This is a genomic window from Pseudonocardia nigra, assembly GCF_019396355.1.
In the GTDB taxonomy this organism is placed as follows: Bacteria; Actinomycetota; Actinomycetes; order Mycobacteriales; family Pseudonocardiaceae; genus Pseudonocardia; species Pseudonocardia nigra.
Window position 1 is genome coordinate 1 of record NZ_JAHKRK010000014.1, and the last position, 55,675, is coordinate 55,675.

At 72.0% G+C, this 55,675-nt stretch carries 52 protein-coding genes and 9 pseudogenes (1 of these 61 cut by a window edge); 18 read left to right on the forward strand and 43 right to left on the reverse strand.

Annotated features, from left to right (window positions below; genetic code table 11):
- Positions 1-333 precede the first annotated feature (333 nt).
- Positions 334-1,410 (forward strand): reverse transcriptase domain-containing protein, encoded by a 1,077-nt coding sequence (locus KME75_RS45665; RefSeq protein WP_219413503.1) that lies wholly within the window; start codon positions 334-336, stop codon positions 1,408-1,410.
- 106 nt (positions 1,411-1,516) lie between these two features.
- A pseudogene (locus KME75_RS42675) lies at positions 1,517-1,735 on the forward strand (DDE-type integrase/transposase/recombinase); the annotation flags it as partial.
- A gap of 417 nt (positions 1,736-2,152) precedes the next feature.
- Here the strand turns inward: KME75_RS42675 and KME75_RS05875 are convergent.
- The 8 genes and pseudogenes from KME75_RS05875 to KME75_RS05910 form a co-directional block, all read right to left on the reverse strand.
- Positions 2,153-3,304, reverse strand: coding sequence for an acyl-CoA dehydrogenase family protein (locus KME75_RS05875; protein ID WP_219413505.1), 1,152 nt, complete (start codon positions 3,302-3,304; stop codon positions 2,153-2,155).
- Positions 3,304-4,451: pseudogene (locus tag KME75_RS05880) on the reverse strand (thiolase family protein). Before KME75_RS05880 ends, KME75_RS05875 begins: the two are co-directional and overlap by 1 nt.
- 1 nt (position 4,452) lies before the next feature.
- On the reverse strand, positions 4,453-4,653 hold the full coding sequence (locus KME75_RS05885; RefSeq protein WP_219413506.1) for a ferredoxin: 201 nt from the start codon (positions 4,651-4,653) through the stop codon (positions 4,453-4,455).
- A 10-nt stretch (positions 4,654-4,663) separates the two neighbouring features.
- Complete coding sequence (locus KME75_RS05890) at positions 4,664-5,911, reverse strand: cytochrome P450 (RefSeq protein ID WP_219413507.1); 1,248 nt, start codon at positions 5,909-5,911, stop codon at positions 4,664-4,666.
- A complete protein-coding gene (locus KME75_RS05895) occupies positions 5,898-6,839 on the reverse strand; it encodes an LLM class flavin-dependent oxidoreductase (RefSeq protein WP_308282588.1) in 942 nt (313 codons plus the stop codon). Before KME75_RS05895 ends, KME75_RS05890 begins: the two co-directional genes overlap by 14 nt.
- Entirely contained in the window at positions 6,836-7,618 is a 783-nt protein-coding gene (locus tag KME75_RS05900) for a nuclear transport factor 2 family protein (protein ID WP_219413508.1), read from the reverse strand. Before KME75_RS05900 ends, KME75_RS05895 begins: the two co-directional genes overlap by 4 nt.
- Positions 7,618-8,391 carry an enoyl-CoA hydratase/isomerase family protein gene (locus KME75_RS05905; RefSeq protein ID WP_219413509.1) on the reverse strand — a complete coding sequence of 258 codons (774 nt, stop codon included), beginning with the start codon at positions 8,389-8,391 and terminating at the stop codon, positions 7,618-7,620. Before KME75_RS05905 ends, KME75_RS05900 begins: the two co-directional genes overlap by 1 nt.
- Complete coding sequence (locus KME75_RS05910) at positions 8,388-9,902, reverse strand: acyl-CoA carboxylase subunit beta (protein WP_219413510.1); 1,515 nt, start codon at positions 9,900-9,902, stop codon at positions 8,388-8,390. The genes KME75_RS05905 and KME75_RS05910 overlap by 4 nt, the downstream gene beginning before the upstream one ends.
- A gap of 224 nt (positions 9,903-10,126) precedes the next feature.
- On the opposite strand from KME75_RS05910, the pseudogene KME75_RS05915 reads away from it, so the two are divergent.
- Both KME75_RS05915 and KME75_RS42680 read left to right on the forward strand, forming a co-directional pair.
- Positions 10,127-11,355 (forward strand): annotated as a pseudogene (locus KME75_RS05915) (acetyl-CoA carboxylase biotin carboxylase subunit); the annotation flags it as partial.
- A 306-nt stretch (positions 11,356-11,661) separates the two neighbouring features.
- On the forward strand, positions 11,662-11,865 hold the full coding sequence (locus KME75_RS42680) for an acyl-CoA carboxylase biotin carboxyl carrier protein subunit (RefSeq protein ID WP_246631559.1): 204 nt from the start codon (positions 11,662-11,664) through the stop codon (positions 11,863-11,865).
- A 107-nt stretch (positions 11,866-11,972) separates the two neighbouring features.
- Here the strand turns inward: KME75_RS42680 and KME75_RS05920 are convergent, their stop codons facing one another.
- From KME75_RS05920 to KME75_RS05995, 16 genes are all read right to left on the reverse strand, one after another.
- Positions 11,973-12,287, reverse strand: a complete 315-nt coding sequence (locus KME75_RS05920; RefSeq protein WP_219413511.1) for a nucleotidyltransferase family protein — start codon at positions 12,285-12,287, stop codon at positions 11,973-11,975.
- Between the two features lie 47 nt (positions 12,288-12,334).
- Positions 12,335-13,372 carry an MBL fold metallo-hydrolase gene (locus KME75_RS05925; protein ID WP_219413512.1) on the reverse strand — a complete coding sequence of 346 codons (1,038 nt, stop codon included), beginning with the start codon at positions 13,370-13,372 and terminating at the stop codon, positions 12,335-12,337.
- Positions 13,372-13,755 carry an SDR family NAD(P)-dependent oxidoreductase gene (locus tag KME75_RS05930; protein ID WP_219413557.1) on the reverse strand — a complete coding sequence of 128 codons (384 nt, stop codon included), beginning with the start codon at positions 13,753-13,755 and terminating at the stop codon, positions 13,372-13,374. Before KME75_RS05930 ends, KME75_RS05925 begins: the two co-directional genes overlap by 1 nt.
- The gene (locus KME75_RS05935; protein ID WP_219413513.1) at positions 13,652-14,209 is read right to left on the reverse strand and encodes an SDR family NAD(P)-dependent oxidoreductase; all 558 of its coding nucleotides are present in this window, start codon (positions 14,207-14,209) and stop codon (positions 13,652-13,654) included. The genes KME75_RS05930 and KME75_RS05935 overlap by 104 nt, the downstream gene beginning before the upstream one ends.
- Positions 14,210-14,240: 31 nt before the next feature.
- Positions 14,241-14,945, reverse strand: a complete 705-nt coding sequence (locus tag KME75_RS05940) for a TetR/AcrR family transcriptional regulator (RefSeq protein WP_219413514.1) — start codon at positions 14,943-14,945, stop codon at positions 14,241-14,243.
- Positions 14,946-14,988: 43 nt separating this feature from the next.
- Positions 14,989-15,750: an SDR family NAD(P)-dependent oxidoreductase gene (locus tag KME75_RS05945; protein ID WP_219413515.1), complete on the reverse strand. Its 762-nt coding sequence runs from the start codon at positions 15,748-15,750 to the stop codon at positions 14,989-14,991.
- A complete protein-coding gene (locus KME75_RS05950) occupies positions 15,747-16,580 on the reverse strand; it encodes a mycofactocin-coupled SDR family oxidoreductase (protein ID WP_219413516.1) in 834 nt (277 codons plus the stop codon). The genes KME75_RS05945 and KME75_RS05950 overlap by 4 nt, the downstream gene beginning before the upstream one ends.
- A gap of 286 nt (positions 16,581-16,866) precedes the next feature.
- Positions 16,867-18,438 carry an AMP-binding protein gene (locus KME75_RS05955; RefSeq protein ID WP_219413517.1) on the reverse strand — a complete coding sequence of 524 codons (1,572 nt, stop codon included), beginning with the start codon at positions 18,436-18,438 and terminating at the stop codon, positions 16,867-16,869.
- Positions 18,439-18,447: 9 nt separating this feature from the next.
- Positions 18,448-18,858, reverse strand: a complete 411-nt coding sequence (locus KME75_RS05960; protein WP_219413518.1) for a nuclear transport factor 2 family protein — start codon at positions 18,856-18,858, stop codon at positions 18,448-18,450.
- A gap of 11 nt (positions 18,859-18,869) precedes the next feature.
- The gene (locus KME75_RS05965) at positions 18,870-20,093 is read right to left on the reverse strand and encodes a cytochrome P450 (protein ID WP_308282589.1); all 1,224 of its coding nucleotides are present in this window, start codon (positions 20,091-20,093) and stop codon (positions 18,870-18,872) included.
- 120 nt (positions 20,094-20,213) lie between these two features.
- Positions 20,214-21,212, reverse strand: coding sequence for an LLM class flavin-dependent oxidoreductase (locus KME75_RS05970; protein WP_219413519.1), 999 nt, complete (start codon positions 21,210-21,212; stop codon positions 20,214-20,216).
- Positions 21,209-21,586, reverse strand: coding sequence for a nuclear transport factor 2 family protein (locus KME75_RS05975; protein WP_219413520.1), 378 nt, complete (start codon positions 21,584-21,586; stop codon positions 21,209-21,211). Before KME75_RS05975 ends, KME75_RS05970 begins: the two co-directional genes overlap by 4 nt.
- On the reverse strand, positions 21,586-22,707 hold the full coding sequence (locus KME75_RS05980) for an LLM class flavin-dependent oxidoreductase (RefSeq protein WP_219413521.1): 1,122 nt from the start codon (positions 22,705-22,707) through the stop codon (positions 21,586-21,588). The genes KME75_RS05975 and KME75_RS05980 overlap by 1 nt, the downstream gene beginning before the upstream one ends.
- On the reverse strand, positions 22,707-24,095 hold the full coding sequence (locus KME75_RS05985) for an FAD-dependent oxidoreductase (protein ID WP_219413522.1): 1,389 nt from the start codon (positions 24,093-24,095) through the stop codon (positions 22,707-22,709). Before KME75_RS05985 ends, KME75_RS05980 begins: the two co-directional genes overlap by 1 nt.
- 55 nt (positions 24,096-24,150) lie before the next feature.
- Positions 24,151-24,573 carry a MaoC/PaaZ C-terminal domain-containing protein gene (locus KME75_RS05990; RefSeq protein WP_308282590.1) on the reverse strand — a complete coding sequence of 141 codons (423 nt, stop codon included), beginning with the start codon at positions 24,571-24,573 and terminating at the stop codon, positions 24,151-24,153.
- Positions 24,570-25,019 carry a hypothetical protein gene (locus KME75_RS05995; RefSeq protein WP_219413523.1) on the reverse strand — a complete coding sequence of 150 codons (450 nt, stop codon included), beginning with the start codon at positions 25,017-25,019 and terminating at the stop codon, positions 24,570-24,572. Before KME75_RS05995 ends, KME75_RS05990 begins: the two co-directional genes overlap by 4 nt.
- A gap of 243 nt (positions 25,020-25,262) precedes the next feature.
- Here KME75_RS05995 and KME75_RS46610 point away from each other — a divergent pair.
- From KME75_RS46610 to KME75_RS42690, 4 genes and pseudogenes are all read left to right on the forward strand, one after another.
- Positions 25,263-25,682 (forward strand): annotated as a pseudogene (locus KME75_RS46610) (AMP-binding protein); the annotation flags it as partial.
- Positions 25,683-25,747: 65 nt separating this feature from the next.
- Positions 25,748-26,140 (forward strand): annotated as a pseudogene (locus KME75_RS46615) (AMP-binding protein); the annotation flags it as partial.
- A gap of 68 nt (positions 26,141-26,208) precedes the next feature.
- Positions 26,209-26,421, forward strand: coding sequence for a class I adenylate-forming enzyme family protein (locus tag KME75_RS44785; RefSeq protein WP_281424423.1), 213 nt, complete (start codon positions 26,209-26,211; stop codon positions 26,419-26,421).
- Between the two features lie 214 nt (positions 26,422-26,635).
- Positions 26,636-27,250, forward strand: a pseudogene (locus KME75_RS42690) (YqjF family protein); the annotation flags it as partial.
- A 14-nt stretch (positions 27,251-27,264) separates the two neighbouring features.
- On the opposite strand, the pseudogene KME75_RS06005 reads toward KME75_RS42690, so the two are convergent.
- From KME75_RS06005 to KME75_RS06055, 11 genes and pseudogenes are all read right to left on the reverse strand, one after another.
- Positions 27,265-27,519 (reverse strand): annotated as a pseudogene (locus KME75_RS06005) (aldehyde dehydrogenase family protein); the annotation flags it as partial.
- A gap of 189 nt (positions 27,520-27,708) precedes the next feature.
- Positions 27,709-28,950: a CaiB/BaiF CoA transferase family protein gene (locus KME75_RS06010; RefSeq protein WP_219413525.1), complete on the reverse strand. Its 1,242-nt coding sequence runs from the start codon at positions 28,948-28,950 to the stop codon at positions 27,709-27,711.
- On the reverse strand, positions 28,947-30,422 hold the full coding sequence (locus tag KME75_RS06015) for a dihydroorotase (RefSeq protein WP_219413526.1): 1,476 nt from the start codon (positions 30,420-30,422) through the stop codon (positions 28,947-28,949). The genes KME75_RS06010 and KME75_RS06015 overlap by 4 nt, the downstream gene beginning before the upstream one ends.
- 7 nt (positions 30,423-30,429) lie before the next feature.
- A complete protein-coding gene (locus KME75_RS06020; protein WP_219413527.1) occupies positions 30,430-31,821 on the reverse strand; it encodes an FAD-dependent oxidoreductase in 1,392 nt (463 codons plus the stop codon).
- Entirely contained in the window at positions 31,818-32,453 is a 636-nt protein-coding gene (locus tag KME75_RS06025) for an aspartate/glutamate racemase family protein (protein ID WP_219413528.1), read from the reverse strand. The genes KME75_RS06020 and KME75_RS06025 overlap by 4 nt, the downstream gene beginning before the upstream one ends.
- Before the next feature lie 37 nt (positions 32,454-32,490).
- On the reverse strand, positions 32,491-33,861 hold the full coding sequence (locus KME75_RS06030; protein WP_219413529.1) for an MmgE/PrpD family protein: 1,371 nt from the start codon (positions 33,859-33,861) through the stop codon (positions 32,491-32,493).
- Between the two features lie 5 nt (positions 33,862-33,866).
- A complete protein-coding gene (locus KME75_RS06035; protein ID WP_219413530.1) occupies positions 33,867-34,568 on the reverse strand; it encodes an ABC transporter ATP-binding protein in 702 nt (233 codons plus the stop codon).
- Complete coding sequence (locus tag KME75_RS06040) at positions 34,555-35,271, reverse strand: ABC transporter ATP-binding protein (RefSeq protein ID WP_308282592.1); 717 nt, start codon at positions 35,269-35,271, stop codon at positions 34,555-34,557. Before KME75_RS06040 ends, KME75_RS06035 begins: the two co-directional genes overlap by 14 nt.
- 11 nt (positions 35,272-35,282) lie before the next feature.
- Entirely contained in the window at positions 35,283-36,329 is a 1,047-nt protein-coding gene (locus tag KME75_RS06045) for a branched-chain amino acid ABC transporter permease (protein WP_219413531.1), read from the reverse strand.
- On the reverse strand, positions 36,326-37,390 hold the full coding sequence (locus tag KME75_RS06050; protein ID WP_246631552.1) for a branched-chain amino acid ABC transporter permease: 1,065 nt from the start codon (positions 37,388-37,390) through the stop codon (positions 36,326-36,328). Before KME75_RS06050 ends, KME75_RS06045 begins: the two co-directional genes overlap by 4 nt.
- A complete protein-coding gene (locus KME75_RS06055) occupies positions 37,387-38,649 on the reverse strand; it encodes an ABC transporter substrate-binding protein (protein WP_219413532.1) in 1,263 nt (420 codons plus the stop codon). The genes KME75_RS06050 and KME75_RS06055 overlap by 4 nt, the downstream gene beginning before the upstream one ends.
- Before the next feature lie 238 nt (positions 38,650-38,887).
- Here KME75_RS06055 and KME75_RS45670 point away from each other — a divergent pair, with 238 nt between their 5' ends.
- Genes KME75_RS45670 through KME75_RS06085 form a run of 6 tightly spaced genes read left to right on the forward strand, consistent with a single transcriptional unit; the run spans position 38,888 to position 43,783 of the window.
- Complete coding sequence (locus KME75_RS45670) at positions 38,888-39,685, forward strand: IclR family transcriptional regulator (protein WP_219413533.1); 798 nt, start codon at positions 38,888-38,890, stop codon at positions 39,683-39,685.
- Positions 39,682-40,548 (forward strand): HpcH/HpaI aldolase/citrate lyase family protein, encoded by an 867-nt coding sequence (locus tag KME75_RS06065; protein WP_308282593.1) that lies wholly within the window; start codon positions 39,682-39,684, stop codon positions 40,546-40,548. Before KME75_RS45670 ends, KME75_RS06065 begins: the two co-directional genes overlap by 4 nt.
- Positions 40,545-41,402 carry a cyclase family protein gene (locus tag KME75_RS06070; RefSeq protein WP_246631553.1) on the forward strand — a complete coding sequence of 286 codons (858 nt, stop codon included), beginning with the start codon at positions 40,545-40,547 and terminating at the stop codon, positions 41,400-41,402. Before KME75_RS06065 ends, KME75_RS06070 begins: the two co-directional genes overlap by 4 nt.
- A complete protein-coding gene (locus KME75_RS06075; protein ID WP_219413534.1) occupies positions 41,399-42,814 on the forward strand; it encodes an MmgE/PrpD family protein in 1,416 nt (471 codons plus the stop codon). The genes KME75_RS06070 and KME75_RS06075 overlap by 4 nt, the downstream gene beginning before the upstream one ends.
- A gap of 31 nt (positions 42,815-42,845) precedes the next feature.
- On the forward strand, positions 42,846-43,394 hold the full coding sequence (locus KME75_RS06080; RefSeq protein ID WP_219413535.1) for a pyridoxamine 5'-phosphate oxidase family protein: 549 nt from the start codon (positions 42,846-42,848) through the stop codon (positions 43,392-43,394).
- On the forward strand, positions 43,391-43,783 hold the full coding sequence (locus KME75_RS06085; protein WP_219413536.1) for a DUF4286 family protein: 393 nt from the start codon (positions 43,391-43,393) through the stop codon (positions 43,781-43,783). The genes KME75_RS06080 and KME75_RS06085 overlap by 4 nt, the downstream gene beginning before the upstream one ends.
- A 794-nt stretch (positions 43,784-44,577) precedes the next feature.
- Here KME75_RS06085 and KME75_RS06090 read toward each other — a convergent pair.
- From KME75_RS06090 to KME75_RS06115, 8 genes and pseudogenes are all read right to left on the reverse strand, one after another.
- The gene (locus KME75_RS06090; RefSeq protein WP_219413537.1) at positions 44,578-44,784 is read right to left on the reverse strand and encodes a hypothetical protein; all 207 of its coding nucleotides are present in this window, start codon (positions 44,782-44,784) and stop codon (positions 44,578-44,580) included.
- A gap of 2 nt (positions 44,785-44,786) precedes the next feature.
- Entirely contained in the window at positions 44,787-45,188 is a 402-nt protein-coding gene (locus KME75_RS42695) for an MFS transporter (protein ID WP_308282596.1), read from the reverse strand.
- Positions 45,165-45,962: pseudogene (locus KME75_RS06095) on the reverse strand (glycerol-3-phosphate dehydrogenase/oxidase); the annotation flags it as partial. The pseudogene KME75_RS06095 and the gene KME75_RS42695, both read right to left, overlap by 24 nt.
- Complete coding sequence (locus tag KME75_RS44800) at positions 45,959-46,093, reverse strand: hypothetical protein (protein WP_281424424.1); 135 nt, start codon at positions 46,091-46,093, stop codon at positions 45,959-45,961. The gene KME75_RS44800 and the pseudogene KME75_RS06095, both read right to left, overlap by 4 nt.
- Positions 46,094-48,054, reverse strand: a pseudogene (tkt, locus tag KME75_RS06100) (transketolase); the annotation flags it as partial. It lies immediately after the preceding gene.
- On the reverse strand, positions 48,051-49,580 hold the full coding sequence (locus KME75_RS06105) for a xylulokinase (protein ID WP_246631570.1): 1,530 nt from the start codon (positions 49,578-49,580) through the stop codon (positions 48,051-48,053). The pseudogene tkt and the gene KME75_RS06105, both read right to left, overlap by 4 nt.
- A 39-nt stretch (positions 49,581-49,619) precedes the next feature.
- The gene (locus tag KME75_RS06110; RefSeq protein ID WP_219413540.1) at positions 49,620-50,681 is read right to left on the reverse strand and encodes a hypothetical protein; all 1,062 of its coding nucleotides are present in this window, start codon (positions 50,679-50,681) and stop codon (positions 49,620-49,622) included.
- A complete protein-coding gene (locus tag KME75_RS06115; protein ID WP_219413541.1) occupies positions 50,678-51,145 on the reverse strand; it encodes an RpiB/LacA/LacB family sugar-phosphate isomerase in 468 nt (155 codons plus the stop codon). The genes KME75_RS06110 and KME75_RS06115 overlap by 4 nt, the downstream gene beginning before the upstream one ends.
- Before the next feature lie 185 nt (positions 51,146-51,330).
- On the opposite strand from KME75_RS06115, the gene KME75_RS06120 reads away from it, so the two are divergent.
- The 4 genes in view from KME75_RS06120 to KME75_RS06135 are tightly spaced (at most 40 nt apart) and all read left to right on the forward strand, a layout consistent with a single transcriptional unit that may run on beyond the window.
- The gene (locus tag KME75_RS06120; RefSeq protein WP_219413542.1) at positions 51,331-52,884 is read left to right on the forward strand and encodes a sugar ABC transporter ATP-binding protein; all 1,554 of its coding nucleotides are present in this window, start codon (positions 51,331-51,333) and stop codon (positions 52,882-52,884) included.
- A gap of 1 nt (position 52,885) precedes the next feature.
- Positions 52,886-53,905 (forward strand): ABC transporter permease, encoded by a 1,020-nt coding sequence (locus KME75_RS06125; RefSeq protein WP_219413543.1) that lies wholly within the window; start codon positions 52,886-52,888, stop codon positions 53,903-53,905.
- Between the two features lie 29 nt (positions 53,906-53,934).
- Entirely contained in the window at positions 53,935-54,978 is a 1,044-nt protein-coding gene (locus KME75_RS06130) for a substrate-binding domain-containing protein (protein ID WP_219413544.1), read from the forward strand.
- 40 nt (positions 54,979-55,018) lie between these two features.
- Positions 55,019-55,675, forward strand: partial view of a DeoR/GlpR family DNA-binding transcription regulator gene (locus tag KME75_RS06135; protein WP_219413545.1) — the 5' portion only. It continues 264 nt past the right edge of the window; 657 of the gene's 921 nt are visible here — the first part of the coding sequence; it begins with the start codon at positions 55,019-55,021; its stop codon lies off the right edge, out of view.

Consider the following 55,675-nt stretch of genomic DNA (forward strand, 5'->3'; position numbering starts at 1 on the left):
TCGCAGTCGGAGCCATCCGGCTCACCGGTCGACGCGACATCACCGAGACAACCCGAGAAGCCGCCCGGAACATGACCCGCCCCTTCAAGATCCTCAAACTCACATGACGATCTTGAAACGACCGTGGGGTGCGGGCAACAAGGGTGCACGCACCGCCGGGGTTGACGGGATCGCTCCGCGATCGGTCGGCTTCGGCGCTGCGGACTTGCTGTCCCGGCTGCGAGCAGATCTCAAGGCCGGGACGTTCGTTCCGCAGCGGGTGCGGGAGAAGACGATCCCGAAGGCGTCGGGAAAGGTCCGGCGCCTGGGGATCCCGACGACCGAGATCGGGTCGTGCAGGCCGTGTTGAAGCTGGTGCTCGAGCCGATCTTCGAGGCGGATTTCAAGCCATGCTCGTATGGCTTCCGTCCGAGGCGCCGGGCCCAGGACGCGATCGCCGAGATTCACTTCCTCGCCTCGCCCAGTCGGAACTACGAGTGGGTGTTCGAGGCCGATATCGCGGCGTGCTTCGACGAGATCGACCACACCACCTTGATGGGGCGGGTGCGACGTCGGGTCGGGGACAAACGCGTGCTGGGCTGGGTGACGGCGTTCCTGCGGGCCGGGATCCTTTCCGAGGACGGCCTGAACCGCGAGACGATCACCGGCACCCCGCAGGGCGGGATCCTGTCACCGCTGCTGGCCAACATCGCCCTGTCCGTGCTGGACGAGCACTTCGCCGACAAGTGGGAAGCGCTCGGACCGTCATGGACGCGCGCCAAGCACCGACGCGCCGGCGGCGCGGTCATGAAACTTGTCCGCTATGCGGATGACTTCGTGGTCCTGCTCGCCGGGCAACGCGCCGACGCCGAAGCGCTCTGGGATGAAGTCGGCGCGGTGCTCGCGCCGATGGGCCTGCGCCTGTCGAGGGAGAAGACCAGGGTCTGCCACATCGACGAGGGGTTCGACTTCCTGGGCTGGCACATCCAGCGCCGGGCCTGGCGGAGCCGAACCGGGAAGCGGGCGGTCTACACCTACCCCTCGAAGAAGGCGCTCGCCTCGATCGTGGACAAGGTGCGGGCGCTGACCCGCCGCGCGAAGCATCGAACACTCGCAGACCTGCTGCGCCGGTTGAACCCGGTGCTGCGGGGCTGGTGCACCTACTTCCGCCACGGCGTGTCCTCGCGGACCTTCAACTATGTCGACCACTTCGCCCTCTGGCGGGTCGTCGGCTGGCTCCGCAAACGACACGCCGGGCTGAACATGCACACCCTGGTCCGGCGGTTCCTGCCCGGTTGGCAGGTCCGCACCGGGAAGATCGAGCTGTTCCGGCCGGCGACCATGGCGGTGGTCCGCTATCGCTACCGGGGCGCTCGCATTCCCACATTATGGGCGAGCGCACCGATCAGGGTTCCTGTTCCAGTGGCATGAGCACGTGGAGAGCCGGATGCGGTGGAAGCCGCACGTTCACTCGGAGGGCGGGCCGCGGAAACCCACCGGCCGAAAGGCCGGTAGGGCGCCGCGGTCCGACCCCTACACCTACGTGCCGACCTGGTCGGGCACGGTGTTCACCGCGTTCGTCTCCGATGTGTACTCCCGGCGGATCGTGGGCTGGCGCACCACCGCGACCATGCCCACCGAATTACCGCTCGATGCACTGGAGATGGCGTTGTGGACCCGCAACCAGGCCGGACACGACACCGCCGGGGTCGTGCACCACAGCGACGCCGGCAGCCAGACCACCGCGATCCGCTACGCCCGCCTGGTTCGACTACCTGCAGCACACTGCGGCGGCGCCCCAGTTCCACCCGCTGGGCGACACCCTCGAGGAACGCGTGACCTGGGTGAACGAGAGCGGGGTCGGGGTGATCGGCACCCCGACGACGCCATAGCAAAGATCAATGAGCTGTACAAGCAGTCCAACGGCGGGTTCGGCTGCTACCTGATGATGGCCCACGAGTGGGCTCGGCCGGAGGCGATCAACCGGCACTACGAGTTGTTCGCCCAGCACGTCATGCCCCGGTTCCAGGGCTCCGCCGACCGGCTCCTGGGTGCCGAGCGCGCAGCGCAGGCCCGCTGGGAGGAGCTCAACACGAAGCAGGCCGACGCACTGGCCGCGTGGACGGAGAAGCACGCGCAGGAGAAGGCGGAGCGCAAGTCCTGAGCGTCGCGGTCACAGGCCGAGCGAACGACCGATGACCTCCTTCATGATCTCCGTCGTGCCGCCGTAGATGCGGGTGATCCGCGCGTCGGCATAGGCGCGCGCGATCGGGTACTCGTTCATGTAGCCGTATCCGCCGTGCAACTGCAGGCACCGGTCGACAGCGCGGCCCTGCAGCTCGGTACACCACCACTTCGCCTTGGACGCGTCGACGGCAGTGAGCTCGCCCGCGTTCAGGGCGCGCACGCAGTCATCCACGTAGTGCTCGGCGATATCGATCTCGGTGGCGAGCTCGGCCAGGACGAACCGCGAGTTCTGGAACGACCCGATGGGCTGACCGAAGGCCGTGCGCTGCTTGGCGTAGTCGAGCGTCTGCTCCAGCGCGGTGCGGGCGGCGGCCACCCCGGCGATCGCGATCGAGAGCCGCTCCCGCGGCAGGTTGGTGACGAGCTGGGTGAATCCCTGGCCCTCGTCCGGCCCGAGCAGGTTGGCCACCGGCACTCGTACGTGGGTGAACGAGAGCTCGGCGGTGTCCTGGGCGTGCTGACCGAGCTTGTCGAGGTTGCGGCCGCGCTCGAAGCCCGGCATGCCGCGTTCGAGCACCAGCAGGCTCATGCCCTTGTGCTTCTGGCCGGGGTCGGTCTTCACCGCCGTGATCATCAGGTCGGCGTTGATGCCGTTCGTGATGAACGTCTTCGCCCCGTTGACGACGTACTCATTGCCCTCGCGGCGCGCGGTCGTGGCGATCGAGGCGAGGTCGGAGCCGGTTCCGGGCTCGGTCATCGCGATACCCGTAATCAGCTCGCCCGAACAGATTCCGGGCAACCAGCGCCGCTTCTGCTCGTCGTTGCAGAACGCCAGGAAGTAGGGCAGGCAGATGTCGTTGTGCAGGGTCAGCCCGAGGCCGGCGGCAGCCGCGCCACAGCGCATCACCTCCTCGGCCATCACGGAGTTGAAGCGGAAGTCGCGCACCCCGCCCCCGCCGTACTCCTCGGGCACCTCCATGCCCAGGAACCCCGACTTCCCGGCCGTGGCGTAGAGCTCGCGGGGAACGATCCCCGCGGCCTCCCACTCCTCGTGGTGGGGCACCACTTCCGCGTCCAGGAACCGCCGGAACGACTCCCGGAACGCCTCGTGGTCGTCCTCGTACAGCGTGCGGTGCATCAGAGCAGCTCGAGGATGGTGGCGTTGGCCTGGCCACCGCCCTCGCACATCGTCTGCAGGCCGTAGCGGATGCCGTGGTCGCGCATGTGATGCACGAGCGTGGTCATCAGCCGAGCCCCGGAGCCGCCGAGCGGGTGCCCGAGCGCGATCGCGCCGCCGTTCGGATTGACCGCCTTCGGGTCGGCGCGCAGCTCGGCCAACCAGGCCAGCGGCACCGGCGCGAACGCTCGTTGACCTCGAAGACCCCAATCTCGTCGATCGACAGGCCCGACTTCGCGAGCGCCTTCTGCGTGGCCGGGATCGGGGCGGTCAACATGATCACCGGGTCGCCGCCGGCCAGCACGGCCGTGTGCACCCGGGCGATCGGGGTGAGCCCCAGCTCACGGGCCTTCTCGCTGCTGGTCATCAGCAGCGCCGCCGATCCGTCGGAGATCTGCGAGGAGTTCCCCGCGGTGATGACGCCGCCCTCGGGCTTGAACACCGTCTTGAGCCCGGCGAGCGTCTCCACGCTGCTACCGCGGCGGATCCCCTCGTCCTGCGCCACGACTGTGCCGTCGCCCAGGGTGACCGGCGCGATCTGCGCGTCGAACCGGCCCTCGTCCTGCGCCGCGGCGGCCTTCTCGTGCGATCCGACGGAGTACTCGTCGACCTGGGTCCGGGAGAACCCCCAGCGCTCGGCGATCATCTCCGCGCCGACGCCCTGGTTCGGAGCAACCCCGTCGTAGCGGGCCAGGAACCGGTCCCCGAACGGGTCCTGCCCCTGCGCCGCGGAACCCATCGTGACGCGGCTCATTGACTCCACGCCGCCTGCCACCACCATGTCGTAGTGCCCGGCGATCAGCCCGGCCGCCGCGAAGTGCACCGACTGCTGGCTCGACCCGCACTGCCGGTCCACGGTCACCCCGGTGACGGACTCCGGCCACCCCGCCGCGAGCACCGCGGTGCGGGCGATGTCGAAGGTCTGCTCGCCGGCCTGTGACACGCAGCCCCAGACCACGTCGTCGACCACGGCCGGATCGACACCGGCGCGCTCGACGATGGCGTTCAGAACGTGCGCCGAGAGGTTCACCGGGTGCACTCCGGACAGGCCGCCATGGCGCTTTCCGACCGGTGCCCGCACCGCCTCCACGATCACTGCATCCCGCATGTCACGCCTCCTCGTCCAACCGCAGCGCGGCCACCGGGCACGCCGCCACCCCAAGCCGGGCCTGCTCCTCCTCGCCCGGCGGCACCGGGCGGTTGGTCCCCACCGCGCTGTAGCCGTCGTCGTCGAGCGGGAACAGGTCCGGATCGACCACGTAGCACTGACTGTGGGCCTCGCACACCGAGTTGTCCACGCTGATCCTCATGCCGTACCTCTCATCCCACGGCCGCCTTGCGTCCGGCGTCGTGCGCCACCGGCAGCGCCTCGAGGGAGCGTGACGCGAGGCTGTCCTTCCACACCGGCTCGCCGGCCAGCCGCATGCCGGGCAGCCGCGCGACGATGCGCCCCACCGCGATCCGGGTCTCCATCCGGGCCAGTTGCGCCCCGATGCACGCGTGGATGCCCTTGCCGAACGCGACGTGCGGGTTGGGGCTGCGGGTGAGGTCGAGCCGGTCGGGATCGTCGAAGCGCGCAGGGTCCCGGTTCGCCGCCGCCAGCACCAGGTGCACGCGCTGGCCCGGCGAGATCACGCAGCCCGCGATCTCGGTCTCGGCGACCACCCACCGGTTCAACACCTTGATCGGCCCGTCGAACCGCAGCAGCTCCTCCACGGCGGGCGCCAGCAGGTCGGGCCGGTCCCGCAACAGCTCGAGCTGGTCGGGATGGCGCAGGAGCGCGAGCGTGGCGTTGGCGATGGAGTTGGTGGTGGTCTCGTGGCCGGCGAAGAGCAGAAGGGCGCACATCGCGACGAGCTCGTCGTCGGCGAGCCGGTCGCCGGGGTCGTCGGGGTCGGTGGCCATCATCGCGGTGAGCATGTCCTCGCCGGGATCGCGGCGGCGCACCGCGATGAGGTCGCGGAAGTAGGCGTCCATCTCCCGCAGCCCGCGCAGTGCCCGCTCGTGCCGGTCCGCACGGGCCTCGCCTCCGGTACCGAAAGCCACGAGGGCGAGCTCGTCGGACCAGTCCCGGAACCGGTCGCGATCGGCCACCGGTGCGCCCAGCATGGTCGCGATCACCGTGGCCGGCAGCGGGTAGGCGACGTCGGAGATGAGGTCGCTGCCGGCAGGCGCACCGGCGACGAACGTGTCGAGCAGGTCGTCGACGAGCCGTTCGATCTGCGCGTCCATCGCCGAGATGCGCTGCGCCTTGAACGCCCCACCGGCCAGCTTTCGCAGCCGCGTGTGGGCAGGCGGGTCGCTCACCACCATCCACGAGGCCAGCAGCTCCAGCACCTGGTCCGACGTCGACGGAGCGTGACCCCGACGTGCCGCCAGCAGCGGGCGCACCCGGTCGTTGGACAGTGCCTTGTTCTGGAACGCCGCGGACACGTCGTCGTAGCGGGTCAGCAGCCACGCCCGGTGCGCCTCGCTCCAGTGCACCGGGTCGTGCTCGCGCAGCGCCGCCAGCACAGCGTGCGGGTCCGCGGTGGCCTCGGGGCTCAGCAGGTCGTCAGGAAGCGGCATGTGCCACCGTCCTCTCCTCCAGCAGCGCGGGCAGGGTGGCCACCAGCTCGACGTGCCGATCGACGAGGTCGGGGTCGAGCCCGCCGATGTCGCCGAAGCAGAAGACGTCGGTGACGGGCAGGCCGGCGGTGCGTTCGGCGATGTGCGCCGCGGCGTCCTGCACGGTGAGCACGGTCAGCCGCGGGAACGCGGACTCCGAGCGGGCGGCGGCGCGGTCGTTGCCGGAGTAGCTGCTGCGGTTGTGCCGCCCCGCCGGGCGGATGCGCTCGCGGGCGGCGTCCGGGTCGTCGGCGAGGAAGACGTTGACCAGCCCGCCCATCCGGGCCGCATCCTCCGGGTGCCCGCCCGCTGCCAGCCCGTCGCGGTAGGGCCCGAGCAGCTCGGGGTCGATCCACAGCAGGCCGGCGCCGGTGCGCCCGGCGATACGGGCGCCGCGTGGGCCGCGGGCCCCCACCCACATCGGCATGGGGCGCTGAACGGGCGGCGGGGTGGCGGTCCCATCGCGCCAGAACCGCTCGACGTCCCCGACGGCACGCTCCAGCGCGTCGTACCGGCCACGGAAGTCGGCTCCGAAGGCGGCGAACTCGGGCTCGCGCCAGCCCGCGCCGAGCCCCAGTTCGAGGCGGCCGCCGGACAGGATGTCGACGACCGCCGCCTGCTCGGCGAGCGCCAGTGGATGGGTCAGCGGGGCGAGCGCCACCGCGGTGCCGATCCGGACCCGCGTGGTGCGGGCGGCCACGGCCGCGGCGAACGTGAGCGGCGCGGGCAGGTAGCCGTCGGCGAACCCGTGGTGCTCGGAGAGCCACACGGCGTCCACGCCGCGGTCCTCGGCCTCGCCGATCCGGCGCAGCGTGTCGGCGTACACCTGCGGCCAGGGGCGGGCCGGGCCGGGATTGCGCACGTCGTAGTAGAGCCCGACGCGGATCACCGAGTCGCTCCCCGCGAAAGGGCGCGGGCGAGGCCGAGCCGGTCGCGCACGATCCGCCCGCCGGTCACCCGGCCGCCGGACACGGTGACGAGCCCGACCATGTGCAGCTCCGCCGTGGCCCCGAGGGCCAGGTCCGCGAGCTCGTCCAGGCCTCCGAGGTAGTGGCCCCGCCGGGTGATGCGGAACGCCACCCGGTCACCCGCCGAGAACAGGTCGTCGACCGCCACCTCGACGTCGTCGATCTTCGGGCCGGCAGTGCCGTCGTCGTAGCGGACGGCCTCCCCGGGCAGGCCGTCGGCGATCCAGTCCCGAACGAGCCGCTCCGCATCGGGAACGACCGGCTCCGCGGTCGTGTCCCACGGCGCCGGAGCAGGCGACTCGACGGCATCGGGCCCGTTTGAGGCGAGCTGGCGGCGGCGCGCGAGGTAGTCCTGCTCCACGAGGTTCGCGGTGAGCCTGGTGCCGTTCCAGGCATACAGCCCGAGACCGCCCCACACCGCGACCGCACCGCCGTGCCGCACGGACGCGCCGTGCTCGGAGAACCGCATGGCGAGCCGCTCACCGTTGGTGACGATCTCGTGCACGGTCAGGCCGAGCCCGGGAAACTGCCGGAACTGCGCCTGCGCCGCCGGGATGTACGCGCCGTCGCGGCCCGCGACGACGTGCGGTCCCATCCGCAGCACGTAGTCCGGCTCCATGATCTCGGCGCACACCGAGGTGTCGTGCCGGTTGGTGTAGTCGACCACGTAGCGGCGTATCAGGGCGACGAACGGTTCCATCAGCGGCCCTCGAATTTCGGTGGACGCTTGCCGGTGAAGGCCGAGATGCCCTCCGCGGCGTCCGCGGTGGCATGCAGGGTGGTGAGCGCGGCCGTCGAGTGGTCGAACTCGCCACGGTCCACACCGCGGTTGACCAGCTGCTTGCCGGTGGCGATCGCGAGCGGCGCCGCGGCCGCGATCCGCTCGGCGAGCTTGCGGGCACTGGCCATCAGCTCGGCGGCGGGCACGACCTTCTGCACCAGCCCGATCTCACGTGCCGTCTGCGCGTCCACCCGCTCGCCCGCGAACATCATCAGCTTCGTCCACTGGCGCCCGATCACCGACGGTGCGCGCAGCACCCCGAAACCGGGCACCAGCCCGACCGCGGCCTCCGGCATGCCGAACACCGCGGTGTCCGCGGCGAGCACCACGTCGCAGGCCAGCGCCAGCTCGCACCCCCCGCCCATCGCGTAGCCCTGCACGGCGGCGAGCACCGGCAGCGACGACTCCTCCACAGCCGCGAACGTGCGCATGCAGTCCTGCTGGAACTCCCGCTTGGCCGCGACATCGGAGAGGGCGGCGAAGCTCGTGATGTCCCCGCCCGCGGAGAACGCCTTCTCGCCGGCGCCGGTGATGATCACGGCTCGGGTACTGCCGTCGGCCTCGAGCCGCGCCAGCGCCGCGCGCAGCTCGGGCCAGAACGTGCGCCCCATCGCGTTGAGCTTCTCCGGTGCGTCGATGGTGACGACCGCGACGCCGCCGTCGGTCTCGACGCGGATGTTCGGTCTTGTCATGCTGCTCCCCCGAGGACGATGTCGATGCTCGTGGCGACGACCCGGCGCGTCTCGGCGGGCTCGATCACGTCGTCCAGCGAGAGGTGTGCGGCGGCCTCCCACGGCTCTGCCTCGCTGATCCACTCGGCGGTGAGCTGCTCGACCAGCGCGGCGTGCGCGTCCGGGCCGTCCTCGGCGAGCACCTTCTCCAGCCGCCGCCGGTGGATCGTGCGGATCCCGGTCTCCGGCGCCATGAAGCCGAGCTCGGCCGAGGGCCACGCGTACAGGAAGTCGGGGCGGGTCGGGCGCCCGCCCATCGCGAAGTGCCCGCCGCCGTAGGCCTTGCGCAGCACGACGCCGACCTTGGGCACGCGCGCCTCGGCGATTCGCGAGACGAGCGCCTCGTAGCCGTGCAGGATGCCGCCCCGCTCGGCCTGGGTGCCGATCATCAGCCCGGGGACGTCGTGCAGGAACACGAGCGGCAAGCCGAAGGTGTCGCACAGGTCGACGAACGTCCGCTCCTTCGCCAGGGCGGGCGGGTCGAGCGCGCCGGCCCGGACGATGGGCTGGTTGCCGACGAGCCCGACCGGCCGGCCCTCGATCCGGGCCAGCGCGCAGAGCACGCTCCCGCCCCACCCGTCGGCCCACGGGAGGACGGACGCCTCGTCGGCGAGGCAGGCGAAGACGTCACGCACGTCGTAGCCCGCGCGGGACCCGAGCGGAACGATCGTCTCCAGCTCCGCGGGATCGCGTGCGGGCGGCAGCGGCGGGGCCACCGGGGCCGACCGCGCGGAGTTGGGCGGCAGGTAGGACAGGAACGCCGCGATCGCGTCCATCGCGTCGGCCTCGGTCTCGACCACGAGGTGCGCGTTGCCCGCCTCGGTCGCCGCCTGTGGGCCACCGAGCTCGGTGTCGGTGACCCTCTCCCCGATCGCCGGCTGCACGACCGACGGCCCGGACAGGGCCAGCGACGCCGAGCGGAGCATCACGACGAAGTGCGCGGTGGAGGCGTGCAGCGCGGAGTCACCGTAGGACGGGCCGAGCACCGCGGCGGCGCGCGGGACGACCGGCTCGCCGGGCGGCGGCTTGAGGAACGTCGTGAAGTCCAGTGGCAGGCCGGAGAACCGCCAGCCGGAGACGTCGGGCATCCGGCCACCGTCGGCGTCGCACAGCAGCACGAGCGGGAAGCCGTGTCGCTGCGCGTGCTCGATGAGCCTGCCCTGCTTGCGCATGCTGGTCGGCGCGGTGGTGCCGGCCACGACGCTCGCGTCGATCCCGATCACCCCGATGCGGCGGCCGTCGAGCAGCCCGAACCCCGTGACCACGGCGTCGCCGGGGATGTGCTTGGCGGTGCGGCGCTCGGGCAGCGCGAGCGCGCCGATCTCGAACCAGGACTCCGGGTCGACGAGCATGTCGATGCGCTCGCGCACCGGCAGCCTGCCGGACTCGCGGTGCTTGCGCAGGCCGTCGGGCCCACCCATCTCCAGCGCGCGCTCGCGCCGCTCCCGCAGGTGCGCGATCCTGTCCGCCATCGAGGCTGCGGGTCGCGCGTCAACGCTCTCGAGAGTCACGAGACCTCCGCGCGCATCGGGTAGGAGTGTCGGCCGGGCACACGCTAGACTACCAGACGGCCGATTGGTAGACAGTGGGGGCAGCGGACGATGGACGCAAGGCCACCGGCCTGACCGAAGTGGAGCGGAACGTGGAGCGTCACGCAATCGGGACCGTGCTGGTGGCCAACCGCGGCGAGATCGCGGTGCGCATCATCCGGTCCTGCCGGGAGCTGGGCCTCCGCACGGCCGCCGTGTACAGCGACGCCGACGCCGATGCGCTGCACGCCAGGCTCGCCGACGAGGCCCACCGGGTCGGCCCGGCGCCGGCCCGGCAGTCCTACCTGGACATCGACGCGCTGCTGGGTGCCGCCAAGGCCGCGGGCGCGGATGCCGTGCACCCCGGCTACGGGCTGCTGTCGGAGGACGCCGGGTTCGCCGCCGCGACGGTGGCCGCCGGGTTCAGGTTCGTCGGGCCTCCGGCGGAGGTCGTCGCCCGGATGGGCGACAAGGTCGCCGCACGGGCGGTGGCCACGGGGTGCGGCGTGCCGGTCGCCCCCGGCAGCGACGGGCCGGTCGACCCGACCGACCCGGCGGGCGTGGCGGCAGTGGCGCAGCGGCTCGGCTGGCCGGTGGTGGTCAAGGCGTCCTTCGGTGGCGGTGGGCGCGGGATGCGCGTGGTGCACGACGCCGCCGGGCTCGCCGATGCGCTCACCGCGGCCGGCCGCGAGGCGCAGGCGGCGTTCGGCCGCGGCGAGGTGCACGTCGAGCGCTACCTGGAACGGCCGCGCCACGTCGAGGTCCAGGTGCTCGCCGACACCCACGGCACGTGGTCCACCTCGGCGACCGCGACTGCTCCGTGCAGCGCCGCCACCAGAAGCTGATCGAGGAGGCCCCGGCACCCGGGCTCGCCCCGCAGCTGCGTGCGGCACTGCGCGACGCCGCGCTGCGGGTCGCCCGCTCCGTCGGCTACGAGGGGGCGGGGACGGTCGAGTTCCTCGTGCTGCCGGCCACCGGCGAGTACTTCTTCCTGGAGATGAACACGCGGCTGCAGGTCGAGCACGGCGTCACCGAGATGGTCACCGGCGTCGACCTGGTCGCGGCACAGCTGCGGATCGCCGCCGGCGAGCCGCTGTCGTTCTCCGCCGACGACGTGCGGATCGACGGGCACGCCATCCAGGCCCGGATCGCGGCCGAGGACCCGTGGGAGGGGTTCCGACCGGCTCCCGGCAGCGTGCGCGAGCTCGCGCTCCCGCAGGGGCCGTGGTTGCGCAACGACATGGGGATCGAGAGCGGCGACACCGTGGCCGCCGAATACGACTCGATGTTCGGCAAGGTGCTCGCTTGGGGGACCGACCGCGACGTCGCCCGGCGCCGGCTGATCGGAGCGCTCGACGAGCTCCGGGTGGTCGGCGTCCCGACCACCGCCCCGTACCTGCGAGAGGTCCTCGCCTCGGAGTCGTTCGCGGCCGGGACCCACGACACCGGCTCGGTCGCGCGGGAGTGGCCGCCGGATCCGGCGCTGCGACCGGCCACGGCGGCGGCTTTCCCGGCTCCGGCCACGCCCGGCGTCCCGGTCCGCCGGGTGCGGATCGCCACCGACCGGGGGCCGGTCGAGGTTGCCGTGTACGGGCGGCCGCGGCCCGCGGGTGCGACCGGCACGGCCGCCGGTCGGCCGTCCCGCTCCCGCGCCGGGTCCGGGCCCGGCACGACCGGGCCGGGGGCGCCGCCGGTCGCGCCGATGGACGCCACCGTCGTCGCCGTCCCGGTGGCGGTCGGGCAGCCCGTCGCCGCGGGCGACGTGCTCGCGGTGCTCGAGGCCATGAAGATGGAGATCGAGGTGCGGTCGGACGCTGCCGGGACGGTGTCGGAGGTGCTGGTCTCCCCCGGTGACGCGATCGGCGCGGGCAGGCCGCTGGTCGTCCTGGCTCCGGACGAGGGCTGAGGCGGTCTCAGTCAGCCGGACGGCGAGCCGCTCTCATCGAGAATCTGTCGAACCGAAGCCGCCAGTCGAGGAATCGAGGATGTCCGCAAGTCGCTCCTCGCCACGCCTCATAGCGCGACGGCCTCCCGCAGAACCCGCTCCCTGATCCGGACCTTCAGCCCGCCGACGGTAGCCACTTGCGTGAACACCCCCAGTAGGTCCTCGACGACCAGGGCGAAGCCCGCGAGATCGAGGTATCCGTGACCCGGCTCCAGGTCGACCAGCAGGTCGAGGTCGCTCTCGGCGCCGGCCTGCCCACGAGCGACGGAACCGAACACGCGGACGTTGCGCACGCCGAACTGTCGAACGAGGCGCTGGATCTCTGGTCCATCGGCTCGGACCTCGGCGAGGCTGACCGCGCGGCGCGGTGCATCGATCAGCACAGTCGGCCTCCCCATCCCGGTCGCAACCATTGACGGACCTGATCAGTCTACGCCCGGTAGTGCCGCACCCCGTCCACGTCCTCGCCGACCAGCCTGCCCTGTAAGGCGAGCAGGTCGAGGTGCGACTCGGTCTCCAGCACCGCGAGCATCCGGTGGAACGGGTCCAACTCGGCCAGCGTCCGGTCCCGGCGGGTCCAGGTGAGACCGCCTGCCACACAGGCGGCGGTGTTCCGACCGGATCGGATGGCCCGCTCCGTGGCGCTCAGCCGGGCGTCGTGGTGTTCGAGCAGCTCGTCGATCCGGGCGTGCGCGCTCGCGATGACCCGCCCGTGGGCCGGGAGCAGTCGCGCGTCGGGCATGCCTCGGACCCGGCGCAGCGAGCCGAGGTAGTCCCGCAGCGGGTGCGGGGCGCGGACCGCCTCGAACCCGATCGACGGGGTGATGTGGGGCAGCACGTGGTCGCCTGCGAAGAGCAGCCCGCCCGAGGCGTCGTGGTAGACGAGGTGGCCGCGGGTGTGGCCCGGTGTCTCCACGGCCTGCAGGTCGCGGTCACCCGCGGGCAGCACGGCACCGTCGGCGAGCCAGTCGTCGGGCTCCTCCCAGATGTCGCGCGGCATGCCGTCGCGTCCGTCGTAGGCGGACAGCTGACGCACCAGCTCGTCGGCGCCGCAACGACGCAAGGCGGCCAGCTGCGGGTCGAGGGCGTGCGCCGGGCCTCCCGCGACGTGCAGCGAGTCCCGCTCGCCGATGCCGAGTGCCACCTCGGCGCCGTGCCCGCGGCGCCACTCGACCGCGAGGGTGTAGTGGTCCCGGTGCACGTGGGTGACCAGCACCCGACGCACGTCCGACGGCTTCCGGCCGAGCGCGGCCAGCCCCGCCGCCAGCAGCTCGTCGGCGCCGCTGCGGATCTGCCCGGCGTCGACGAGCAGGGTGCCGCCGTCGCGATCGAGGTCGAGGGCGTAGACGTTCACGGCCTTGAGCGCGTCGCCGGGCAGCGGCAACGGGATCCGGTGCACCCCGGGCGCCACCGCGTAGACGCCGGGCGTGCTCCAGAGCAGGTCCGGTTCGTCGGGGCGGACCCGCATCAGGACCCGCGATCTGCCGGTGCGGTGACGATGCCGGCATCGGGCCCGCCGCCGTCGACCAGGACCCGCTGGCCGGTGACGTAGCCGGCGTCGGCCGATGCGAGGAAGGCGACGACGCCCGCGACGTCGTCGGGCCGCGCGACGCGCCCGAACGGATAGCCGGCGTCGAGCTCGGCGACGGTGGCACCGCCCGTGGTGGCGGCCACGAGCCGCTCGCCCATGTCGGTGGCGACGAGGCCGGGCGCCACGATGTTGACGTGCAGTCCGTGTGCCCGCTCCTCACGGGCGAGCGTGCGGGCGGCCGTTTCCAGGGCGGACTTCGCCATCGTGTAGGCCGCGCCGCCCGGCGGTGCGGTGTCGACGATCGCGCTCGAGACGACGATGACGTCGGCCGGCCCGCCCGGCCGCGCGCATCCCGGGCAGCAGGGCGCGGACCAGGGCCAGGGGACCCAGCACGTGCACCCGCAGCAGCCGCAGGTATTCGGCGTCGTCGGTGTCGGCGACGGCGGTGCCGCGGCCGGCCGTTCCCGCGTTGCTGACGAGCAGGTCGACCGGGCCGAGGTCGGCCTGGACCCGCTCGGGCAGCGCAGAGATCGACTCCAGGTCGTCCACGGGCGCGCAGTAGGCGCGCGCCCGGCCGCCTGCGGCCTCGATCGCCGCGACGACCTCGTCGGCGGCCGCGCCGTCGCGCCGGTAGTTCACCGCGACGGCAGCGCCGTCGGCGGCCAGCCGCAGCGCCACGGCGCGGCCGACCCCCCGGGAACCGCCGGTCACCAGCGCGGTGCGGCCGGCCAACGGCGCGGCGGTGCGATCGGGGGCGGCGTACGGCGCGGACACGGGGCTCCTGTCGGTCGGATGCGGTGACGGGTCAGGGGGCACCCACCGCGGGGACGGCGGTGGCGCGCTCCCGGTGCGCGAGCGCGGTGTCGGAGGCGATGCCGCGGACGGCCATGTCGGCGAGTTGGGCACCGATGGTCTCGGGGCTGAAGCGGCCGCCGGGGCGGAACCACCGGTACACCCAGTTCGTCTGTCCGAGCACGGACAGCGCCGCCAGCCGGGGCTCCACGTCGGCCCGGACCAGCCCGTCGCGCTGTGCCTGCTCGATGAGGTCACGGAACACACCTTGATAGGCGTGCTCGCTGCCGAGCACCTCCTTGCGCCGCTCCGCCGGCAGGGCCGCGAGCTCGTGCAGGAACACCGCGGTCGGGACCAGGTTGCGGCAGGTGTGCTCGACATGCCCGACGATCACTCCCTCGAGCCGCTCGAGCGGGTTGCCCGGGGCGTCCGCGCGCCGCCGGATCACGGCCAGGCCGTCCCGGTGCACGGCGCTGATCACCTCGAAGAGGAGATCCTCCTTCGACTGGATGTAGTAGTAGAGGCTCCCCTTGAGCATGCCGAGCCGGTCGGCGATGTCCTGTAGCGAAGCGCCGTCGTAGCCCTTCTCGTAGAACACCTGGGTGGCCACCTCGATCAGCTCCGCCCATCGCTCCTCGCGGGGCTTGCGCTCCCCGCCCGAGCGGCGTGCGCTCCGTCCCGCCGGCTGCCGCAACCTCGCCACGTCCTTCCGCTCCACGAACCGAACGGTGGGAGTCTACCGTTTGGTAGGTCCGTCCCGGTCAGAGGCGGGTCGCCGCGTCGAGCCGCACGACCTCGCCGTTGAGCAGCTCGTTCTCCATGAACGACGCCACCAGGTGCGCGAAGTCGGCCGGCCGCCCGAGCCGTTTGGGGAACACGTGCAGGTCCATCAACGCGGCGCGGCGCTTCTCGTCGGCGCCGGCGAGCATCCCGGTGTCCATGATCCCTGGGCAGATCGTCATCACCCGGATGCCCCAGATCGCGAGGTCACGGGCCAGCGGCAGGGTCAGGGCCACGATCCCGCCCTTCGACGCCGCATACGCGGCCTGCCCGGTCTGACCTTCCAGCGCCGCGGCCGAGGCGACGTTCACGATCAGGCCGCGTTCGCCGTCGGGTCCCGGCTCGTTGCGGGCGATGGCGGCGACGGCGTGCCGCAGCACGTCGAACGTACCGACGAGGTTGATCTCGACGGTGCGCCGGAAGACGTCGAGCGGGTGCAGCTCACCCTTCCGGGAGAGCACCCGGGTGGCCGGGCTGACGCCCGCTGCGTTGACGCACACGTCGATCCGCCCGAAGTGCTCCGCGACGCGCGCGACGGCCTTCTCCACCTGCCCCTCGTCGGCGACGTCCATGGGCACGAAGAGCGCGGGCTCCCCCAGCTCGGCGGCGAACCGCTCACCGGCCGAGGACGGCAGGTCGAGGATCCCGACTCGGCCGCCGCGCTCGGCGAGCATCCGGGCCGTGCCGGCACCGAGCCCGGACGCGCCACCGGTGAAGAGCCCGACCGACTCGCCGATCCTCACTTGATCGCCGCGCCCGCGTCGACCGGCAGCGCGACCCCGGTGATGTAGCGGGCCTCGTCGCTGGACAGGAACAGCACCGCGTTGCTGATGTCGATCGACTCGACCCAGGGCACCGGCAGCGCGTTGAGCGACATGAAGCCCGGCATCGCCTTCTCCCGGGTGGGCTCGGGGTCGTCCGGCGCGAACATCCCCCAGGTGCCCGGATTCTGAATCATGTGGGTGTCCACGTTGGTCGGGTGCACGGTGTTGACCCGGATGTGGTGCTGCGCCAACTCGTTGGCCATCGTGCGCATCAGGCCGACGACGGCGTGCTTGGTCGAGACGTAGTGCGCCACCTGCTGGATCCCCTTCAGGCCGCCGATTGAGCTGGTGAACACCATCGACCCGCCACCGCGACTGCGCAGGTGCGGAACCGCGGCCTTGGCGGTGTGCCAGACGCCGGTGAGGTTCACGTCCAGCATCTCCTGCCACATGTCCTCGGTGATCTCCCAGGACATGCCGTAGGTCGCGATACCGGCGTTGGCCACCACGATGTCCAGCCCGCCCAGCTCGGCGACACCCTCGTCCAGCGCTGCCGACAGCGCTCCGGCGTCGCGCACGTCGGCCTTGCGGGCGACGATCCGCCGGTCGAGCTTCTCGACCTGAGCCACCGTCTCGGCCAGGTCCTCCTCAGTGGCCAGCGGATACTTGTCGACCGTCGAGATCGGCCCGCACACGTCCACCGCGATGATGTCGGCGCCCTCCTCCGCGAGCCGCAGCGCATGGCTGCGGCCCTGCCCCCGGGCGGCCCCGGTGATGAATGCGACCTTGCCCGCCACGCGTCCGGCCATCGTTGCTCCGTCCTCTCGGTAGGTGGTGGTACCAGCGGCCTCCCGGGCGCTGGTCAATAACGCATCGTGCCCGGAAGTCCGGAGGCTCCTGCCCCACCACGATGACGTCGTAGGACACGGGGACCCAGTGCGGCGGCCACAAACGTTCACCGGGTCCTCGCGCGCCCAGGCGGCCCCTCGCGGCGTTGCCGCCCTTGCAAAGACGCCCGGTCTGAGCTGCGGGCGGCGCCTTGCGAGGAACCACCTGGATCACGCGATCACCCCGGCAACGTTCGTGGCCACCGCACTAGACGGATCGCTCGCGCTCGGCCCAGTACGGGTCGCGCAGCCGGCGTTTGAGGATCTTCCCGGTCGGCGCCTTGGGCAGGGCGTCGACGAACTCCACGGATCGTGGCTTCTGGTAGGACGCGAGGTGCTGCTTCGCCGTATCGATGATCTCGGACTCACTCGCGGTGCTCTCCGGCTTGAGCACGACGAACGCCTTGACGCTCTCGCCCCACTCGTCGTCGGGCACCCCGATCACTGCGCACTCCAGCACCGCGGGGTGCTGATTGACCGCCTCCTCGACCTGCACGGAGTAGATGTTCTCGCCACCGGAGATGATCATGTCCTTGGCGCGGTCGACGATGAACACGTACGAGTCGGCGTCCCAGGTCGCGATGTCCCCGGTCCACATCCAACCGTCGCGGATCGTGGTGGCGGTGAGGTCGGGCCGGTTCCAGTAGCCGAGCATGTTGGCCTCGGACCGGACCACGATCTGCCCGGCGGTCTTCCCGTCCTTCGGCACCGGGACACCGTCGGGATCCACCACCCGGACGGTGGTGACGAAACCCTCTCGCCCGCAGGAGCGCAGCCGCTCCGGGTGCATCCCCCGCACGGCATCGGCGTGGTCCTCCTGGGACAGGAAGCACATCGTCGTGCCCTCGGTCTGCCCGTAGCCCTGGATCAAGGTGCAGGGGAACGCGTCGAGCGCCGCCTTCACCACGGTCGAGGGCATGGGACCGCCGCCGTACTGGACGTTGCGCAGGCTGGAGGTGTCGTAGCCGGAGAAGCCGGGCACCGCCATCATCCAGTTGAGCATCGTGGTGATGCCCAGGAACGCTGAGACGCGCTCGGCCTCGATGAGCTGCATCGCCGTCGTCGCCTCGAAGTTCATCAGGACGACGGGGCAGCCGTGGCGCAGGTAGTTCATCGAGAGCACGACCGGGATGTGGTACATCTGCCCGGTCAGCATGTAAACGTCGGTCGGCACGATCCGCTCGGCGACCGTCTGGTTGATCATGCCGAACGACACGCTGCGGTGGCTGTGCAGCGCGCCCTTGGACTCGCCGGTGGTGCCGCCAGTGTAGAGGATGAAGAACGGGTCGTCGTCCCCGACGTGCGAGGACCACTCCGGCTCGGCTGCCGAGCTGCGAGCGAGCAGGTCCTCGTAGCTGCCGTCGCCCCCGGTCCCGTACTGCAGCCAGTGCGGCACGTCGACGGCGGCCTGCAGCTGCTTGGCCGTGTCCAGCCACTCGTCGGAGGCCAGGACGGCGCGCGGCGCGGCGTCGGTGACGATCCGGCCGAGCTCGGGCACGCCGAGCCGCCAGTTCAAGGGCTGGGCGATCAGCCCGGCCCTCCCCGCGGCGAAGTACAACTCCTGGTACTCGATGGAGTTCTTGGCCAGGATCGCCACCCGGTCGCCCTGCTGGAGGCCCAGCCCCCCGTCGCCGCTGCCGCGCAGCCCGTTGGCCAGCCGGCGCACGCGTTCGTCGAGCGCGCGCCAGGAGATGCGCCGCCCGCTCGGCGCGTCCACGATCGCGTCCCGGTCCGGGGTGAGCGCCGCCCACTTCGCCGGGACGGTCCCGATGTTGACCATCTCGGCCTCTCAGTAGGGCAGGTCGAGGTAGATGTGCCGGGTGCGGATGCGCCACCCGTCGTCCTCGCGGACCAGCTCGTCGCGGTACCAGCCGCTGGACAGCACCTTCACCGCGCCGTTCTCGATCGAGAGCAGGGTGAGGTTGCTGGTGGTGGAGGCCTCGTCGGCGGTCTCCTTGGTGATCAGCAGGTTGCTGATGTTGTGCCGGCGCTGGTCGGTCTGTGACTGCAGCGAGTCGGCGTGCAGCTTGCGGATCGCCTCGCGGCCCTCGAACGGCCCGATGGTGTCGCCGTCCCGGCCGATCTGCAGCGTCATCGTCGAGTTCTCGGTGAACTGGGCGGCGATGAGGTCCACGTCGTTCTCGTCGTACCCCCAGGCGGCCCGGCCCAGGACGTTCTCGATCTCCGAGCGTGCGGACATGGCGGTCTCCTCTATGCGGCAGGGGTGAAGGTGAGGCGCAGCGACGCCGGGGCGCGGGTGAACACGCCGTGCTCGGGCGGCGGCGCGCCGTCGGCGAAGCGGATGTCGTGCATGGCGTCGAGCAGCTGCGCGATCCCGGTGTCCAGCTCGGTCTTGGCGAGCATCGCGCCGACACAGAAGTGGCGCCCGAGGCAGAACGCGGTGTGGTTGGCCCCGGCGGTGTAGGCCCGGCCTCGGTCGAGGTCGGTGCGGAAGATGTCGAACTCGTCGGGGTTCGCGTACTTGACGGGATCCCGGTTGGCGGCGCCGATCAGGCAGGTGACCGTCTTGCCCGCCTCGACGACGCCACCGGAGAGCTCGACGTCCTCGGCGGGCTGCCGCATGATCATGTGCACCGGTGGCGAGTAGCGCAGCGTCTCGGCGAACGCCGCCGAGACCAGGCTGTGGTCCTCGCGGACGGCCTGCAGCTGCTCGGGGTGCTGCACGAGGTTGCTCATCACGCTCGCGATGGCCTTGTCGGTGGTCTCCCCGCCCGCTGTGAGCAGCAGGCTGCAGAACGCCTTGATCTCCTCGTCCGTCATCCGGACGCCGTCGATCTCGGCGCTGCACAGCGTCGAGAGCAGGTCGTCGCCCGGGTTCTCCCGGCGCGCCTGGATGATCGGGATCATGTAGTCCTCGAACTCGGCCTTGGTGCGCAGGCCGTCGGCGGCGGCCCGCTCGTCCCCGGACAGGTTCGACAGGAACGCCATGATCGAGGTGTACCAACGGTGGAAGTGCAGGTGGTCGGCCTTGGGCAGCCCGAGCATGTCCACGATCACGTTGATCGGGAACCGGGTGGCGTACTGGCCCACCAGGTCGACCTGGCCGTCGGCCCGGAAGGCGTCGATCAGCGCGCGGGAGTTCTGTTCGATGACCGGCACGAACTTGGTCATCAGGTCCCGCCCCCGGAAGGCGGGTGCCACCAGGTTGCGGTGCGTGGAGTGCTCGCGGCCCTCCATCTGCAGGATCGTGCGGCCGTGCACCGGCTCGAGCTGCCAGTGGTAGTTGCGACTGGTGAACACCGGGTCCTTGAACGCGCGCTCGACGTCGACGTACCGGCTGATGATGTAGCTCTGCATCGGCTCGAACCAGATGAGCGGGTGCTCGTCCCGCATCACGCGGTACGCGGAGTACGGATCGGCCGCGAACTCGGGCGACAGGATGTTCGGTGCCGCGGATGCGGTGGGAGCGGACACGGGAGACACCTCCGGGCGTCAATCTTCGTTATCTAACGGCCGTTTGGTAGCGGTGAGACTAGCATCACACCCCTGTCCCGACAAGCGCCGCGACCAGGTCGAAACCATCGAGTGGGCGGGTCAGCGGGCCGGCGTGCGTGCCGCCTGCGCCAGGCCCTCGATGGTCGCGAGCGGACCGTCGAGGTCCCCGGGCTCGGCACCCGGGGTGAGGACCACGGACAGGTCGACCCCGGCCGCATTCAGATCGCGGGCCCGCCGGGCGACCGTGGCGCCGTCCCCGACCGCGCAGAGCCGGTGCACGGCCTCGTCGGGCACGAGGGCGAGCGCGCCGCGACGGTCGCCGTCGTGCCACCGCCGGGTCGCGCGATCCAGTTCGGCGAACGCCCCGGCGAAGGAGGCGCGATGGGTGGGCACCATGGCGTACTGCAGGACCAACCGGCGCAACCGCTGCGTCGCCTCGTCGACGCGCTCGCCGGCGTAGCCCCAGAACGACGCCATCGCCCACACGGTGCCCGGTGGGCGGCCCGCCTCCCGCTCGCCCTCGCGGACCAGCGCCAGCTTCGCCGCCACCTCGTCCGGCGGGCACCAGGTGATGAAGACGCCGTCCGCGATCCGCCCCGCGAGCCGCAGCATCCCCGGGTTCATGGCGGCGAGCACCACCGGCGGCGGGGTCGGCGGCAACAGCCCGGCCCGGAAGCCACGCACGCGCGGGCGATCCACGCTGACCCGCTCCCCCGCCCATGCCTGCCGGAGCGCGGACACGTAGCCCTCGGCCGTGGCCAGCGGCGCGTCGAACTCCCGGCCGTGCCAGTCCCGGACGATCGTCGGGCTGCTCGCGCCGAGGCCGGCCAGCACGCGGCCCGGCGCGGCCGAGGCCAGCGTCGCGAAGCCCATCGCGGTGAGCGCGGCCGAACGCGGGTAGATCCCGGCGATGCCGCTGCCCACCCGGATCCGCGACGTGCCCGCCGCGATCAGCCCGAGCATCGCGAACACCTCGGGACCGGCCACCTCGCCAACCCACACGGAGTCGTAGCCGTGCTCCTCGGCGGCACGGGCGAGCCGCAGGTAGTCCGGCGCGGTGAGCCCGTCGTCCACGGGCATGGTCACACCCAGCTTCACCGGCGCGCCACCATCCGGGCCACCGCGCGGGTGTCGTACCAGCTGCTCAGCCGCACGATCACCGCGTCGCGCAGGTCGAACACGTCGAGGGCGTCGAACTCGACGCCGCGGCCGTCGCGCAGCGTCCCCTCGAACCGGATCTCGGTGACGAGCGTGTCGCCCGCCTCGATCCACCGGGTCACCCGGTCGTCGTGGCTCGCATAGGCCGCCAGCACGTCCGGGAAGTGCGCGAGCACGGCGGCGCGGCCGATCCGCGGCGGGGCGCCGACCGCGTGCAGCTCGCCGTCGGGGTGCCACAGCGGCTCCAGGTCGGCGAACCCGTCGGAGTTGATCGCCGCGAAGTACCCCTCGACGGTGTCGCGGTTGCGGCGCATCAGTCCTCCAGGAGCGTGCGCAGTTGCGACATCGCCGAGAACGACCAGCGCGCGAGCGAGGGATCGCCGAACGCGGTGATGTTCCACATCACCAGGTGCGCCAGCCCGGCCTCGCGGTACTCGGCGAGCTCCTCGGCCACCTGCTCCGGGGTGCCGCAGAACGCGTAGTGCCGCACCACCTGGGGCGGGATCGCGTCGATGATCCGCAGTGATTCGGCTCGCTCGATCGCGGTGGGGATGAAGTCGTGGAAACCCGACCCGTGCGACCCGCCGGCGAGCGGTGGCTCGACCCCGAGGTCGCGGAACACCTGCGAGGGCAGCAGCACGCACAACGCGCGCACCAGCGGCGCTTCGGTGAGCCGCGCGACGGTCTCCTCGTCGGGGCCCATCAGGATGTAGCCGAGCATGCCCGGGGTGATCCCGGCCGGGTCCCGGCCCGCGTCCTGGGCCGACTGCTCGATCGTGGTGAGGGACTTGCGGTAGTCGGGCGCGGTCATCTTGGTGGGCAGCCAGCCGTCGGCCTTCGTCCCGGTGAGCCGGAGCATCCGCGGGCCGTGCGCGGCCGTCCAGATCTCCGGTGGGACGCCGCCGTACGGGGAGAGCCCCAGCACGGCGCGGTCGAGGGAGTGGAACCGGCCGTCGAAGTCGACGGGGCCGTCGGCGGCCCAGAGCAGCCGCATGATGTCGATGCCCTCGCTCAGCCGGGCCACGGGCGTGTCGAACGGCATGCCGTACGGCGTCACGTTGAGCTTCTCACCGCTGCCGAGACCGATGATCGCCCGGCCCTTCGTGACGTGGTCCAGCGTCAGCGCGGCCTGCGCGGCCATCGCGGGGTGGCGCCGGATGAGGTCGGTGACGACGACCCCGACCTTGATCCGCTCGGTCTGCGCACCGACCACCCCCATCATGATCAGCGGGTCGAAGTAGGTGTGCGGATTGGGCTGGACGCCCGCCAGCGGCGTCAGGTCCGGCGTCCACATCGTGTCGGCATGCCAGCCCATGAGGTGGTCGGGCCACCAGACGGCGTCGAAGCCCTCGGCCTCGCTGCGCTGCGCGAACCGCACCGCGGTGTCGGCCGGGGGCATGATCTGGCCGGGGACGCCGAGCTCGAGCCGGGCCATCAGTACCGCCACCCGTCGCCGAAGGTGGCCAGTCGCCGCCCCAGGTAGTCCTCGACGCAGGTCAGCGCGGCGCGGGCGGCCCGGTCGGTGCCGATCCCGCGGCTGCGGAAGGTCTCGCTGGCGAAGTACAGGCCCTCGACGTTCGGGGCCCGCCAGTGCGGCCGATACCTGCCGACCAGGCCGGGCATCTGGATCACCCCGAACGACGGCTCGAACACCAGGTGCCTGCGCCGCCAGATCGGCTCGGCGAATCCCGGCCACATCGTCTCGATGTCGCGTTCGAACGCGAGGAACGTGTCGCGCAGGTACTGCTGGTCCCGTCCCTTCGCGCCGGGGACGACCGCGCCCATCACGTGCAGGTGGGTGCCCGGCGGGGAGCAGGAGGGGTCCATCGCGGACTGGTCGAACATGAACCCCGAACAGCTCGTGCTCGGCGTCGAGGTCCACGTGGACAGCTCGCGCGGGTCGTACTGCGCGACCGGCTCTTCGGTGGCGAGGTAGAGCCCCAGCCACGCGATCCGGAACCGGTCCTGGGCCAGGAAGTCGATCTGGGCGGTGTACCACTCGGGCAGCACGTGGCGCGGCACCACGTGGAGTACGTGCCACACCGGCAGGGTCGAGATCACGCACGGCGCCTCGAGGATCTCCTCCTCGAAGAACTCGTTGGGCATGATCTTCGGCTGCCGGCCGATCGCGACGCCCACGACCTCGCCGTTCTCCACCACCACCCGCTCCACGCTGGTGCCCAGCCGCAGCTCGCCACCGTGGGCCCTGATCGCGTCGGACAGGTCGGCCCACATCCCGTCCCAGCCCTGGCCCGGCCAGAACGAGTAGGCGGCGGTCCCCCGCTCCTCGAAGTGCATCTTGCGCACGTAGAGGTTGTCGCTCGCGGAGTGGTCGTACCAGTTGTCGGTCATGCACTCGAGCACGGAGATGAACTCGAAGAGGTCGATCACGCCCTGGTCGTGGGTGTGCTGGTGGATCCACTCCCGCAACGACCGGTCGTCCCAGTCGTCGAGCTCGGAGTACGGGGTGTCGACCAGCGCCCTGACGACCTTCTTGAGCTCGGACTTGTCGGTGTAGCGGTCCCGGATCGAGCCCCAGGCACCCTTCGCGTTGTCCCAGATCGGCATCTCGCGGCTGACCTCGCCGTGCACGAGCTCCTTGCCGACGTGCTCGAACACCTTGGTGATGCCGGACCCACCGTCCTCGACCAGGTGCCCGCCGAGGTTGACCGTGAACCCCTCGTCGGGCACCGCCATCGCCCGCCCACCGAGGTGGGGGCTGCGGTCGAGCACCACGACCCGCTTGCCCTCCCTCGCCAGCAATGCGCCGGCGGTGAGACCGGCCGCGCCCGCACCGATCACCACGACGTCGTAGCTCGGCATGCCACCCTCTCCCTACCAAACGACTGTTTTACGCTCCCACGGCCCGAGCCGGCCGTCAACCGGGGACGACGACCGTCGCCGTCCCCGAGAGTGCGCGGACCGCGGTGGCAACGCCAGGCCGGAACGCGTCGAGCCACACCTCGCAGTCGGCCAGCAACTCCCCGTCCGACTCCCGGACCGCGGACACCCGACCACCGGCGATCGCACGGTCGCCCGCGAACACGGTGGCGGCGAACCGCATCGCCATCGCCCGGATCGCGTCGTCGGAGCCGGCCCACGCGATCAGCACGTTCTGCACGTAACCCAGGTTCGACGGGCCCTGGTTGACCGCCCGGTCACCCAGTCCGACCGCCCGCACGGCGTCCGGACCGAGGTGGATCGGGTTCGGGTCGTGCAGCAGCGCCGCCATCAGCTTCATCTTCTCCGGATCGACGGCCTCGACCACCCACTCCGGGAGCGCGTCGCCCACCTGCGTCACCGTTGCCTCCGCGGAAAGACGAACGACGTGCGCACCCGCGCGTCCACTCGGCCGTCGGCGCCCACGAGCTCGATCAGCATCGTCGCGATGTCGAACGCCCCCGTGCGCGCGCCGTCCTTGCGAACGACGTCGGCCACCTCGGCGCGGATCTCGTACTCGGCGCCGATCCGCAGCGGGCGGTCGAGGACCATCGACCACTCGCCCAGCATCGGCCCGTCCGCCGACGTGGCGTGGAACAGCGAGAACAGCGCGTCAAGGTCGATCCCGACGCCACCCTGCGCCGCCACGAAGACCATCAGCGGGTGCGCGGAACCGTCCGGCGCCGGGGCGGATGCGCCGATCGCGTCCCGCAGCATCCGGTCGACCACCGCCTCCAGCCGCATCCGGCTCCCGGGGAAGCGATGCCCCACCGTTTCCGCGACCTGCTCCTCGGCCACCGATCCCATCGTCGGGCCACCTCCTGCACTCCTTGTCCACCGTCGACCGCCGCTGCTAGTTTGTCAAACGATTGGTAGGTAGGTCGGCGACGATGCTGCAGACCACGGTTCCCGGGATGCTCGAGGAGCGGGCGCTCGACTCGCCCGGCCACGGAGTCTCCTTCCCGGACGGCCGCATGGACTACCCAGCGCTGGCGGCGGCCACCCGGCGGCTGGCCGCCGCGTGGCCCCACGGGGTACGACGCGGCGACAGTGGGCGTCCTGTTGCACGGCGGGAGGGAAAGCGTCGTCACGTGGTTGCCCGCCCGGATCGGTGCGGTCACGGTGCCGATCAACGTCCGGGGGAAGGCCGCCGAGCTCGGCTACGTCGTCGAGAACGCGGATCTCGTCGTGCTGCTCACCAGCTCCGACTTCATCGCGCTGCTCGCCGAGACCCTCCCCCGGCCGGGCGCGCCGCTACGACCGGTGATCGTCCTCGACACCGGGGAAGGGCGGCCTGCGGGCAGCGTCGGGCGCGCCGAGGTCGACGCCGCAGCGGACACCGTCGACCTGGCCGAGATCGACGCGGCACAGCAGGCGATCAGCGCCGACGATCCGGTCGTCATGCTCTACACCTCGGGCACCACCGCTCGCCCCCGCGGCTGCCTGCACTCGCACTCCTCCTGGTGCACCTCGGTGTCTCGCTCGCCGAGCGGCTGCGCCCCGCGCCGACGGACACGTTCTGGACGCCGCTGTCGATGTTCCACGGCGGCGGGATCGACGTCTCCATGGCCGCGCTGGCCGGACGCTGCGGAATGGTGCACGTCGGCACGTTCGAACCAGGGCTCGCCCTGCGCCAGCTCGCCGACGAGCGCTGCACCTTCACGGCGTTCGAGACGATCTGGCTCCCCGTGCTCGACCATCCGGAGTTCGCCACCACCGACCTGTCGGCGCTCCGGCTGGTGATCAACTTGGGTAGCCCGGAACGGATGCGCGCAATGCAGGCCCGGCTGCCGCACGCGGTGCAGATCTCATGTCTGGGGATGACCGAGTCGATGGGGTTCTGCTGCATCGGCTCGGTGGACGACCCGCCCGAGCTGCGGGCGACCACGAGCGGGCAGCCACTGCCGGGGATGGAGGCCAGGGTGGTCGACCCGGAGACCGGCGCCGACTCGCCGCCCGGCACGCCCGGTGAGTTCCGCTTCCGCGGGTCTCCCGGATGCTGCGCTACCACCGCGACCCGGAGCTCACCGCGCAGCGCATCGACGCCGACGGCTGGTTCTCCTCCGGTGACCAGGTCGTCGCCGACGAGGCGGGCAGGCTGCGGTTCCGCACCCGGCTCGGCGACGTCCTCAAGATCGGTGGCGAGAACCTGGCGGCCGCGGAGCTCGAGGGGTTCCTCTCCGAGCATCCCGCCGTCGGAATCGTGTAGGTCGAAGACGATCCCGCAGCTCTCGACGCTCCTGCAGTCGCCGTCGCTAGCACCGATCGGGCCCGCCGGGTCGTGGACGACCGCGGCGGTACGGTTCAGCATGGCCACCAAGGAGCCGCCCGAGCGAAGGCGGAAGGGGCCGGAACCGATCAGCATCGAGCCGCCGCCGGCCCCGCGGCCCGCCCCGCTCGGGGTGGCGTTCACCGACGTCACGTTCCTGCACTGGCGTTACGACCCCGCGCTGGTTCGCCCGCTGCTGCCGCCGGGCCTCGTGCCTGACACCTTCGACGGCGTCACCTACGTCGGGCTTGTCCCGTTCCGGATGTGCGCCTACGGCGAGTTCCTCGAAACCAACGTCAGGGTGTACTCCGTCGATCCGCAGGGGCGCCGCGGCACGGTGTTCCTCACCATGGAGGCCGACCGGCTGACCTGGGTGCTGGCGGCCCGCGCCACCGGGCTGCCCTACGCCTGGTCCCGGATGTCCCTCGTCCGCGACACCCACCTGCTCTGCTACGACAGTGTCCGGCGCTGGCCCGGTAGGCCAGGCACCGGTACCCAGATCCGGGTGCGGGCCGGCCACCCCGTCGAGGGTGGCCCGCTGGAGCACTTCCTCACCGCCCGCTGGCGGCTCCACCACGCGGTCCGCGGCGTCCCGCTCGCCATTCCGCTCTTCCACAACCGGTGGCCGCTGCACACCGCAGAGCTGCTCCACCTCGACGACCAGCTGATCACCGCGACCGGGTTGCCCGCCCCGACGGAACCGCCCGTCAGCGTGCTCCACGCCCCGAGCGTGCGCGGCCGGTTCGGACTCCCCATACCGGCTTGGTGACTACCGCACCCCCTACCCGGGCCAAACCGGCGGGCCGCTCCCCCGTCGGCGGTGAAGACCGCGACCCCGTTGCCGTACGGGTTGGGCGTTGACCAGCCGCACCGCCTCCGCGTAGGTGGGGCACCCGAACGACCGCGAGGACGGACGGGACCGAAGATCTCCTCCGTGTAGATCTCCATGTGCTCGGTGACGTGGTCGAACAGCCTCGGGCCGAGCCAGAACCCGCCCGGCTCGCCGCGGGACTGCACCTCCCGCCCCTCGACGACCAGCTTCGTTCTGGGCCCCGTGCACGGTCGGCAAACCCCACCGCTCGGCGTCGGATGCGGTCGCCGTCGATCGCGGGGTCACCTCGTCCCAGCCCAGGGCACGGCGGTACCGGGCGACCACCGTCTCGAGGTCGGCGGTCGCCACGGTCACGCCCAGAATGGGGCCGATTGCGGGCAAGCCGCTCGAGGCCGTCAACCCACCACCCCGCGTCGGCGCAGGTCGTCCAGTTCCGACGGGCTCAGGCCGAGCTCGTCGATGAGGACCGCGTCGGTGTCCTGCCCCCGAGCTCGCCCGGTAGATCGGATCGCTCCTGGCGTGCGTCCCATCCGCCACAGCACGTTCTGCATCTGCATCGGTCCGAGATCGGGGTCGTCGACCGTCGTGATGAGCTCCAGCGCCTTGACTTGCGGGTCGGTCAGCAGCTCGCTCGGCTTGTACACCGGCGCGACAGCTGCCCCGGCTTCCGAGAAGGCCTCGATCACCTCATCGCGGGTGCGCTCGGCAATCCAGTCGCCGACGTAACGGTCGAGCAGGTCGGCGTGCTGAGCACGCTGACGCCCCGTGGCGAACCATGGCTCGTCGACGACCTCGGGGTGCCCGACGAGCGTGAGCACCCGCTCGGCGATGCTGTTGGCGCTCGTGGAGATCGCCACCCAGTGTCCGTCCCCCGTCTTGTACGTGTTGCGCGGAGCGTTGTTCTGGGAACGGTTTCCGGTGCGCCGCTGGTCGATGCCGAGCTGGTCGGCGTAGATGACGCCCGGACCGACCGCGGTCATGATCGGGCTGAGCAGGTCGAGGTCGATCTCCTGGCCCTTCCCGTCCCGGGTGCGGTGGAACAGCGCCATCGAGACCGCCGCTGCGCCCGCGATCCCGGCGATGGAGTCGGCAAGGCCGAACGCCGGCAACGTCGGCGCCCCGTCCGGCTGCCCCGTCAGGTAGGCGAACCCGCTCATCGACTCGACGAGGGTGCCGAAGGCGGGACGGTCGGCGTAGGGGCCGCGCTGGCCGAAACCGGTCACCCGCAACAGGATCAGCCCGGGGTTGTCCTCGGCCAGCACGTCGTAGCCGAGCCCCCAGCGTTCCAGTGTGCCGGGCCGGAAGTTCTCGATGACGACGTCGGCGCCGGCGGCCAGGCGGCGGAAGATCTGAGCACCGTCCTCGTCCCCGAGGTAGAGCCCCAATGTCCGCTTGTTGCGGCTGATCATCTTCCACCACAGCGGCTCGCCGTCCTTGTCGAGGCCGTGGCCCCGCATGCCGTCACCGCGGGTCGGGTGCTCGATCTTGATGACGTCGGCCCCGTAGTCGCCGAGGATCTGCGCGGTGAGTGGCCCGGCGAGGATCGTCGACACATCGAGAACGCGCAGCCCGGCGAGCGGGCCGTCCGTCGCTGTCCCGGTGGTCGGCGACGCAGCGGGCTTGTCCCCGGCTCTCATCGGCCCTGCGGGCGGTGGATGTACCGGCCGCACGGTGCCCCCACGATGTTGCCCCTGTCGAGCACCTGCCGACCGCGCACCCAGGTGTCGGTGACCCGTGCGCCGAGCTCGAAACCCTCGAAGGGCGTGTACTCCTGGGCGGACAGGGAGGCCTCCGCTCGCACCGTCCAGGTCGAGGTCGGGTCGACGAGGCAGAAGTCGGCGTCATAGCCGGGGGCGATCGTGCCCTTGGACAGCAGACCGAAGCGCTGCGCCGGGTTCCAGGCCGTCAGCTGCGCGATCCGCTGGTGGGTGAGGCCGCGCCGGCGTCCTTCGCTGACGAGACCCGGCAACAGGTATTCCGCACCGCCGAAGCCGGACTTCGCCGTGAACACGTCGTCGCGCGGCTCGCCGAACTTCGTCTCGTCCTTGCAGCAGGCGTGGTCGCTGACCACCCAGTCGACGCTGCCCTCGAGCAGGTACTCCCAGAGTGCCTCGACGTCCTCGCGTGGACGCAGCGGTGGGTTCACCTTGCCGCCGTTGCCGCTGGCGGTGTCGATGTCGGCGAGCAGGTGCCCGATGGTCACCTCGCGGCGGAAGTCGACGTGGGGAAACGTCGACGCCATGAGCATGGCCGCCCGCAGCGCCTTGCGGGACGACAGGTGGAGGAGGTTGATGTTGGGCAGGCCGGTCTCATCGGCGAGGAAGGACGCGATGGTCACGGCCAGGCCCTCGGAGTGCGGTGGGTGTGCGGCGCTGTAGGCAGCCAGCCCCGAGAGCAGGCCTTCCTGCTCGACCAGCTCGGTGTAGGCGGTCATGATCTCCGCCGTCTCGCAGTGCAGCGACAATGACACATGCGGCGCCAGGTCCGTCAGCTTTTCCCGCGCGGCTTGGACGCCCCGCATGACGAACTCGAAGTGGGCCAGGTCGTACCGCTCCCCCTCCGGGATCATCAGGAACGAGCCCTGGTCCGCCGAACGGCCGTGCAGCCCGTGGCTGCCGTAGAACATGAAGATCTTGAACGAGGTGACCCCGAAGTCCTCGATGATCGAGGGGATCTCGTCGATGTGCTCCTTCATCATCGGCGCGAGGTGGAACCCGTAGTCGATGTACGACTTGCCCTGCGAGGCCTCGAGCACGAGCGGGAAGAACTGCGCGTACGGGCCGCCGCGGTTGAGGTAGTACTGGCCGGTGCGCATGTAGGTGAGGCCGGTCGTGACGCCGCCCTGGGCGCTGGCCCGGCTCTCCGTCGCCGTGTCGTCGGCCAGCGGGTTGTAGATGCCCCAGTGCTGGTGCGCGTCCACTGCGCCCGGAAAGGCGAGGAGATCACGGCCGTCGACCACGGTCTCGGCGTCCTCGGCCGGCACGTCGGGCTCGACCCGCACGAACTTGCCGTCGGCGACGCCGATGTCCAAGCGGTCCCCGTCGGGCGAGGCATCTGGCCCGGGTCGAACCACGGTGACGTTCTTGATCAGAGTCTGGATCTGCTTCATCGGGTCCTCAATCAGTGGAGCGAATCCGGTCAGGGGCGGTGGCGACGACGTGCTCTGCGGCGAGGAAGGCCAGGCCGAGGGCGGGCAGGAGGCCGTTGCCGGCCAGATAGCCCGAGGCGCCGTGGCCGGAGATCCCGGCCGCCGCTCCGCCGGAGGCGTACAACCCGGGAATCGGCCGGGCGTCCGGCCGCAGCACCCGGGCGTGCCCGTCGACGACGAGCCCGCCCTGGGTGTGGAACAACGCCGGGACGACGCGGACTGCGGCGTAGGGCGGCTTCAGCGGTGCCTCGAAGCTGGTGCGACCGAAGATGTCCACGCCCTCACCGCGCGCAACGGCTGCGGTCCGCGACAGCTCGGCGGCCACTGCATCGGCGGGCAGTGCGGTCACCTCGGCGAGGTCTCCTGCGTCGTCCGCCCAGACGAGGGCGCCCGACTCGACGGTCTGCTGGAAGTCCGTGAACGACACGCAGGCGTCGTGGATCCGCCGGTCGAGCACGAGCCACCCGGTTGCCTCCGGGCGAGCGGCGAGCGCTCCGGCGTACTCCGAGTAGCCGCGCGTCTCGTCGCCGAAGCGCTGCCCGGTGAGGTCGAGCAGGACGCCGCCGTGCATGACGGTCGCCCAGCCGACGAGCGTTGCCGATCGCTGGGCCAGGGCCGCGTGGCCCTGATAGGCGTCGAGGAACGCGGTTTCGGCGCCGAGCGCGGCACCGATGCGGAGCGCGTCCCCCCGGGACGCCTCGCTGCCGTGGTAGACCGCACCGGCGATCTCGGGGCAGTGCGCCGCGACGAGCTCGCAGTCGGCGCCATAGCCGTTGGTGGCCAGGAGTACGCCACCCGTGGCGATCTCCTCGCGGCTGCCGTCCGGGCGTTCGACGAGCGCGGCGCGCACCGCTCCAGCGTCGTCACGCAGGACATCGACCAGCCGGGCAGGCACCAGCAGGTCGATCCGGGATGCCGCCGTCACCTTGCCGAGGAGGTGGTCCAGCAGGACGCTGCCGTGCCGGCCCTCCACCGTGTGGCAGCGGTGGACCGAATGGCCGGGGTAGTGGAAGTCGGTCACGAGGCTCAGCGGAAGCCCGATCTCCTCGGCAAGCCACTCAAGGAGCGTCGGGCTGACCTCGGCGACGGCGCGGGCCAGCCGCTCGTCCCCCTGTCCCTCGGTCTTGCGCCGGACGTCGTCGACGAACAGATCGGGTGAGTCCTCGATGCCGGTTTCGCGCTGCCATCGGGTGCCGACGCCGGGAATCATGGCAGTGGACATCGACGTGTTGTTGCCGCGGCGGAAGTGCTCGCTGGCCTCCACGACCAGCACCTCGAGTCCGCGCTGTGCGGCCCGCAGTGCGCCGACGAGGCCGCCGCCGGCTCCGGCGACGACGAGGTCGGGACCGTGGCGGGTCATGTGGCCTCCCCGGCTGCCAGCAGCCGCAGCGCCAGCGCCGCCGGGTCGACCATGCGCACCCCGGGTGGCGCGGAGCAGCCGTTGACGTCCACCGCCGAGCAGCCGTTGATCACGGCCGTGGCGCCGGCTTCCCGGAGGCGATCGAGCGCGGAACCGAGCGCTCGGTTCCAGCGCGTGGTGTCCGCGATGGCGTGGACGTCGAGGTCGAGCACCTCGACCCCGCCGAACGCGTCGGACCAGCCGTACGCTTGCACCCGAGCGGCGAGCTCGTCGGCGATGGCAGGATTGCGGGCCACCGCACCGGGCCGTTGACCCGCCAGGATCTGCCAGCCCATGCTGATCCGCAGCAGCCCCAGCACCGGAAGCCGGCCGGCGAGCTGATCGACACCGGGGTCGAGGACGCAGTCCGGCAGCAGCGCGTCGTAGCCGGGCGGGGCCGCCGTGAGCGCCTCGACGACGAGGGCCTCGGAGTCGCGCACCTGCTCCGCGGTCTCGAGCGCGCGCGGCGCGCCGAGACCCAGGTCGTGCAGCTCGATCCGCAGGCCGGCCGGGCACAGCGCGTCGTAGCGCGCCTGCCGGCGGAGCAGCTCGTCGGCGTCGACGTGGATGGGTGTCACTGCGTAGATCCGCACGCAGCCTCCTCACTGGTCGCGGTCGTCCGGTCGTCGATCACACGTCGGCCAGCCCTCTCAACAGCGCTGAGACGTCGTCCGCGGCGGCCAGTGCCGCGCTCACCTCCCGAACGGTGTCCACAGCCGGAGTGCCGGCGCCGAGCAGATCGCTGAGCAGACTGCACACGTCGTCGGCGTCCAAGGGGTGGTGGGCGCTGTCTCCCACCGGGTTGGGCACCTCCATCACCGCGTCCCCGCAGGGACCACGGACGGTGATCCGCGCGGCACGCTCGTCGGGCAGCCGCGCGTCGAGGTCCTCGGCCCCCCGGACGACGACCCGCGCGGCCAGGGATCTGACCCTGGGGTCGTCGAGCGCCGCTCCGGTGGACGCGCTCGGGCGGAGGTGCCCGTGGACGAGCGCGGCGGCGACGGCGAACGGCGTGGAGAACAGCGCGGCCAGGCGGGCGTCCCAGGTCGTGCGGGACAGGCCCACGGCCAGGGAATGGGTCTCGACGAGGATCTCCTCGATGTCGTCGAGGCGGTCCGCCGGGATGCCGGGGCGCAGGGCGAGGACGGCGTCGACCGCGGGGTGGGTGAACGAGCAGGACGCGTGGCGCTTGAGATAGCCCAGCTCGATGTCCCAGCGCTCACCGAGTGCGTCGCCCGCGACCTCGGCGTCGAAGCTGCCGAGCATGTCGCCCAGCGAGCAGGCTGCCGTCCCGGTACTGCGGGCGATGCCGGCGAGCGCCATCCGCGCAGCGGCCAGTCCCGACACGTTGGCGGTGGCGACCCACGCGTCGCGCACCGGGTTGCCGTCCAGGGCACTGGCGAAGTGGCCGGCGACGGGCAGGCCCGCTCCGGCGTCGACCGCGGCGGCCGCGCCGCCCGCGTCGAGCCCGAGCAGTCGCGCGCAGCCCGCCGCGGCCCCCGCCACCCCCCAGCTGCCGTGTGGATGGCTGCCGAGGCGCAGGCGTGTCGCCCGGCCGAACCGGCTGGCGACCTCGTAGGCGGCCAGCAGCGCCGCCATCGTGTCGGTACCGGTGGAACCGATGTCCGCCGCCAGGGCGAGGACGGCGGGGAACCCGTGGGCGGCCGGATGCCCCCGCGCGTACTTGTTCCCCTCGTCGAGCTCCAGTCGGACGAGGGCAGTCGCGTTGAGCCACGCCGACGCCTCGACCGTGGTGGTGTGGCCGCCACCCACGAGCGGAGCCGGGCCGGTGGCGGGCCGCCAGGCCTCGACCAGCCGCCGTTGCTCGGGCTGCCGGGCGCCGACCAGGCACACCCCGAGGGTGTCCAGCAGCACCAGCTCGAGCCGGGCGCGGACGTGCGTCGGGACGTCGTCCCACCGCAGGCCGGCCACCCACGCTCCGACGCGCTCGGTGCTCTCCTGCGCCGCGCGCTGCTCCTCCGTGTGATCCAGAAGGGGCATCGCGTTCACAGCCCGAGGTAGGCAGCGCGGACCCGGTCGTCCCGGGCCAGCTCGGGACCCGGCCCGGTCAGCACCGCGCTGCCGCTCTCGAGCACGTAGGCGCGGTCGGCGAGGTTGAGCGCGTGCGAAGCGTTCTGCTCGACGAGGAGCACCGCGACGCCCCGCTCCCGGATGGTCCGTACCGCGTCGAGCACCGTCCAGGTGAGCTTGGGCGACAGGCCGGTGGACGGTTCGTCCAGCATGAGCAGTCGCGGCCGCGCCATCAGCGCCCGCCCGATCGCGAGCATCTGCTGCTGACCCCCGCTGAGGGTCTCAGCGGGTTGTCGCCTGCGCTCGGCGAGGATCGGGAAGAGGTCGAAGACCTCGTCGAGGTCGCGCTCGAGGGACTGCCGCCCCCGCGTCCACCCGCCCATGCGCAGGTTCTCGGCCACCGTGAGCGGTCCGAAGAGGGCACGGCCCTCGGGCACGTGCACGAGCCCGCGGCGGACCAGCTCGCTGGGCCGGACCCCGATCGCCCGCTCGCGGTCGAAGGTGATCGAGCCGCTGGTCGCCCGGACCAGCCCGGAGATCGTCTTGAGCGTCGTGGTCTTGCCCGCCCCGTTGCCCCCCACGATCGCGACGATCTCGCCCTCGTCCACGTGCAGGTCCACCTCGTGGAGGATCTGCAAGCCGTGGTAGCCGGCGCACAGGCCGTCAACCTTGAGCACTGGGTTCCTCCCCGAGATACGCCTCGACGACCCGCGGGTCGCGGGTGACCTCCCGCGGCGCCCCGGTGGTCAGCACGCGGCCGAGATCGAGGACCAGGACCGAGTCGGACAACCGCATGACCGCCGCCATGATGTGTTCGACGAAGACGAGCGTGACGCCGTCCTGGTTGCGTAGCTCGTCGAGCAGGTCCATGACGGGCTCCCGCTCGGCGGGCACGAGCCCGGCGAGCACCTCGTCGAGCAGCAGGACCCGCGGACGGCTGGCGAGCGCCCTGGCGAGTTCCAGTCGCTTGAGCGCTGCGGTCGGCAGGCCTTCGCTGGCCGCGTCGCGCCACTCGCCGAGGCCGACGCGTTCGATGAGGTCGGCCGCCGCTGTCCGGGCGCTGCGCCGGGCGCCCCCACCCGCCAGTACGGCGACCGTGACGTTCTCCAGCACGCTCATCGAGTAGAACGGCCGCATCAGCTGGAACGTGCGGGCCATGCCGGCCGTCAGGATGCGGTGCGGCGGCTGGCCGGTGATGTTCGTGCCGTTCAGGTGCACGGTGCCGGCGTCGGGCGTCAGGGCCCCCGCGACAAGGTTGAACATCGTCGTCTTCCCGGCCCCGTTGGGTCCGATGACGCCGAGGATGCTGCCCTCGGCGACTTCGAAGCTGACGTCGTCCACGGCGCGCAGGCCCTTGAACGACTTGGTCAGACCGTCCACGCGTAACAAGGTCATCGCCGGGACCACCTCTCACGCAGGGCTCCGTAGATGCCCTTCGGTAGCAACAGGACGATGAGGACCAGCAGGACCCCGTAGACGACGACGTCGAGGCCGCCGCGGCCCTGCAGGAAGTCGAGGAACGCCGGCGGGTTGCGCAGGACGGTGGCGATGACGTCGCTCAGCGGGCCGAGCACCGCCGCGCCGATGACGGGCCCCCAGATGGTGGCGACACCGCCGATGACCGCCGGGAGGATGGCCTGGATCGACACGCTCGAGCCGAAGGCGAGGTCCGGATCGATGAACAGGTAGTACTGCACGTAGAACGCGCCGGCGACCGAGGTGATCGCACCCGACAGCGCCATGGTCGTCAGCTTGTACCGCATGACCGGGATGCCCACGGCGGCGGCGGCGTCCTCGTCGTCCCGGGCGGCCAGGGCGAACCTGCCGGCCCGGGAGCGCAGGAACAGGATGCTGACGACCAGCGCCACCACGGTCAGCGCGAGCGCGATCCAGAAGTAGTTCGCCGATCCCGGCTCGAACTGCAGGTACCACCACGAGGACTCGGTCAGCAGCGGGACGTGGTAGCCCTCGGCACGGTTCACGAAGTCGCTGTTGACCGCGTACAACCGCAGCATCTCGGCGAACGCGAAGGTGGCGAGCGCGAAGTAGGCGCCTCTGAGCCGGTATCGCAGGGCGAGGAATCCGATGAGGACGGCGAACGCGGCGGCGACGACCATGCCGGCGGCCATGCCGATCCACGGTGACACGCCCCGCTCGACGAGGAGCCACGCGCTCGTGTACGCGCCCAGGCCGAAGAAGGCGGCATGCCCGAAGCTGAACATCCCACCGAATCCGCTCATGACGTTCCAGCCGATGCTCAGCAAGGCGAAGATCAGCACCCGGACGGCGACGGCCTGCTGGGCGGCGGGCAGAACAAGCGGAAGCGGCACGAGCACCACCGCCAGGACGGCGACGACGATGAGGTGCCGGTTCCACGGCTGGCTCGGCAGCGGCCGTACCCGGCCGGGCTCACGGGTGGACGGCGAAGCGGTCGTCATGCCGACCTCCCGAACAGGCCCTGGGGACGGAGGAAGAGCACGAGCACGAAGACGATGAAGACCGAGAGCAACGGGCTCTGGCCGGGCAGCAACAGCGCGCCGACCTGCTCGGCGAGGCCGATGATGAGCCCGCCCAGCAGCGCACCGACGACGTTGCCCATGCCGCCGAGCACGACGACGACGAAGGCGATGATGTTGAACAGCGCACCTGTAGTGGGTTCGATCGTCACCAGCGGCGCGACGAGCGTCCCGGCGGCGCCGGCGCACGCCGTGCCGATCGCGAACGTGATCATGTAGATGCGACGGGTGTCGATGCCCACCATCTGGGCGCCGGTGTCGTTGGCGGCCACCGCTCGGATCGCCGTCCCCAGTCGGGTGCGCTGCAGCAGGAGGAACAGCAGCCCGGCCAGGACGATCGCGCCGGCGAACGCGAGGATGCGGGACAGTTCGGCCACCGCGCCGAGGATCGGCACGGCCCGGTCACCGGGCAGCGCCACCGACCGGGGGTTGGCTTCGAAGAACAGCAGCAGCGCGTTCTCGATGATCAACGCCAGGCCCAGCGTGATGAGCAGCTGGTTCTCCAACGGCTTGCCCATCGCCCCGGCCAGGACGCCGCGCTGCACGAGCGCGCCGAGCCCGAACATCACCGGGATGCTGACCGCGAGCGCGAGGTACGGGTGCATGCCGTAGGAGGCGACCAACCAGTACGTCGCGAACAGGGCCAGGGCGAGAAAGGCGCCGTGGGCGAAGTTGACGATGTCGAGGACGCCGAAGATCAGGGTCAGACCCATCGCCACGAGGCCGTAGATTCCGCCGATGAGGATCCCCGTCACCACGGCCTGCGTCACGACGAGGCCGCTGCCGGACCGGAGGTAGGCCAGCGCGATGGCCACGACCACGAGCCCGAGCACGGCCGCGATGCGCAACAACGGGAGAGTGCGCCCTCGGACCGGTGGCGCGACGGGGGTCGGGTCCGCATCCGGCGCCTGGGCCATGTTCTCGTCCCTCGTGGCCGTCGTGTGGGTCGGGCCGTCGGCGGGCCGCTCGGGGGCCGGGGTCATCGGACCTGCTGGCCGGGCTCGGCGGGGTAGACCGGCTCCGCCTCGGCGAACTCCTCCGGGTGGACCTGCTTGACCGCGCCGTCCTGCACCTGCATCAGGATCGGGATCGCGTTCTCGTTCTCCCCGGCCTCGTTGAAGACGATGGGGCCGGTGCTGGCCAGGTAGGTTTCGAACTCCCCCTGCGCGATCGCGTCCCGCACGGCGGTGGCGTCCGCGGAGCCGGCGTTCTCCAGCGACTCGGCGATGACGCGGACCGCGTCGTAGGCGAGGACGGCCCCGGTCCGGATCTGGTCACCGAAGCGCTCCTGATACAGCCGTGCGAGCTCCTGCATCTCCGGCTTGGTCATGTCCGAGTGGTAGTTGGCGTCGAAGTACCCCTCGCCGGCCGCACCGACCTCGGCCGGGAACTGCGGGAGGTCGAATGCGCCGTTGGCCACGCCGTACACCGCGTCGAGGCCGGGCTCGACCGTGTCAACCGCCTGGGCGACCAGCACGCCGTCCCGGTAGTAGCCCGTGACTGCGAGTACGTCCACGCCTGCCGCCTTGATCTGGGTCAGCTGCGTCGTGAAGTCGGCGACGCTCGCGGGGTCGTAGGCGAGGACCGGACCGATCGTCATGCCGAGCTTCTCGGCCTCTACGGTGAAGGCGTCCCGGATGGAGCTGCCGTAGGCGCCTTGCTCGTGCAGGATCGCGACGGACTGCGCCGGCGATCCGGCGGCCGCGGAGACCTCGGCGAGGTACTGGGCCCCGCGGGTGCCGAGGACCTCCGAGCTGGGCTGGATCCGGAACGTGTACCGGTAGCCCTGCTGCAGGATCGAGTCGGCGGCGGAGACGTCGATGACCAGGGGCACCTGATTGCGCTCGGCGACGGTGGAGACGTTGGCGGTGACCGCGCTCTGGTAGGTGCCGACCAAGGAGACAGCGCCCTCCTGGATCAGCCGCTGGGCCTCGCTCTGGCCGACCTCCGGCTTGCCCTGGGTATCGGCGCTGAGCAACTCCAGCTCGGCGCCACCGAGGGCCGCGATGCCGCCGGCCTCGTTGATGGCCTCGACGGCCAGCCGGGCCCCGTTGTCCATCTGCTGCCCGTCTGCGGCAGCCCCACCGCTCAGCGGGTGCAACGAGCCGATCTTGATTCGCTCGCCCGGTGCGACTCCCTCACCGGACGGGCTGTCCGTTGCGCCCACGGGAGCCGACCCACCACAGGCAGCGAGGCCCACGGCGAGCGTGCACGCCGTCGCGGCGATCCAGGTCTTCCTCATGACAGCTCCTGCCGGTCAGCAGTGTTCCGACTAACGGAACAATCAGATGATCGGGGATGCTGACACTCTCCGGGTACAGCGGTCAAGACCCGCACGAGGACCAGCTTCCGCCTGATAGAAGGCAATATCGAGGGCTTGACGAACCGTTGCCACCTGCCCGACGATCGTTCCGCCTGTAGAAACACGCGAGATCCCGGCCACGAGAAGTGAGGCCCGCGACCACAGGAGGCACCCACCCGTGGTGGAGATCAACGGCACCGAGGCGGCGGCGCGCGTCGCGGACGTCCTGCTGCTGTTCACCGACGGCCCGCAGTCCCTGGGCGTGTCCGCGATCGCCCGCCGGCTCGGGCTGTCCAAAGCCGTCATCCACCGGATCCTGCAGACGCTGGTCGACCGGGGCCTGCTGATCAATGACCCGGCCACCCGCGGCTACCGATTGGGGGCTGCGGCCGCTGCACTGGGCGCCCGCGCGCTGCGGGACTCGCGGCTGCGGGCCGTCGCGATGCCGGTGCTGCGCGAGTTGCAACGGGCGACGGGCGAGACCACCACCGTCTCAGCGCTTGTCCCGGGCGGTCGCGTCTACCTCGACCAGGTCGAGAGCACCCGGGAGATCAAGATGACGGTGGAGGTCGGCCGCCGCTTTCGCCTCCACGCCGGCAGCTCGAGCACCTGCATCCTCGCGTTTCTTCCGCCCCCGGAGCAGGAGGCCGTGCTCGCCGGTGAACTCGACGCCCTGACGTGCCGGACCGTGACCGACCCGAACCGGCTGCGCGCACGTCTCGCGGAGATCCGCCGCCTCGGCTACGCCCATTCCGACGGCGAGCGCCAGGATGGCGCGGGGTCGGTTGCCGCGCCGGTACTCGGGTTCGACGGCTCGGTGCTCGGGGCCGTGTCGGTGTGCGGTCCCGGCTCGCGGGTCGACCAAGCGGCCCGCGAACGCTTCGTGCCACTGCTGCGCCAGGCGGCAGACGAGATCTCCCGCGGGATGGGCTGGCACGGCGGCCTGCCCGGCGAAGCCGGGCAGGAGTCGGCGTGAGCCGCATCCCCCGCTCCTGGCTCTACGTTCCCGGGCATCACCCGGAGCGCATCACCAAGGCGCTCGCATCCTCCGCCGACGCGGTCGTCCTCGACCTCGAGGACGCTGTTCCACCCGAGCAGAAGGCGACGGCCCGGCGCGCCGTCGCCGGGGCGGTACAGCGCCGGGCCGAGGACGGCCCGCAGCTGTGGGTGCGGATCAACGACCCGGTCGGGCCCTGGGGCGAGGCCGATCTCGACAGCGTCACCGGCTCGGGTGTCAGCGGACTCCGGCTGCCGCGCACCGAGGACCCCGACGTCGTGCGGGAAGTCGCCGAGCGAACCGGGCTCCCGCTGCAGCTTCTTCTGGAAACCGCGACCGGTCTCGCCCGCGCCACCGACCTCGCCGCCGCCCACCCGCGGGTAGCGGGCCTCGGCCTCGGCGAGGCAGACCTGGCCGCCGACCTCCGGGTCACCTCCGACGCCGGACTCGCCTGGGCGCGCGGCTGGGTGGTCGTCGCCGCGCGGTCGGCCGGACTGCCCTCCCCCGTCCAGAGTGTCTGGACCGACGTCGCCGACATCGGCGGGCTCCGCTCGACGAGCGAGCAGGGACGGGCCAGCGGGTTCGTCGGCCGATCGGTGATCCACCCGCGACAGATCGGCGTCGTACACGAGGTCTTCACCCCGTCCCCGGCCGAGGTCCAGGCGGCGCGCGAGGTCGTCCGCACCGCCCAGGAAGCCCGGGCCCGCGGCGAGGTCGCGGTCCTCGACGCAGCCGGCCGGTTCATCGATCCCGCCGTCGTTGAAAGGGCGCGGGTCGTGCTCGACCTGGCCGACGACGGCACACCCCAGACCGAGCACGCCCATCCAGGAGGAACCCGATGAGCACCCAGTCCCGGACGACCGCCCCGACGGGCACCGGTGGACGGATGGACGACCTGCTGTCGGCGGTCCGTGCCGGTGTGCGCCTCGTCGAGCTCGGTCACCCGCATTTCACCGGGATGCCCTGCTCGCCCAATCACCCCGGCTTCCGGATGAGCCTGGTCCGACGGCACGGGGACATGGTGCGGAGGGACGGCGGCTCGGCGGCGAACGAGATGATCGTCACCGGGGGGCACGTCGGTACCCACGTCGACGCTCTTTCGCACGTCAGCCAGGACGGCCTCCTGCACGGCGGCGTCGACGCGGCGAAGGCCCAGACCGGCGGGCGCTTCTCGCAGCTGGGGGCCGAACACACGCCCGCCCTGCTCACGCGCGGGGTCCTCCTCGACGTGGCCGCTGCGCACGGGGTGCCGGTGCTCCCCCCGGGCTACGGCATCACGGCTCAGGATCTGCAGGCCGCCGCCGACCGGGCCGGGGTCCGGGTGCAGCGCGGCGACGTCGCGCTGGTCCGAACCGGCTGGGCGCGCCACTTCGACGACCCGGCCACCTACCTCGGGCAGAGCGATGGGGTTCCCGGGCCCACGCCCAACGCGGCCGCCTGGCTGGTGGCGCAGGGTGTGGTGGCCACGGGCGCCGACACCACCGCATACGAGCAGATCAAGCCGGGAGCCGGCCACAGCGTGCTGCCGGTGCACCGCGTGCTGCTCGTCGACGCGGGGGTCCACATCGTCGAGCACCTGAACCTGGAGGACGCCTCCGCGGAGGGCCTCACGGAGTTCGTGTTCGTCATGGCGCCGCTGCGCATCGTCGGCGGGACGGGATCCCCGGTGCGCCCCGTTGCGGCGGTGTCGGCATGACGGCACCGGGGACGCCGACCGTCGTCCAGCGCCTGGCGCGTCTGGCGCACGATGTGGGGCGAAGCGGTCTACCACAGCATCTGCGGGAGGACGTCGCGCGGCGCGTGCTGGACGTGCTCGGCAACAGCCTGGCGGCGACCGGCCAGCCGGCGGCGCGGTCGGTGACCGCCGTCGTGCGCGGCTGGGGCGGCCCGCCGGACGCGACGGCGATCGGCAGCGGCCTGCGGGCACCGGCCGCCGCGGCCGCCCTCGTCAACGGCACCCTGGCGCACTCGCTGGACTTCGACGACACCCACCTGCCGTCGGTGCTGCACCCGTCGTCGCCGGTCGTCCCGGCCGCCCTCGCCGTGGCCGAGGCGAACCGCGCGCCCGCGACAACCCTGCTGGACGGGGCCGGCGTGGGAATCGAGACCGCGGTACGCCTGGGTATGGGTGGCTACGACCGCGAGCTGGGGAACTCGGTGTTCTTCGAGCGGGGCCAGCACGCGACGTCGATCTGCGGCGCGGTCGGGGCGGCGGTCGCCGCCGCGACCGTCGGCGGCCTGGACACCGACGGCATCGCGCATGCGGCCGGGATCGCGGCGAGCATGGGCGCCGGTCTCCTCGAAGCGAACCGGACCGGTGGCACGGTCAAGCGGGTGCACTGCGGATGGGCCGCCCACGCCGGCGTCGTGGCCGCGGACCTGGCACGACACGGCCTGACCGGCCCACCCACCGTGGTCGAGGGCCGCTTCGGCTTCCTCCACGCGTTCTGCGGCGAGCAGGCCGACGTCGAGGCCGTCGTCGCCGACCTGGGCGGGCACTGGGAGCTGCCGAGGATCTTCTTCAAGCCCTATCCGTGCAACCACTTCACCCATGCCGGCGTCGACGCCGCGCTGCAGCTACGCAGGCGCGGCCTCGACCCGGCCGAGATCGAGGAGATCGAGCTCGGCGTCCCCACCCCCGTGCTGCGCACGATCGCGCAGCCGACCGAGGACAAAGCACGGCCCGAGTCCGGCTACCACGCCGCCTTCAGCGGTCCGTACACCGTCGCCGCCGCCCTCATCGGCGGTGGTGGCCTCGGTCTCGGGCACGACGACTTCACCGACGAGGCGGCGGCCGACGAAACCCGGCTCGCCCTCGCCGCCAAGGTCCGCTGCGTGGCCGATGCCCGCTGCGACACGATCTTCCCCCACCAGTTCCCCGCCGTGCTGCGCGTCCTGCTCCGGGACGGGACCCGCCACGAGGTGCGGGTGGACGTCAACCGCGGCGGCCCGGGCAACCCGCTGAGCGCCGACGAGCACGCGACGAAGTTCCGGCTCAACGCCGAACGGGTCCTCGGCGGGGACGTGGCGGCCGGCGTGGCGAAGGCCGTGCTGGACCTGCCCCATCGCGACGATCTGGCCTCCGTGATGGAGCTGGTCGCGGGGTGAGGTCGTCTCGCTCGACATGGAGGAGAAGCTGATGCACGCAGCGGACGTCGACGCGGAGCTGGCACGAGCCCAGCAGGCCGCGATGCAGTTCGTCCTGACCGAAGCGGGCTTCGCCCAGGTGACGAGCATCGATGCGAGCGGCTTCCCGGTCGCCCGCACGATGACGGCGTTCCTCACCGACGACTGGTCGGTGGAACTGGTCCAGCGCCGCAGTCATCGTCGCCTCGGGCAATGGCGGCGAGACCCGCATACGTCGGTGACCTGGGTGGGGAGCCCTGCACCGGGCGCCAGCAACGAGCGGCCGCACGTCTTCGACGTCGGGCTGCTGCCCCCGCGACTGGTCTCCATCCGTGGTCACGCCGAGGTGATGCCGCCGGCGTCGACGGTGCGCTGCTACTCCGAACAACTTGGCCGGCAGCGGGAGCACGGGTGGACCCGTGCACCGGTGCGGACCAGGGAGCAGGTGCTGGAGGACCTGGTGGGGATCCGAATCCGCCCGGTGCGGGTCCGGCTCGAGGGCTTCGGCACCGGGGCTCAGTCCTTCACCTGGGACATCGACGACGCTGGGAGGAACCGATGACGGTGAAGACGATTCTGGGGTACGACGTCGCCGACGGGGTGAGTCCCGAGGAGTACGAGCGCTGGCTCTTCGAGGTCCACGCCCCCGACCTCCTGGCCAACCCGCACCTCGATCGCATCGTGTTCAACAAGGTGCTGCGGCCGGTGCGGCAGGCCTCTGGCGGGACCGCCGAGATCCCGGAGGGATACACCTTCTATCGCATCGCGGAGATGCACTTCGCCGATGAGGCCGCCTACGCGCGCTACCAGGAGTGGTTCCGGGCGAACCCGATCCCGATCGACCGCGGGCCCGCCGGGCGCACCGACTTCAAGTTCTACCTGCTCGCCGAGAGCACGGAGGTCACGCGCGACTCGCTCGGCTCTGACGGGACGGCATCGCCAGCACGGTGAACCTGACGCCACCGCCACGTCACCACCCAGGCCATCAGCGGCGTGGGTGGCGACGAGGAACGTTGTGACCCGCCCCGTACCCGCATGGGCAGGTCACCTGCCCATCGGCTGGCCGTTCGGTGCCTCTGTCGACACGTTCGTTCCCCGCCCTGCCGCCCGAACAGCGGTCGAGACTTCCGAGGACGGCGACGGACTCGCGCGAAGCCTGGTCGACGTGCGCGGGAGACGGTGCCAGGGTCGTTCCGCCGAGCGAGGTCCGAGGTCGTCGGGAAGTGAGTGAGTGTGCCTTCACGCGGCGAGACCGTCCGCGTCCACGCGCCTGCCGAACAGGGACGACGACAAGAGCGTCGTTGCCGCGGCGGATTCAGCACACGTATCCGATGCTTTCGCAGCGGCTCCTGAAGACACCGAAGCAAGGTCCGGCGAGGTGTACCTTCGGAGCGGATGACGGCGAGCATGGTCCAACGCATGTACCCCAACCACGGCAGAACGTGTGGATGCGGCGTTCACCCCTCCGATGCCGTCCACGCGGAGATCGACCGTCGCGAGGCCGAATCCCTCGAGCGCGTACGAGAGTGGCTGGTCAAGTCCCCCAACGACTCCGCCGAGCACAAGAGGGATCTGCTCGCCCGGGTGGCAACCGATGCGACCGCGGTGCAGACCGAGGGCGACCCGGTGGTGTTCAGCACCGTCTGTTCCCGTCTTCCCGACGCCCCCGCCCTTATCGTGTCGAGCGCAGGGGGACGTGATGTCCCACCCCCGTGTTTGGGCGTGGGACATCACGCAGGGCTCGGTCAGGTGGTGACGGGGGCACCGCGCGGGTCCGCTGTCGCCGCAGCGGAGCCACGGGAGACGGCACGCTCCGGGTATGCGGTGGCGACGACGACGGACACCAAAGCGATGGCGATGACGTAGAACGACGGCGCCAGGTTTGATCCGGTCGAGCCGATGAGGGCCGTGGCGACGAACGGGGCCGTCCCGCCGAACATGGTGAAGGCCAAGTTTAGGAGATCGCGCCGGCCGTGCACCGCACCTGGGTCGGGAACATCTCGGCGATGCTGACTGTGACCGGCACGGCGATGAAGAACAACGCGACCACGAACACCAGCTCGGCGGCCAGCGCTGCGGCGAACCCGCTCTGCGCGGCGAGCAGGAACGCCGGCAGGCTGAGCGCGGCGAACAGACCGGCGCCCGTGAGCAACATCGGCTTGCGGCCGATGCGGTCGGTGAGCAGCCCGGACACGGGCAGCAGCACGACGAGAACACCAACGGCGACGGTATTGGCCACCAGCGCGGCGTCCTTGGTGTGTCCGAGCTCGCTGGTGAGGTACGTCGAGAGGTAGCTGGAGAACAGGTACGAGCCAACCGCGTTGGTGATGGCGAACCCGCCCTTGGACGCCCGCACGCGGAAGCGGCCGCGGCCGCCGGTCAGCGACTGGATCTCGTCGGTCCACACCCCGGTGCAGTTCACGACGACCCGGGCGCGGACCCGGCAGGTGTCCCCGGTCTCGGTGTCGCGCAGCTCGGCGCCGACGACGCGGCCCCCCTCCCGGAGCAGGCCCACGACCTCGGTGGAGCTGCGGACCACGGCGCCGTACGCCGCGGAGGTCCGCACCACGGTGAGGGTGTGGCGGGCGTCATCGGTCTGGGCGTCCCAGTACCGCACGGCGCCGGTGAGGGCGTCGCGGCGCAGCGCAGGGAACAGCGCGCGGGCGGCGGTCCGGGTGAGGTGGCGGTGCCGGGGCAGCGCCCGGTTGCGTCCGGCGAGCGCGTCGTAGAGAACGAGGCCGGCGCCCACGTAGGGTCGCTCGACCGCCCGCTGCAGCGGGTAGAGGAACGACACCGGCCGTACCAGGTGCGGGGCGAGTCGGGTGAGCATGAGGTCGCGCTCGTGCAACGCCTCCCGGACGAGCCCGAGGTCGAGCTGCTCGAGGTAGCGCAGCCCGCCATGGAACAGCTTGCTCGACCGCGACGACGTGCCACCCGCCCAGTCCCGGGCCTCGACCAGCGCGGTGGACAGCCCGCGGGTGACGGCGTCGAGTGCGGTGCCCGCGCCGGTGATCCCGCCACCGATCACGAGCACGTCGAGGCTGCCGCCGTCGAGCCGTTCCCAGGCCGCCGCGCGCTGTGCCGGCCCTAGCTGTGCGTGTCCGAACGGGGAGGTCCTCCCGGCGGTCATGACGCCCTCCTCTCGACGGTCCTCCCGTGCCGCCGGAGCTGCTGCCTGGCGACCTCGGCGACGGCGTCGGGGGTGAAGCCGAACCTCGCCTGCAGCTGCGGGTACGGAGCCGACGCCCCGAACGTGGTCATCGCGACGATCGCGCCCTCGGTCCCCGCATAGCGCTCCCAACCCAGCGAGGAGGCCTGCTCGACCGCGACCCGCGCACGCACCGACGGCGGCAGAACCCGGTCGCGTACTCCCGGGGCTGGCGGTCGAACAGCTCCCAGGACGGCAGGCTGACCACGCGGACTGCGTAACCCTCGGCGGTGAGCGTCTCGTACGCGGCGACGGCCAGGTGGACCTCGCTGCCGGACGCAACCAGGACCACCTCGGGCGGGGCGCCGCCGGGCGGGTCGGCGAGCACGTACCCGCCGCGGGCGAGCCCGGCGGCCGGCGCGTAGCGGGTGCAGTCGAGCGTGGGCACGGCCTGCCGGGTCAGCGCCAGCGCCACCGGCTGGTGCCGCAGCGGCATGATCAGCCGCCATGCCTCGGTCACCTCGTTGGCGTCGGACGGGCGCAGGTCGATCAACCCGGGCACGGCCCGCAACGCGGCGAGCTGCTCGACGGGCTGGTGGGTGGGCCCGTCCTCGCCGACCCCGATGGAGTCGTGGGTGTAGACGTGCACGACGGGGAGCTCCATCAGGGCGGAGAGCCGCACGGCACCGCGCTGGAAGTCGGAGAAGATCAGGAACCCGGACTGGTATGCGCGCAGGCCGGACAGCGCCAGGCCGTTGGCCACCGCTGCGGCCGCGTGCTCGCGGACCCCGAAGTGCAGGTTGCGCCCGCCCGGGGTGTCGGCGGTGACGTCGCCCGCGCCGTCGAACGCCAGCCCGGTCCTGGTGGACGGGGCCAGGTCGGCGGAGCCGCCGACCAGCCACGGGACCCGCTGGGCGACCGCGTTGAGCACTCGGCCGCTGGACTCCCTGGTCGCGATCCCCCTGGCGTCGGCGGGGAACGCGGGCAGGTCGGCGTCCCAGCCGTCGGGCAGCTCGCGGCACTGCATCCGCCGCACCGCGTCGGCGAGGTCGGGAAAGCGCTGCGCGTATCGGGCGAACGACTCCTCCCACGCTGTGCGCAGCTCGCGGCCGCGACGCCCGACGCCCGCGGCAAGGTGCTCGCGCACCTCGTCCGGCACGGCGAAGGGCGTGTCGTCGGGCCAGCCGTAGGACTGCTTCGCCGCGCGCGCCTCGTCTTCGCCGAGCGGCTCGCCGTGCGCGGCGGCGGTGTCCTGCTTGGTCGGGGCCCCGTAGCCGATTTGGCTGGCGACCACGATCAGGGTGGGCCGGTCGGTCTCGGCGCGGAACGCGGCGAAGGCGTCGGTGAACGCGCCGAGATCGTTCGCGTCGTCAACGGCCAGGACGTGCCAGCCGTACGCGCGGAACCGGGCAGACACGTCCTCGGTGAATGCCAGCCCGGTGCCGCCCTCGATGGTGATGCCGTTGTCGTCGTAGATCCAGCACAGGTTGGCCAGCCGCAGGTGCCCGGCGAGCGAGGCCGCCTCGGCGCAGACGCCCTCCATCAGGTCGCCGTCGCCACAGAGGGCGTAGACGTCGTGGTCGAACAGGGTGTGGCCGGGTCGGTTGAATGTGGCGGCCTGCCAGCGAGCGGCGATCGCCATGCCTACGGTGGCGGCGGCACCGGTGCCCAGGGGGCCGGTGGTGCACTCGACGCCGGAGGTCCATCCGTGCTCCGGGTGGCCGGGGCAGCGGGAGTCGAGCCCGCGGAAGCGACGCAGCTCGTCCAGCGGCACCGCGGGCTCGGCGGTCCGCTCGCCCGCGGGGTCCACCGCACGCACCCCGCTCAGGTGCAGCAGTGCGTAGAGAAGCGCCGACGCGTGCCCGGCGGAGAGCACGAAGCGGTCCCGGTTCGGCCACCCGGGGTGCTCGGGGTCGAACCGCAGGAACCGCTGCCAGAGGATGTGGACGACCGGTGCGAGGCCCATCGGGGCTCCCGGGTGCCCGGAGTTCGCGGCCTGCACCGCGTCGATGGCGAGGGTGCGCAGGGTGGTGACGGACAGCCGGTCCAGATCGACGCTCGGCGGGGCGGTCATGGGGTCTCCTCGGAGGGCGGCTCGTCGCGCAGCGCCGACAGCCGCGGGAATAGGGGCTTGAGGGCGGGATAGAGGTCGCGGTACACGGCGTAGGCCTGCCGGTAGCGGCGCCGGACCCGGTGGTCGGGGGTGCGGACCTCGTCGACCCGGCTCATCCGGGCCGCGGTCGCGGACAAATCGGTGACGCCGGCGAGGCCGACGCCCGTGGCGGCGAGCATCGCCGCGCCGAGCGCGGTGGTCTCGACCGCGGCGCTGATCGCGACCGGCCGTTCGAGGACGTCGGCGAGCAGCTGGGTGAGTACCGGCGACCGGGAGGCCCCGCCCATCACGACGACGCGGTCGATGCGCCGGGCTGTCGCCTGCTCGACGCGCTCGACGGTGAGGCGCTCCTCGTAGGCCAGGCCCTCGAGCACCGCGCGGAACATCTCTGCGCGGCCGTGCCCGTCGGAGAGCCCGACGAAGCAGGCACGCGCGTCGGCGTCCCAGTGCGGCGACTCGGCGCTGGTCAGGTAGGGCAGGTAGAGCAGGCCGCGGGCGCCGGGCGGTACCGCCGCGGCCAGCTCGCCGAGCTCGATCTCGCGGGCTCCGGTGCCGGCGTGCGGTCCGGCGACGAGGTCGCGCAGCCAGGCGATGGACAGCGCCCCGGAGGACAGCAGTGCCTCGAGGGTGTAAGCGCCGGCGATCGGACTGGCTAGGGTGCGGAACGCCCGGTCCCAGACGTAGCCGTCGCTGTGCGTGCCGAGGGTGAGGCCGGTGCCGAGGTTGAGGTAGGCGGTGCCCGCCTTGACGGCGGCGCCGAGCCCGGCGCACTGCCCGTCGCCTGCGCCGGCCACGACCGGCAGGTCGGGCGGCAGGCCGGTGGCCGCCGCGGCGTCCTTGGTCAGGCCGCCGAGCACCGTTCCGGGCGGCACCAGGGCGGGCAGCTGCGCGGCGGTCACGCCCGCCGCCGCCAGCAGCTCGGGCGCCCAGTCGAAGGCGCGCATGTCCAGCAGCGACAGTGGGTTCGCGCAGGCCCAGCTGGTGACGCGCTCCCCGGTGAGCCTGCCGACCAGGTAGCCGTGCACGTCGACGACGGTGGCCGTGCGGGCCAGCGCGTCGGGCTCGTGCTCGGCGAGCCAGGCGAGTTTGTAGAGGCTCGGCGTGGTGGACGCGGGCTTACCGGACCTCTCGTGCACCCGCGGGCCGCCGAGCCGGGCGATCTGCTCGCCCGCCCGGGTGTCGAGCCACATCACTGCGGGCCGGACGGGGTCCCCGCTGGGGTCGAGGCAGGCGAAGGTCTCGCGCTGATGGGTGATCGCGAGCCCGACGGGCTCGGAGGCGGCCGCCGCGAGCAGCGCGGCGAGCTCGGTCAGCGCGCCGCAAGCGGCGGTCCACCAGTCCTGTGGGTCCTGCTCCTGCCAGCCGAATCGCGGGCTGCGGCGGCCGTAGCCCCGGCGGGCCTGGGCGACCGCCGCCCCGCCCGCGTCGAAGGCGACGGCCTTGGCCCCGGTGGTGGAGCAGTCCACACCGATCACGACGGGGGTCATGGTGGGCACGGGTGGCCTCCGATCGACGGCGATGTCCGGTCAGTGCGCGGGGAGCGCGGCCTCGACGAGCAGCTCGACGGGGTCGTCCTCGTCGGCAAGGATGGCGCGCACCGCGCGCAGCAGCGGCAGCCGCGGCCAGATCTGTGGGGCGCGCCGGTCCACCAGGCGCGCCGCGAGTCCGGCGGCGGGAACGCCCTCCACGGTCTGCTCGGCGGCCCGCATCGCGGCGAGCGCGGCGTCGGCCCGCTCGCCGCGCCCGATCCGGGTGCCATAGACCTTGTTGCGGCCCGACAGCCCGGTGACCTCCAGGTCACCGGCGCCCGCCAGCCCGACGGCGGTGTCGGTGTGCCCGCCGACGACCTCGGTGAGCAGCATGAGCTCGCGCACGGCCCGGGCGAACACCGCCGCCTTGAGGTCGTGCCATGGCGCGCCGTCGCGCTCGGAGCGCCCGTCGGCGACGCCGAGGGCGATGGCGTAGACGTTTTTCATGGGGGCGCAGATCTCCACGCCCGCCTCGTCGCCGCTGCTCTCCGCGCGGTAGCCGGGAGTGGCGACGCTCTTCGCGACGTCGGCGGCGAGCTGCGCGTCGGCGGCGGCGAACACCGCCGCGGTCGGCCGTCCGGCCGCGACCTCGTTGGCCTTGCAGGGCCCGCCGACGGCGACCACCGGCGGCAGCGCGACGCCCCGCTCGGCGACGGCGGCGCGCACCGCGTCGGGCAGCAGCCGGATCCGGCCATCCATGTCAGGGGCGAAGCCCTTGCTGGTGAGCAGCACCGCGCGGGCGTTCCCGAGGCCGTGAGCCGCGCGGCGCGCGACCTCTTCGACGCCGCCGGAGGCGACCGCCAGCACCACGAGCTCCGCGCCGTGCAGCGCGGCGTCCAGGTCGGGCGCGTCGAACAGCCGGGTGCCCGGGGCCAGCGGCACGCCGGTGCGCGGGTGCAGCTCGCCGGCCCGGCAGGCGGCGAGCAGGTGGTCGTCGAGCCAGGTGCCCCACAGCCGGACCCCCCAGCCCGAGTCCCGGAAGGGGGTGGCCAGCGCCGACCCCATGGCGCCCGCGCCGAGGATCGCGACCTCGCGGGCCCGCGCCGCCGGGCCGCTCACCGGGCCACCGCCCGCGTCCCGTCCAGCGCGACCAGCTTCGCCACCTTGGGCGCCGACCGGCCGCCCTCGTACTCGCTGGCCAGCCACGCGTCGACGATGGTGCGGGCCAGTTCGGGGCCGACGGTGCGGGCTCCGATGGTGAGCACCTGGGCGTCGTTGGACTTGCGGGCGCGCTCGGCGCTGTAGGTATCGGCGGCCTGCGCAGCGCGCACGCCCGGCACCTTGTTGGCCGCGATGGCCATCCCGATCCCGGTGCCGCACAGCAGCACCGCGCGATCGTAGGTGCCATCGGCGACCCGGTTCGCAACCTGCACCGCGACGTCGGGGTAGTCCTCGCCGGTCGCGCCGGCGGCGGGCCCGTAGAGGTCGACCCGGAAGCCGCGGGCTGTGAGGTGCTCGGCGAGCACCTCACGCAGGGCGACCGCCGCGTCGTCGTTGCCGAGGGCGATGGACTTGTCGGACATCGAACGCCTCCGAGGATGTTCGGCCAGCTCCGGCCACACAGCCAATGTTGTCTCTAACAGTAAACGCGTTAGCTCCCTCACTGACAACCCTTACACGTGATTTTTCACGTGGATGATGTGTTCAACAACGCAGTAGGTGTGAGGAGCAGCGCCTCGACCGGAGGCGCCGACATCGCGGAGGCGTCATGGCAGACACCACCCTCCAGTGCCGCGGGCTGATCAAGGCCTTCGGCGGAGTCCCGGTCCTGAGGGGGGTGTCACTCGCCCTGGAACGGGGCACCGTCACGGCACTCGCCGGCGAGAACGGCGCGGGCAAGTCGACTCTGATGAAGATCGCGTCCGGGCTGGTGCGGCCGGACGCGGGCGAGGTCGTCGTCGACGGCACCCCGCTGCAACGCGCCGACCCCCGGCAGGCCAGGGCGCTCGGGGTCGCCATCGTGCCCCAGGAGCTCGCGCCGATCCGGGACATGACCGTCTACGAGAACCTGTTCCTCGGTCGCAAGCTGCGCACCCGGGCCGGACTGCTGGACCGGAGGCGGATGGCCGCGCAGGCCCGCGAGATGCTCGCCGTCTTCGACGTCGATATCGACCCCGCAACTCCGATGCGCCGGCTCAGCGTGGCGCTGTGCCAGCTCGTGGAGATCGTCAAGAACTCCAGCTGGGGGGCCAGGGTGCTGCTGCTCGACGAGCCCACCTCGGCGATCCCCGAGCGCGAGGTCGAGCGCCTCTACGGCGTGGTCGACAAGCTGCGCGAGCACGGCGTCGCGATACTCTACACGACCCACAAGATGGAGGAGATCCGGGCCGTCGCCGACCGAGCGGTCGTCCTGCGCGACGGGGCACTCGTGCTCGACCGGCCCGTCGCCGACACCACCGACGACGAGATCGTCTCGGCGATGATCGGCCGCGAGCTCGGCGGACTGTTTCCCGCGACCGGCGAGCCGGGCACCGGGGCGCCGGTCCTGGAGGTCGAGCGGCTGCACGTCGCGGGCTTCGCCGAGCCGGTGAGCTTCCACGTCCGCCCCGGCGAGATCCTCGGCCTGGCGGGGCTGGTCGGCGCGGGCCGCACCGAGCTCCTCGAGGCGATCTTCGGTGCCCGGCCCCGGGTCGGCGGCGAGGTCCGGGTGGCGAGCCGCCCGGTCCGCCCTTCCCCCGCGGCTTCCATCGCGGCCGGCATGGCACTGGTTCCCGAGGACCGCAAGGGCGCGGGACTCGTGCTGTCGATGAGCGTGCTCGACAACGGCTCGCTTCCGCGGCTGCCGACGTTCTGCACCGGCGGCTGGTTGCGCGGCAGGCACCGGCAGCGGCGCATCGGCGAGGTCATGGACTCCGTCGGCTTGCGCAGCCGGGGACTGTCCCAGCCGGTCGTGACGTTGTCGGGGGGCAATCAGCAGAAGGTGGTGCTCGCCCGCTGGCTCACCCAGCACGTCGACGTCCTGCTGCTCGACGAACCCACCCGCGGCGTCGACGTCGGCGCCCGCAGCGAGATCTACCGGCTCGTCGCCGAGCTCGCCGCCGCCGGGATGGCGGTCGTCATGGCCTCCTCGGACATGCCCGAGGTGCTCGGCCTGTCGCACCGGGTCCTGGTCCTGCGGGGCGGCGCCGTCGCGGGCGAGCTCGACCGCACGGCCATCGACGGCCCCGACGTGCAACGCACGATCTTCCACCTCGCCGCCGGGTTCGGCCCGGAGACCGGCGAGCCCGAGACCCTCACCACCTCAGCGCCAAGGACGGCCTGACATGACCATCGAACAGACCCGCCCACCGCAGCACGTCCCCGCCCGCGCGTCCGACACCACCGCGGTGCGACCGTTCACCAGGGCGTGGTTCCAGGACCTGCTCACCCGGCACGCAATGGTCGTGGTGATGCTGCTGGTGATCGCCTACTTCAGCTACCGCAGCGCTCGATTCGGGACGCTGGAGAACTGGCAGACCATCGCCATCGCCGCGGCCCCGTTCGCGCTCATCGCGCTCGGCCAGACCCTGGTCATCCTCACCGGCGGGATCGACCTGTCGGTCGGCAGCGTCATCGCGGTCAGCGCGATGGCCGCCGCGGTGACCGTGAAGGACCATCCGGAACGGCTCGCCCTCGCCGTGCTCGTCGGGCTGCTGGTCGGGCTCGCCGCGGGAGCGGTGAACGGCTTCCTGGTCTCGCGGCTCAACGTCCCGCCGTTCGTGGCCACGCTTGGCATGCTCACCACGGCCTCCGGGCTGGCCTTCGTCATCGGCGACGGGGCCCCGATCAACGGACTGCCGGAGAACTTCGGCGCGATCGCCAACACCCGCGTCCTCGGCGTCCAGGTCCCGGTGCTCGTCATGATCGTCGGGATCGGGGTGCTCGCGCTCGTGATGTCCCGCACGGCGTACGGGATGCGCGTCTACGCGGTCGGCGGTAATCGGCTCGCCGCCGAGCTGGCCGGCGTCAAGGTCCGCCGCGTCCTGTTCCGCGTCTACGCCCTCAGCGGGCTGCTCGCCGGGCTGTCCGGGGTCATCCTCGCCTCCCGCGTCATCTCCGGCCCGCCGACCCTCGGCGCCGGCTACGAGCTCGACGCAATCGCCGCCGTCGTGATCGGCGGCGCGAGCCTGATGGGCGGCCGCGGCTCGATCTGGGGCACCGCACTCGGGCTGCTGCTCATCCAGACCCTCAACAACGGCTTCGACCTGCTCACCGTGCCCGCCTACTGGCAGAGCGTCATCAAGGGCCTACTGATCGTCGCAGCCGTCGCCGTGGACGTCTGGGCCACCAACCGCCGTACCTGACCTCCGATCACCACGACGAAGGGCACGCCATGATCACCACGCTCCGCCGATGGGTCGCCGCCTTCGGCACCGCCGCCGTCCTGACCGCCACCGCCTCCTGCGGCGCGGGCGACCCCGCCGCCGACGCCGCGATGCAGGTCGGCGTCACCGTCTACGACATGTCCTCCTTCATCGCCCAAGGCCGTGAGGGGATGGAGGCCTACGCCCAGGCCCACGACATCGACCTGGTGTGGACCTCCGCGGGCGACGACGTCAGCACCCAGGCCAGCCAGGTCGAGCAGCTGATCAACCAGGCGGTCGACGCCATCATCATCGTCCCCGTGCAGGCCGACTCACTCGGCCCGCAGCTCGCTCAGGCCAAGGCCGCAGGCATCCCGGTCCTTGCCGTCAACACCACCCTGTCCCAGGACGCCGACCTCGCCGCCACCGTGCTGCCCGACGACGTCGCCGCCGGCCAGCAGGAAATGCGCATGATGGCCGAGGAGCTGGGTGGGCAGGGCAACGTCGTCATCCTGCAAGGCCCCCTCGGCTCGTCGCCCGAACTGGACCGCTCCACGGGCATCGAGAACGTCCTGCGCGAGTACCCGGGCATCCGCGTGCTCGCCAAGGACACCGCGAACTGGGAGCGCGCCGAGGCCGTGAACAAGGTCAAGAACTGGCTGGCAGGCTTCGGCGACCAGATCGACGGGATCGTTGCGCAGAACGACGACATGGGCCTCGGCGCGGTCCAGGCGCTCAACGAGGCGGGCATGGACCTCCCGGTCGTCGGCATTGACGGGATCGAGGACGGCCTGCGCGCCGTGCAGAGCGGCGACTTCATCGGCACCTCGCTCCAGCACGGCCGCGTCGAGCTCGCCGCCGGCCTGGCAGTCGCCAGGCGGATCGTCGAGGGGCAGCCCGTCGAGTCCGAGTACACCTACGTCATGCCCCCGGTCACGATCGAGAACGTCGACGTCGTCATGAATCACGTCGTGACCGGCAAGGACGCCTTCCTTGAGGAGCTGCCCGTGCTGGTCGACCGCAACGTGGAGACCGGCGACATCGCCAACGAGGACCTCGCCGGCGGTGCGTGAACCGCGAACCGGCCGCCGGGCCCGTGGGAGACTTGCTCCCATGGGCCCGGCCGCCCTTCCCGACCACCACCATCTGATCGAGGATTCGACATTGGACACCGACGAGCAGGCCTCGTCCCGGGCCTCGAAGCAGCGCACCCGGCAGCGCCGCATCGCCGAGACCGTCATCGCCGAAGGCACCGTCCGCATCGAGAATCTCGCCGAGCGGTTCGGTGTCAGCGTCATGACCGTGCACCGCGACCTGGACGAGCTCGAGACCCAGGGCGTGCTCCGCAAGACCCGCGGCCAAGTCACGGCGCTGGCGTCCAGTCTCTTCGAGTCGAACACGGCGTTCCGGCTCGGGCAGAACCAGGCCGAGAAGGAGGCGCTCGCCCTCGCCGCCCTGGACTACGTCGAACCCGGGCAGGCCATCCTCATGGAGGACTCGACCACCGGCATCTACCTCGCCCGGCTTCTCCCCAGCCGCGCCCCGCTCACGGTCATCACCAACTTCCTCAGCGTCGCCGCCGAGCTCGCCCGGGAGCCGGGAATCACGCTCAACCTGCTCGGCGGCCAGTACTACGGCTGGTGCGACGCCACCATGGGCGGGATGACCCTGGCCGCGATCACGGCGATCCGCGCGGACACGTTCATCACCTCGACCTCAGCGATCACCGACGACATCTGCTTCCACCAGACGCAGGACACCGTGCTGGTC

Excerpts from the sequence above, each read along its gene's own strand:
- KME75_RS05875 (WP_219413505.1), bottom strand. The coding sequence starts at position 3,304 with ATGCACCGCACGCTGTACGAGGACGACCACGAGGCGTTCCGGGAGTCG.
- KME75_RS05885 (WP_219413506.1), bottom strand. The coding sequence starts at position 4,653 with ATGAGGATCAGCGTGGACAACTCGGTGTGCGAGGCCCACAGTCAGTGC.
- KME75_RS05890 (WP_219413507.1), bottom strand. The coding sequence starts at position 5,911 with ATGCCGCTTCCTGACGACCTGCTGAGCCCCGAGGCCACCGCGGACCCG.
- KME75_RS05900 (WP_219413508.1), bottom strand. The coding sequence starts at position 7,618 with ATGGAACCGTTCGTCGCCCTGATACGCCGCTACGTGGTCGACTACACC.
- KME75_RS05905 (WP_219413509.1), bottom strand. The coding sequence starts at position 8,391 with ATGACAAGACCGAACATCCGCGTCGAGACCGACGGCGGCGTCGCGGTC.
- KME75_RS05910 (WP_219413510.1), bottom strand. The coding sequence starts at position 9,902 with ATGGCGGACAGGATCGCGCACCTGCGGGAGCGGCGCGAGCGCGCGCTG.
- KME75_RS42680 (WP_246631559.1), top strand. The coding sequence starts at position 11,662 with ATGGACGCCACCGTCGTCGCCGTCCCGGTGGCGGTCGGGCAGCCCGTC.
- KME75_RS05925 (WP_219413512.1), bottom strand. The coding sequence starts at position 13,372 with ATGCGGGTCCGCCCCGACGAACCGGACCTGCTCTGGAGCACGCCCGGC.
- KME75_RS05950 (WP_219413516.1), bottom strand. The coding sequence starts at position 16,580 with ATGGCCGGACGCGTGGCGGGCAAGGTCGCATTCATCACCGGGGCCGCC.
- KME75_RS05955 (WP_219413517.1), bottom strand. The coding sequence starts at position 18,438 with ATGGTCAACATCGGGACCGTCCCGGCGAAGTGGGCGGCGCTCACCCCG.
- KME75_RS05960 (WP_219413518.1), bottom strand. The coding sequence starts at position 18,858 with ATGTCCGCACGCTCGGAGATCGAGAACGTCCTGGGCCGGGCCGCCTGG.
- KME75_RS05975 (WP_219413520.1), bottom strand. The coding sequence starts at position 21,586 with ATGCGCCGCAACCGCGACACCGTCGAGGGGTACTTCGCGGCGATCAAC.
- KME75_RS05980 (WP_219413521.1), bottom strand. The coding sequence starts at position 22,707 with ATGGCCCGGCTCGAGCTCGGCGTCCCCGGCCAGATCATGCCCCCGGCC.
- KME75_RS05985 (WP_219413522.1), bottom strand. The coding sequence starts at position 24,095 with ATGCCGAGCTACGACGTCGTGGTGATCGGTGCGGGCGCGGCCGGTCTC.
- KME75_RS05995 (WP_219413523.1), bottom strand. The coding sequence starts at position 25,019 with ATGGGATCGGTGGCCGAGGAGCAGGTCGCGGAAACGGTGGGGCATCGC.
- KME75_RS44785 (WP_281424423.1), top strand. The coding sequence starts at position 26,209 with ATGCTGCGCTACCACCGCGACCCGGAGCTCACCGCGCAGCGCATCGAC.
- KME75_RS06010 (WP_219413525.1), bottom strand. The coding sequence starts at position 28,950 with ATGAGAGCCGGGGACAAGCCCGCTGCGTCGCCGACCACCGGGACAGCG.
- KME75_RS06015 (WP_219413526.1), bottom strand. The coding sequence starts at position 30,422 with ATGAAGCAGATCCAGACTCTGATCAAGAACGTCACCGTGGTTCGACCC.
- KME75_RS06020 (WP_219413527.1), bottom strand. The coding sequence starts at position 31,821 with ATGACCCGCCACGGTCCCGACCTCGTCGTCGCCGGAGCCGGCGGCGGC.
- KME75_RS06030 (WP_219413529.1), bottom strand. The coding sequence starts at position 33,861 with ATGCCCCTTCTGGATCACACGGAGGAGCAGCGCGCGGCGCAGGAGAGC.
- KME75_RS06045 (WP_219413531.1), bottom strand. The coding sequence starts at position 36,329 with ATGACGACCGCTTCGCCGTCCACCCGTGAGCCCGGCCGGGTACGGCCG.
- KME75_RS06050 (WP_246631552.1), bottom strand. The coding sequence starts at position 37,390 with ATGACCCCGGCCCCCGAGCGGCCCGCCGACGGCCCGACCCACACGACG.
- KME75_RS06055 (WP_219413532.1), bottom strand. The coding sequence starts at position 38,649 with ATGAGGAAGACCTGGATCGCCGCGACGGCGTGCACGCTCGCCGTGGGC.
- KME75_RS06070 (WP_246631553.1), top strand. The coding sequence starts at position 40,545 with ATGAGCACCCAGTCCCGGACGACCGCCCCGACGGGCACCGGTGGACGG.
- KME75_RS06075 (WP_219413534.1), top strand. The coding sequence starts at position 41,399 with ATGACGGCACCGGGGACGCCGACCGTCGTCCAGCGCCTGGCGCGTCTG.
- KME75_RS06080 (WP_219413535.1), top strand. The coding sequence starts at position 42,846 with ATGCACGCAGCGGACGTCGACGCGGAGCTGGCACGAGCCCAGCAGGCC.
- KME75_RS06085 (WP_219413536.1), top strand. The coding sequence starts at position 43,391 with ATGACGGTGAAGACGATTCTGGGGTACGACGTCGCCGACGGGGTGAGT.
- KME75_RS44800 (WP_281424424.1), bottom strand. The coding sequence starts at position 46,093 with ATGACCACGTTCGGGGCGTCGGCTCCGTACCCGCAGCTGCAGGCGAGG.
- KME75_RS06105 (WP_246631570.1), bottom strand. The coding sequence starts at position 49,580 with ATGACCCCCGTCGTGATCGGTGTGGACTGCTCCACCACCGGGGCCAAG.
- KME75_RS06115 (WP_219413541.1), bottom strand. The coding sequence starts at position 51,145 with ATGTCCGACAAGTCCATCGCCCTCGGCAACGACGACGCGGCGGTCGCC.
- KME75_RS06120 (WP_219413542.1), top strand. The coding sequence starts at position 51,331 with ATGGCAGACACCACCCTCCAGTGCCGCGGGCTGATCAAGGCCTTCGGC.
- KME75_RS06125 (WP_219413543.1), top strand. The coding sequence starts at position 52,886 with ATGACCATCGAACAGACCCGCCCACCGCAGCACGTCCCCGCCCGCGCG.
- KME75_RS06130 (WP_219413544.1), top strand. The coding sequence starts at position 53,935 with ATGATCACCACGCTCCGCCGATGGGTCGCCGCCTTCGGCACCGCCGCC.